Raw genomic sequence first — 56,683 nt, forward strand, 5'->3', positions numbered from 1 at the left:
CACCCAAACCGTAACCGTCTGAGTTTTCATCCATTGTCGCCAGCCGGGCGTTTAACAGAACATAATTGAACTTGTCGCTCATCAGCGTCCACTTCCCTCTTGATGCGGCGAAACGTATGAGATTATAAATCTTATGTCTATACATATGAGGAAGCGATGCAGAGAATTTTCGCGAACCGCGCCCGCACCCCGGAAGGTTGGCTTCAGGACGTTATTGTGACTGTCGAAGACGGTCGGATCGCTTTAATCGAGGCAGGACAATCCCCGCTAGCGCAGGACACGCGGGTGGATACCCTCCTGCCGTCGCCAGGAAATTTGCATTCCCATTCCTTCCAGCGCGCAATGGCAGGCATGACCGAAGTGCGGGCCGCTGGCAAAGACAGCTTCTGGACCTGGCGTACTTTGATGTACCGCTTCATGGAACACATCACACCTGAACAGTATGAGGCCATCGCGGCGTTGGTCTTTATGGAAATGCTCGAGGCAGGCTACGCCTGTGTCGGAGAATTCCACTACGTCCACCACCAGCCTGGCGGCGTGCGGTTTGACACAGTGACCGAGCTTAGCGACCGGGTCTTTTCTGCAACCCAAGCAACCGGTATCGGCCTGACCCATCTGCCCGTCCTCTACACCTATGGCGGCGCCAAAGAACAGCCGCTCAGTGGAGGGCAAACACGCTTTGGTAACACAGTCGATGAATTTGCCGAACTGGTGACACTGGCGCGCGCGCATGCCGCCCGCACTCTGTCGAGCCGATGCACGCGTCGGCATTGCACCTCACTCACTAAGAGCGACATCCCCTCGGGATTTGACCGAAGCGCTGTACCTCAAGGAACAGAACCCGGTACATATCCACATCGCCGAACAGCCAAAGGAAGTGGCCGACATTCGAAATTGGCTTGGTGCGCGACCGGTAGAATGGCTGCTGGACAATTCCGACATCAACGAAGCATGGTGCTTGATCCACGCAACCCACATGACAGAAGACGAAACCACCCGGATGGCCCAATCAGGTGCCGTCGCAGGGCTATGCCCGATCACCGAGGCGAACCTCGGTGATGGGCCCTTCAATGGCCCCTCTTATCTGTCGGCAGGTGGAAGTTTTGGAATCGGTTCTGATTCGAACGTGCGTATTTCGCTGACTGAGGAACTGCGCACGCTGGAGTATTCTCAACGCCTGCGGGATTTGCAGCGCAATGTCATGATTGCAGACGAAGGCTCTGTCGGAGCGGCTATGTACCTGTCTGCAGCCAAAGGTGGAGCACAGGCGCTTGGACGGCACAGCGGGCAAATCTCTATCGGCCACCTGGCTGACCTGACTGCCATAAACAGTGACGACATTTCACTTTGCACACTCAAAGACGACCAAATTTTGGATGGCCTCGTGTTCGCCGCCCACGACAATGTGGTTTCAGATGTCTGGTCAGCAGGGCGGCACGCGGTAAAAGCAGGCCGCCATTTTGCGCGCGAACAGATTGTTTCATCTTACGTGTCTGCCATTCGATCGCTACTGGCATCAATTTGATGCTAATTCGAGTCAGCCTCTCTTTACTCTTTTAGTTGAATCGGGGCAGATACTCGCATTGACCGCCGCAAAGGGGCTTAGCCAGACGTGCAGACGCCGAAACGAAACACATTTCAAGCCGTCAGGGACGAGGTCAAACGCCGCATCGAAGCCCGTATTTGGCCGCAAGGGTCGCTACTACCAACAGAAACTGAACTGGCCGAAGAATTTGGCTGCGCCCGGGCCACTGTCAATCGCGCACTGCGGGAATTGGCTGATCAGGGATTTGTCGAACGACGCCGCAAGAGTGGAACCCGTGTAAAAACAGCCCCTGTCAAACACGCAAAAATTGAAATCGCGGTCGTGCGGCAGACGGTAGAAGAACAGAACGCTGTGTATCGCTATGCACTCGTTGAACGTTCGGTGTCTGACGCGCCAGCATGGCTGTCATCGCAACTCGGGCTTGCGGCAGGTACTCGTGTGCTTCACTTGCTGTGCATGCATTATGCGGACAATCGCCCATTCCAGTTCGAAGAGCGCTGGATCAACATCTCAACGGTTCCGGATATCGAATATGCCGACCTCACCACAGTTGGGCCGAATGAATGGTTGCTCAATGCGGTGCCCTTTACCGACGCTGAAATCACGTTCTCGGCAGTGGCCACAGATTCCAAGCTGTCCGATTTCCTGGCCACAGCGATTGGCACCCCGGTGATTCAATTGGAACGCACAACATGGTTGCAGGGTGAACCCGTCACCTATGTCCGCATGACGCATCACCCGGGTTATCGGTTCCGCACCCAATACTAGGGTCCCAATCGCGGCCGCTCCCGCCCGTCGACGATACCCGGGGCGGACCTCACCAAGAGTAGACCGACAGACTGCACAGGTCGGCAACGCATCTACCCTATCGGACCTGGCAACCTCTCTTCACTCAAAAGCACGTTCGCCTCGACATCCCCAGCCCCCGGCAAAGTCATGATCCGCCTGCGTAACACTCGTTCGAAATCTGGAAGGTCCCGCGCAACGACCCGCAGGCGATAGTCATAGAGTCCCAACACATGCTCGACCGTCTGGACTTCGGGGATGGCGCTGACCGCGCGCTCAAAATCCTCAAGGCTCACCTGCCCCTTGCGAGCCAGTTTTACGCCCAAAAACACAGTCACGCCAAAGCCAAGCGCTTCGGCGTTGAGCCTGAGCCGCCTGCCTTTGATGGCACCCGACTGCTCCAGCCGTCTGATCCGTCGCCAAGTGGCGGGCTGCGACAGGCCCAATCGCCGCCCAAGAGCACCCGCACTTTGGCTGGCATCCTGCACCAAGGCCCGCAACAGGGCACGGTCGATCTCGTCCAGCTCGATCATAGCGGCAGCCCTTCGCTGCTTTTGACCCGCGCGATATGCATCAGCGCCTCGATATCCGCGATATGCGGCAGGGTCAGAATTCGGTCGCGGTAAAGCTGCTGATAATGGGCCATGTCCCGCGCGATCACCGACAAGCGCACATCCACTCGACCCAAAAAAGTCTGGATCTCGATCACTTCGGCCACTTCACGCGCGGCAACCGTGAACTCATCAAATGCTCGCGCCTGCGTCTTGTCCAACGTCACGCGCAGCGACACCTCAACCGCATAGCCAAGTGCGCCCCAGTCGATCACCGCCTCTTGCCCCTGAATCACCCCCGCAGCCTGCATCTTTTCGATCCGTCGCCAACACACGCCCGAGGTCACCCGGCAGAGCTCGGCTAGATCGCCCATGCTCAGGCTTGGGTCGGCCTGATAGTGGCGCAGGATACGGCGGTCGATGTCATCGAGCATGATTTTTTCACTTTTTCTTCATTTAGAGAATTATCCTTCTCGATTTTCATAAATACTCAACCCCAAACCCCTCGCCAATCCCCAAACGCCCAGATAGAACAGCCCCAGTTCAATTCTGCAAAGGACCGCTGACATGCGCGTTTACTATGATCGCGATTGCGACATTAACCTGATCAAAGACAAAAAAGTGGCCATCCTTGGCTATGGCTCGCAAGGTCACGCCCACGCGCTGAACCTGCGCGACTCGGGTGCCAAGAACCTGGTCGTCGCCCTGCGCGAAGGCTCGCCCTCGGCCAAGAAAGCCGAAGGTGAAGGCCTGCAAGTCATGGGTATCGCCGAAGCCGCAGCCTGGTGTGACGTGATCATGTTCACCATGCCCGACGAACTGCAGGCGGAAACCTACAAAAAATACGTCCACGACAACATCAAGCCGGGTGCCGCCATCGCGTTTGCCCACGGCCTGAACGTGCACTTTGGCCTGATCGAGCCCAAAGAAGGCGTCGACGTCATCATGATGGCCCCCAAAGGCCCCGGCCACACTGTACGCGGCGAATACACCAAAGGCGGCGGCGTGCCCTGCCTGGTGGCGGTTGATCGCGACGCTTCCGGCAAGGCGCTGGAAATCGGCCTGTCCTACTGCTCGGCCATCGGTGGCGGCCGCTCGGGCATCATCGAGACCAACTTCCGCGAAGAATGCGAAACCGACCTGTTCGGCGAGCAAGCGGTTCTGTGCGGCGGTCTGGTCGAACTGATCCGCTGCGGCTTCGAAACTCTGGTCGAAGCCGGTTACGCACCGGAAATGGCCTATTTCGAATGTCTGCACGAAGTAAAGCTGATCGTTGACCTGATCTATGAAGGCGGCATTGCCAACATGGATTACTCGATCTCGAACACAGCTGAATACGGCCAGTACGTCACCGGTCCGCGTATCCTGAAATACGACGAGACCAAAGCGCGTATGAAGGAGGTTCTGGACGACATCCAGCAGGGTAAATTCGTTCGCGACTTCATGCTGGAAAATGCTGTTGGTCAGCCCACCATCAAAGCAGCCCGTCGCCACAACGACGAGCACATGATCGAAGAAACCGGTGCCAAGCTGCGCGGCATGATGCCGTGGATTTCGGCTGGCAAGATGGTCGACAAAGAAAAGAACTGATCTCTCAGATCTTTGCCAAATTCGGGGGCGGAGCAGAAATGCTTCGCCCTTTTTCATTTTACCGAACTGATCGCGCCCTCTGTGCAGTGCGTTCAGGGCATGTCATGCTGGCACACAGAACTTTGCCCCAATGACAAAAGGTCGATCGCCCCATGACTTTCCTTCGCGCGCTGAGTGTCACAGGTCTGATCCTTCTTGCTGCGGGATGTGAGCCGCCGCAAAATGTCTCTCAAGAGCAATTGGAGTATCACAAGGGAAACCGGGCCGCGTACATGTATCAAGGGCGCTGACATATACTTGCTCATAGGTTTGCTCGGCAGGGGTATGTAAAATAGTTGGGCAAGCCCTTTAAATTGTCCTTTGCGACAGCTAACTATTGGCCAGCAAGAAAAGGATCTCCCATGCCAGCGCAGATTTTGCCCAAAGAGGCTTATTATTCGCCCGAGTGGTTCCAGCGGGAACAAGAAACCCTGTTCACCAAAACCTGGCAGCTCGTGGCCTATGAAAGCGATTTCAAGGACACCGGCGATTATGTCACCGCTCGCATTGGCGTTCAGCCGATTGCCGTGGTGCAGGACGCCGAGGGAAATCTGAACGCCTTCAAGAATATATGCCGCCACCGGGGGACAGAGTTGCTTGAAGGGCGTGGGAATGCCGGCAAGACGCTGGTCTGCCCCTATCACCGCTGGACCTTTGGGCTGGATGGGCGGTTGCGCGGCGTGCCGGACCGAGCCGAGTGTTTCCCCGATCTGGACCGAAAATCGTTGAACCTGCACGATGCCTCGATCGGGCGCTGGAAGGGGATGATCTTTGTAAACCCCGACCCGAATGCAAGCTTTGCGGATTGGATCGCGCCGCTGGATGCGGCCCCCTTCCCGCATGACATCACGGACCCCAAGCTGCAAGCCAGCGAAGAGTTCGTCTATAAGCTCAAATGCAATTGGAAGGTGTTCTTTGAGAATGCCATCGACGGGTATCACCTGGCCTATTTGCACGAAAACACTCTGGGGGGCCCCAAAGTTGGTGTAAATGTCTGGGACCAGCACGGCGAGCACATGGTCTGGTATTCGACCGAACGCGATGGGATCAAGAACCGCATCCCGGTGTTTGTCGAACAGCAGACCCGAGGGGCTGGCATGACCAAGATCAACGGCGCTGGCGATCCGGGATATGGCGGCGTCTACATGACCTTCCCGACGACGATGATTGTCCCCTCACCGTGGTCTTTCACTTTTTCGACGCTGGAGCCCATCGACGGAGACACCACGATCCTGCGCTCGCGCACTTGGTCACCCAAAAGCTGGTGGAGCTACAAGGAGCCGCTCAAAGGGACGCCTGGCTATGATCCGGAAACGGGGTTGATTGAATCCAAAAACTGGACAAAACACCCGCTGGAGACCGGCGATTTCCAGACCGAAGATGTTTGGGTCTGCGAAAAGATGCAGCGCTCGCTGCGCTCGCCGGACTATTCCGTCTCTGCCTTGGCCGAGGGGTTGGGGGTGAGGTCATGCTAGCCGAATTCCAAAAAATGGTCCGCGACGCCTGCACCTAATGGACAACTACAGCCCTGGATGTGCTCCCGCGTCCGGGCGATCCTGACTGCGTCAGCCCCACCAACGGACTTGGGCCGGGCGCCTCGCCTTCGGCTCGGCGCAGTCCCACCTGTGACCGCTGCCGCGCACCCAGAGCTGGCATACATTCGACCGTTGGGTGCCTTTCTGCTAAGGGCACAACTGGGTGCAAGCCGCCGAACGCAGTGAGGCCCGGCCCAACGGGAGGCGGCGTCCCGTAAGGGGCGCCTCCGACGGGCGGGAGCGCGCCCTGCTCTTTCTGATACCCTCGTAGTTCTAGCGCTTGACCCTACCGACGGTTCGGGGTCAGGTCGCGGGATGACCAATTCTCCAGAAATTTCTCGCCGCGACTGGCTCATGGTTTTGGCCTTGGGCCTCATCTGGGGCTCGACCTTTCTGGTGATCGAAATCGCTCTGCGCGGCATCACCCCGTTTTGGCTTGCCTCAGCCCGCATCGTTTTTGCATCAGTCCTTGTCGGAGTGTTCTGGTTTTGGCGAGGTTTACGCTTGTTCAGAGGACCAGTAGTGGCACGAGTATGGGTGTTACTGGCCATCATAGGCGCCCTGTCTACGGCGGTTCCCTTCTTGCTCATTAGCTGGGGGCAACAATTTGTCACCAGTGGTTTCACAGGGGTCTCGATGGCCTCCGTTGCGCTCATGGTCCTGCCCCTGGCCCATTTCATGGTGCCCGGTGAGCAGTTGAGTTGGCGTAAACTGCTAGGATTCGGGATCGGCTTTGCCGGAGTGGTTGTTCTGATCGGGGGGCAAGCCTTTGAAAGCAGTGGTAGCGAAAATGAAATATGGGGACGGCTTGCCTGCTTGGCTGCGGCAGGATGCTATGCGGTCAGCAGCGTCATGTTGCGCAGGCTTCCACCTGCAGACCCTGTCGGCTTGACGGCCGTCACGCTTCTAATCGGCCTCGTACCGGTTCTGGCTATTGCCTTCGCGGTTGAAGGCTCACCTCCAGCAGTAGACGCGCCTACGTTTGCAGCTTTGGCCGTTCTGGGGCTGATCCCTACGGCAGGCGCTTTTTTGCTTCGTATCATGGTTGTCCTGAGCGCCGGTCCAACCTTCATGAGCTTAACCAACTATCAAGTCCCCATCTGGTCCGTCCTGATGGGGTGGCTGGTCCTCAGTGAGCCCTTGCCGTCTTCGCTGTTGTGGGCCTTGCTGCTGATACTGGCAGGAGTTGGTTTCAGCCAATATGGCGCTCTCAAACGGTTGTTTACACAAAGCCCGTAAGCCCGCAGATGCACACCCGCCACTCTGGCTGATCTCTGCAGAGGTCAGACATCGGTTATTGGAAAACAGCTATTGAATTCAAACCGCAGTGTCCGCCGTGGACACTGCCTCGGCTACCGCACCTACGACCGTGTCAACTGCACGTTCCAGAACTTGTGGGTCTTCGCTTTCGGCCATCACCCGGATTAGAGGCTCGGTCCCCGACTTGCGGATCAGCAACCGACCGTTCCCGGACAAAGCTTCTTCGGCCGCAAGTATAGCCCGTTTGACCGTTTCGCTCTGCAATGGCGCCTGCCCGTCTTCGTACCGCACATTTTGCAGCAATTGCGGGATCGGTTCAAACTGCCGGGCCAAGGTCGACGCAGGTTCGCCGGTGCGGATCATCTCGGCAAGAAAATGCAAACCAGCCATCAGCCCGTCGCCTGTTGTGGCGTAATCGGACATGACGATGTGACCAGACTGTTCTCCACCCAGGTTGAATCCTTTTTCACGCATGCGTTCGACCACATACCGATCGCCAACCGAGGTGCGCTCCAATGTAAGACCCAGCCCCGAGAGATACCGTTCCAGGCCAAGGTTGGACATCACAGTCGCTACCAGCGTGTTGTGATTGAGTCGTTCTTCCTTTGCCCAGGCATTTGCCAGGAGCCCCATCAACTGGTCACCATCAGCAACGGAACCGGCTTCATCGACAACGGCGACGCGGTCGGCATCCCCGTCCAGACAAATGCCTACATGTGCACCATGTGCCACCACCGTTTCTGACGCCAGCATCGGCTGCGTTGACCCGCAGCCACGGTTGATATTGGTCCCGTCCGGCGATACGCCCACAGGGATCACATCAGCGCCCAATTCCCATAGAATCTCAGGTGCAGCGCGGTGAGCCGCGCCATTCGCGCAATCAATAACAACCTTGAGCCCGTCCAAGCGCAGATCTCGCGGCAGGGATGATTTGACCCGTTCTCCATAACGGAAACGCGCATCGTCTACCCGCCTGGCTCTGCCAATGTTGATTGCCTGGGCAGGCTGCACGCCCTGATCAATCAACTCTTCGATTTCCAGCTCTGCATCGTCCGACAGCTTGTACCCATCAGGACCGAAGAATTTGATGCCGTTGTCCTCTGCCGGGTTGTGACTGGCTGAGATCATGACACCCAAATCCGCGCGCATGGATCGCGTAACCAACCCGACAGCTGGGGTTGGGACAGGTCCCAGAAGCAGCACATTCATCCCAGTAGAGGTCAAACCAGCAGTCAGCGCGTTTTCGAACATATACCCAGATAATCGAGTGTCTTTTCCGATAACGACACGGTGCACTCCGCCAGAGCTACGTCGAAAATAACGCCCGACCGCCGCCCCAATCCGCAAGGCCATTTCTGCTGTCATGGGATGCGTATTGGCCGTTCCCCTGACGCCGTCAGTTCCAAAAAGCTTCCTCATTGCGCTCTTATCCTCGGTTGGCCGCGAATTGCGGATCGGGCTGTTATCGAATGGCGTGCCACAGGCGGAGCGCCTGCGCTGTTTCAGCCACATCATGTACCCGTAGAATTTGCACACCTTGGGACACCGCTGCAAGCGCGACCGCAATTGACCCGGGCGCGCGCGCTTCTGCCCGCGGTTCTTTGCCAATCGTGCCAATGAAACGCTTACGCGACGCCCCCAACAGGATCGGACAGCCGATCCCGTGAAACACGGACAGGTTTTTTAGCAGCGCCAAATTATGTGCCTGAGTTTTACCAAAGCCAATGCCAGGATCCACAATGATCTGCGATCGCGTAACCCCCAGTGTTTCAAGCCAGTTAACCTGACCTTCAAGAAAGTCATAGACGTCCAACACGACATCGTCGTACTGCGGGTCATCCTGCATTGTTGCCGGATCCCCCTGAGCATGCATGATGCAAACCGGTACGGATTGCGCAGCGCAGAGTGGCGCAAGCCCAGAGTCAAAGGTGAACCCCGAAACGTCATTGACGATGGACGCACCAGCAGTCAGAGCCGCCTGTGCCACCTGTGTCTTGCGCGTATCAATTGAAATCGTGATGTTAGACTCTGATCGAATAGCCTCGATCACAGGAGTAGTGCGCGCGATTTCTTCGTCCGAAGATATGAGATCGGCTCCGGGTCGGGTCGACTCGCCACCGACATCCAATATCGTGGCGCCGGTACCAACCATGGATCGCGCGCCCTGCAATGCCGCGTCAGTCCCGGCATGTAAGCCGCCGTCGGAAAAGCTGTCTGGGGTTACGTTGAGAATGCCCATGACATTCACAACATTCATATCCAGACCTGCGAGTGTGGACCGCGCCGCAGTCAACGTCGTCGCAACTGAAGTCGGAAGGTCCCTAGCTTCGACAACAACCGGCCCCCGTCCCCGTTCCAGAACCTCGACATGGGAGAACCAAAGATCCGTACCCGCCAGGCTCAACACGTTGTCTGGACGTACATCACCTGATTGCAGCAAAGGTCGGTAACGCGGTGTCACAGTTCCTTTTGCTCCACCGATACTGCGCGCAGCGGAACATCGGCCGAGCCGGGCAGATCCGCACCGATTGCCAACATTTCACCGGCTTCGAAAGTTGCAGCAAACCATGCTGCCAAAGCAACGGAATCCGATGGCGCAGCCGAAGGTCCATCCACTGCGTCCAAGACGACCTTGGACGGTGCCCAGACACAGATTTGCCCGTTTTTCATGCCCCAATCCAACTCGGTTCGGGTGGACACCACCACACAACGCGCATCCCGCGCAGCCAGGCTCCAGGCATTCTGTTCGATCGCTAAAAGGTCAATCCGACGCTGAGTCATCGCGTGCCCGGTCTGCGGCGCCTGCTGCTCTGGGGCCCCAACGCATATGATCAGCGGGCGTTCTCGATTCTCAAGCTGGTCGATCCAGCCCGAAAGATTGTTCGATGCAATCGCGCTGTTCGACAGGTACACAAGTCGCGGATGGGGACGCTCTTCTTCCAGAACATCGTGATGGACGCCATCCTTTCCGCGGACAATCTCGACACCCAATGCGCCCGGTCCACGATCCAGTTTTTCGATCCGGACAAAGGCCCGCACGGCCTGTGGTTCAAGCAAAATTCGCTCTGCCACCCGCTCTGCCAGAGTTTCAAGCAAGTTCAGGCGTTCTTCTGACAGCTCATGCGCAATTGCTTCTGTCACCCGGTCGTACGATAGGATCCTGTCAACGTCATCATCGATTGGCCCGGTCAAAGGTTGGACTTCGACCACGACATTGAAACAGATCCGCTGCGTCGTACCTCGCTCGGCCTGAAAGGCGCCGATCTCAACTTCGACGATATGGTCGCGCAAAGATATGCGGTCCAATGGACCGTGAGGAGCAGTGGCTTCGGCACGTTCAGAAGGGTGCGCAAATGCAAGACGGATTTCATGGCTCATCGGGGTGCCTTCCACGGGCAGGGACAAAGAGGTATCAGCATAGGCCGCGTGGCCGCCCATAACAAAACCGCAAACGCCATACCAGTGGCCGAATGCGGCGCAAAGCACGATATCCGCATCTGAAAAGCCATCCCATGCCGACCAATGCGTCGCTCAACCCTGGTCAATTCCTCGAATCGAGCGCTTGGCGTCAGTTGCTGGATGCTGTGCGATAGTTGTGGCGATAAAAAATGTGCACACCGATTTTGGCGGTTTTCTTGTACACCCGAGACCAGCTTGGGCGCACTGCAGTCGTATGATAGTGCGTCGCCCCATTTGTCAGGCTCTCGGCGACGCCATCAATCGTAGCCCGTGCAACCTTGGACACGCGCTCGAATGCTTGCTTTTCCGAGATGACCTCTTTCCGGCCATCACAGGTATAGGTGAACTGACACTGGTATTTTCGGCCGGTGCCCTGGCGGATCACCCCGCACAGCGTGTTGGGGAACCGGCTACTTTTGACCCGGTTCATGATGACCTCGGCGACAGCAAACTGGCCCTTGACGGTTTCGCCACGTGCCTCAAAATACAATGCTTCGGACAAGCAACGAAAATTCTCGTCACCTTCTGGGGCCGGTTGCTGATCAACCCACGCACGGCTGTAGGTAACCTTTGCTGGCTTCGGTTTGGGCCGAAACGCCTTGAGGTATTGGCGGAACCGCGAACCAGATTGCGCGTTCAGGGAGGCCTGTTCGCGTTCGACTTGTGTATTCAGACCGGTGTCAGCGTAGACCGTATTCGATCCAATAGCCGCCACGAGCATAGCAGCCGCAACAAAAAAACGTTTCATTTCAAAACCCCAAAAGGCACTCTCGCGCCAGACCCTCCCCCGGTGAGCGCAGGGAGGCATTTAGCGCAGAGTCCGCCAAAGGTCCAGTTTCTCTCAAAATGCAACCAAAAACCTGAAATATTTCGCCGACGAAGAAGTCGCGAAATTTCAGTTTTCTACAAGATATAGTAGTCTATTTTTACTCTTCGCCTAGCTTATGAGCGATCGCCAATTGAGCAGCCGCCAGCCGCGCAACAGGCACACGGAAGGGAGAACACGACACGTAATCGAACCCAGCGGCCCTGCAAAACGCTATTGATTCGGGGTTACCGCCATGTTCACCGCAAATAGATAGCGTCAGATCGGATTGAGCTTTCCTGGCCCGCTCTGCCCCAAGCTTAAGCAACTCGCCCACACCATCCGTATCCAGCACATGGAACGGATCCTCGTTGAATACGCCTTGGCGCACATAAGCTGACATGAATCTGCCAGCGTCGTCGCGTGACAGGCCGTAGGTCATCTGCGTCAGGTCGTTGGTCCCAAAGCTCAGGAATGCTGTGTTGGGGGCGATTTCGTCAGCACGCAGACAGGCGCGTGGCGTTTCAACCATAACACCCAGACGATAGTCGAACTCTTGGCCTTGCTCTGCTGCAACCGCAGCAGCGACCGCGTCGATCCGCACCTTGACCAATTCAACCTCTCGCTTGGCGCTGACCAGCGGGATCATGATTTCGGGAACAACTGGCGCCCCTTCGCGGCTGGCCGCAACCGTCGCCTCAAAGATAGCTCGGGCCTGCATGTCATAGATTTCGGGAACCGTGACGCCTAGCCGCACGCCCCTCAGGCCCAGCATCGGGTTGTATTCACTCATCGCCTCGACGCGACGGGTAACATCGCTGACAGGAATATCCAATGCCTCGGCCAGTTCACGTTGTCCGGTGCGACTGGTGGGCAGAAACTCGTGCAAAGGCGGGTCGAACAGCCGGATGCAAACCGGTTGGCCATGCATGATACGGAACAACTGCGTGAAATCATCCCTCTGCATCGGCAACAATCGCTCAAGCGCCGCTGCACGCCCTGATGGCTCGTCCGCAAAGATCATCTCGCGCATCACCGTCAAACGGCCGGGGTCAAAGAACATGTGCTCGGTTCGGCACAGACCAATACCCTGTGCGTCAAAGTTCCGCGCAGTCTGAGCATCCGCAGGTGTGTCCGCATTGGCCCGGATACCGATGTCGCGTGATTCATCTGCCCACCGCATCAAGGTTTGGAAACAATCGTCCAATGCGGCTTCGAGCATCGCGGGTTGACCTGCCAGAACTTGCCCGGAACTGCCGTCAATTGTCAGAGTGTCGCCCGTCTTAAATACCCGCCCGTCCGGAGCTGTCAGCAGCTTTTTCTTGGTCTGGAATGCCATATCTGACGCCCCGACGATACACGGCAACCCCATCCCGCGCCCAATCACGGCCGCGTGGCTGGTCATGCCACCTTTTTCGGTAAGCACTGCCACGGCGGCATGCATTCCTCGAACATCCTCGGGCGAGGTTTCTCGCCGTACCAGAATGCAAGGTTCCGATCGCGCCGCGCTTGCCTGCGCTTCGGTGGCAGTAAAGACGATCTTACCTGTGGCGGCACCGGGGCTGGCTGCGATGCCGGTGGTCAAAACATCGCGCTCTGCTTCGGGATCGACCTGACGGTGCAACAGCTCGTTCAAAGAATGCGGGTCTACCCGCATGACGGCCTCCTCCCGCGGAATGATGCCATCCTCGGCTAGCCGCACGGCAATCCGAACAGAAGCCCGAGCGCTGCGCGGTACACGTACGCCGTCCAGAATATGCGCATGGCCACTTTCGATCACGAACTCGACCTGCATTTCCTCGCGCAGCTTGGCTCGCATCAATGCGGCGTGGGTTTTGAGCTCCTCAAATGCCTCGGGCGCTAAATCTTCCAGCGAGGGACCACGCGGGTCCTTTTCCAGATAAAGCGCACCCGATCCGGCCCCGAGCGCATCTCGACCTTGGCTCTGACTTAGATAGCGGCCCGTGATCTGCGGCTGTCCGGTGACCGTATTGACCAATTGCAATACACCTGATCCACACTCGCCCTGCCCCACACCCGGGATCATTTGCTGCACCACCAACCCAAGACCGGCATCGGTCAGCGCTCCCTTGGCCTGACGCAGCAAACGCGCAGTTGTGCCCTCCCAGGCACGGGCCATTGATTTCAGCACCGCGTCCAGTTGCTCGGCCGGGTCTTGCGGAAAGTGCTCATCGGTTTCGGCCTCATAGGCATGCAGAACCTCGCTCAGCCCCTGCGGCCCGTCATCAACCACATCCTCGAATACATCGGGGTCTAACCTCGCAACGTGCACAGCATAGTTCTGGACAAATCGCAGATAAAGCGCCGCCGCGGCCTCGGCTCCCATGCTGTCGCTCAGATCGACATAACGGGCATCGTTCATTCCGATGTTCAGGATCGCACCCGGTCCACCCCAATCGGGATCTTCCGAACTGGGCCTGACACACAGCAAGTCGGTTGGTTCGAACTGCTCTAGAATGGCCGGGATGTCGGGCATTTCCCCTTCGGCAATACCATGCACCGCGCTGAACGAAAGCGCCACTGTACGCGGCACCGGCAAGTCCAGCCGGACCAGGCGTTGCAAGCATTTCGCCCGCCCACCATGGGTTTTTGCCGCCACCGGAGCGTCGACTGAGATCAGCGTGGTATGTGGATTATTCTGCACTGCGGCACCTTTTGGTTTCATCGCAGCATAAGAGGCTTTTGGCGTGGCGCAAGGGCCTCACCCGCCAAAACCGGCGGCGAGGTCCTTGCGTACGCGTCAGCCTTCAACCTTGGTCAGGTCGGCCACGCTGGAACAGATAGTGCGGATCTGGCTGAGCAGGTTCAGACGGTTGCGGCGCACCACCTCGTTGTCGGTGTTGACCTGTGCCTCTTCGAAAAACGCATCAATCGGCCCACGCAAGGCCGCCATGGCGGACATTGCGGTCGGGAAATCTTCGGCCTCCAGCGCCGGGGCGATCAGCTTCTCTGCCTTTGCCAAGGCATCGAACAGCGCCTTCTCACTGTCCGTCTCGGCAAATTTCAGGTCAGCACCGTAAGAGTATTCGACGCCATCCTTCTCCTCGGCCTGAGTCAGGATGTTATTGGCACGCTTAAAGCCCTGCACCAGATTTTCGCCATCCTCGGTCGCAATGACGGCATTTAGCGCACGGGCGCGTTTGACCAACAGGTTGAGGTCATCATTACCCTCCATCGCGATGCAGGCATCAATCACGTCGTGACGAATACCCTCGTCGCGCAAAAAGACCTTGAGGCGGTCGTGGATGAACGAAAGCAAGTCGTCGGACAAGTCTGGCAGAGCCTCGCCAACGGCATGCAGCAGGGCATTTTCACCATCTGTGTACTTCTCACGCACGGCGCGTAAAGCCGCGCCAAAAACGCCATGATCTGCGATTTCGTCCAGCAAATCAGCCAGCGCTTCAACCTCTTTGCTTTCAGCGTGTCCATTTTGATGGATCTTGTGCTTGAGCAGCTGGCTGCCAATCGACTTGTTCAGCGGCATCCGCAGATCGTTGGCAAGCACCAAACGGATGACACCCAAGGCCGCACGACGCAGGGCAAAGGGGTCTTTTGAGCCCGTGGGTTTTTCGTCAATCGCCCAGAACCCGGTCAGTGTGTCCAGTTTGTCTGCCAGTGCCACGGTCGCGGACAATGGCGCGGTTGGCACATCGTCGGACGGGCCCAGCGGCGAGTAATGCTCTTCGGCCACGGCAGCCACGGCCGTGTCCTCGCCAGCAGCTTCGATATAGTATCGGCCCATCAACCCCTGCAGTTCGGGGAATTCATAGACCATTTCCGAGCTCAGATCGGTTTTTGCCAGTTTTGCGGCCTTTTCGGCCTGATCCACATCGGCGCCGGTTACAGCTGCCAAGGCGCGCGCCAGAGCAGCGATGCGGCGGATGCGGTCGCCCTGGCTGCCCAGCTTGTTGTGGAAGGTCACGTTCTCCAGTGACCGGGCCCAGGTGTTCATGTCCAGCTTGGCGGTGCGCAGGTCATTTTCCCAGAAGAATTTGGCATCAGCCAGACGCGCCGACAGCACCTTTTGGTTACCCGCCAGAATGGTCGCGCCGTTGTCGGCGGTTTCGCGGTTGGCGACGGTAATGAATCGCTCGATGCGGCCCGTTTTGGGGTTCTTCACCGAAAAGAACTTCTGATGCTCTTTCATCGAGGTTTGCAGAACCTCGGGCGGCAGCTCCAGAAAATCATCGTCTATCTTGCCCATCAGCACCACGGGCCATTCAACCAGACCGGCGACCTCGGCCAAAAGGCCCTTATCGTCGACCACTTCGAGCCCGGCGGCAAAAGCCTGATTTGTGGCGTCGTTCCAAATATGCTCGGCGCGCTCAGCCGGGTTCAGCACCACAAAGGCGCGTTTCAGCTTGGCCTCGTAATCCTCGAACGAATTCACCGCAAAGCGACCCGGTGCCATGAAACGGTGCCCCTCGGTGGTATCGCCGGATGTGATGCCTTCTACGGTCAGTGGCACAACTTCGGTGCCAGCCTCGTCACTCAGAATGCACAGGATCGAATGCAGCGGGCGCACCCATTTCATCGCGCCACTGCCCCACCGCATGGATTTAGGCCATGGGAAGTTGCGGATTGTGCTGTCCAGCACCTCGGCAATGATCTCGGCGGCAGGACGACCGGCTTTCTCGATGGTAGCAAAATAGACCGCGCCTTTGGGCGTGTCGCGCTCCTCAAGCTGGTCGCGGGTGATACCGGCACCACGCAGGAACCCCTCGATCGCTTTATCAGGCGCGTCGACCTTGGGGCCCTTGCGCTCTTCGCGTACCGTGGGGCTTTCTGCCAGCAGGCCCTGAACCGTCAGCGTCAGACGGCGGGGCGTGGTCAGGACAGCGGCCCCGGCGTAGGTCAACCCACCTTCAACCAAACCATCGGTGATGCGCTTTTTCAGATCCTCACCGGCGCGGGTTTGCATGCGCGCGGGGATTTCCTCGGAAAACAGTTCGATCAGCAGGTCGGGCATGGTCGGTCCTTAGAAGTTTACAATCGTCTGGATGACGATGGCATTGGCGATATCCACGAAGAAAGCGGATACAAGGGGGAGCACGATAAAGGCAATAGGCGACGGGCCATATCGCTTGGTCACGGCGGTCATATTTGCGATTGCGGTGGGGGTGGCGCCTAAAGCAAAGCCCCCGAAGCCCGCGGCCAGCACTGCAGCGCGGTAACCGCTGCCCATCACGGGGAAGAGGACAAAGATCACAAAGGCCACGGTGAATGTCGTCTGCGCGAACATGACTACCGCGATCACCGCGCCAAGTTCGGCGATCGTCCACAGCTGCAGCGTCATCAGTGAGATCGCCAGAAACGCACCAAGCGCGAATTCGGAAATCATCGCAAGCGCAGGGGTGCGCGAGATCGGTTTGGCATTGGGCCTGAACGCGCTGCGCAGATTGGCGATAACGATGGCCATGATCAGGCAAGGTACAAACAGCGGCAGCTTCAGCCCTGCCGCTTCGATCACTTCGGACAGGGCATAACCCAGAATGATCGCGATGTTCAGAAACAGCAGAACCCGCATGACCGAAACGTGGTCGATTTTGCTTTGGCTCTGGCTTTCGCCATCAGGGATACCGATCGTATGCCCTTCATCCGGGCGACTGGGGGTCAGTTTGTGCGTCTCGACCAGATATTTGGCGACGGGTCCGCCGACCAATGCGGCCAAAACAAGACCCAGAGTGGCCACAGCCACCCCCAACTCGGTCGCGCCGGACAGACCTGTGGCGTTTGCCACTTCGGGGGCCCAGGCGATGGCGGTGCCGTGCCCACCGATCAGGGATGCCGATCCAAACAGGACGCCGGATTGCCAGGGATAACCGAACAAGCCCGCCCCAACCGCGCCGATGACGTTCTGGATCAGAATAGTCGCCACCGTCAGGATCAACAGCAAGAGCAGCGGCTTGCCTCCGGCGATCAGATCAGACAGGCGTGCATTCAGACCGATGCCTGCAAAGAACAGTACCAGCAAGAAGTCTCGTGTCGCCATTTCGAATGCGAACTCAAGATCGAAGCCAAGATACAGTCCCAGTACGACGAGCGACGCCAACAGGCCCCCGGTTACCGGCTCCGGGATGTTGAACTGCCTGAGTACCGCTACCCGTCCGTTAATCTCGGCCCCAAGCAGATAGACCGCAAAGCCAAGCGTTGCAGTTATGAAATCCGGTATCACATATGCTTCTGCCACAGCGGCCTCTTGATTTTAGATCAGTTGGTAGGCCGTTCCGGGCAGGTCTCGCCAACCACGGTGCCATCGTATGCTTTCTCGCCGCAGTCATTGAATTCATGCCAGACATAGCCCTTGCCTTCGTCTGTCACTGCCACAACCCGGTCGACGCCAAAATGGATATTCTTGGCCGCCAGATAGGTGCGCGCACGACCTTCGCTGATGGCTGTTCCAATGGTCGGCGCATCAAAACAGTCGAACCAATCCGGCGCAACCCTCGGCTCGGTCTTGTCGGATTCGACATAGGTCGCGGACAAGTCAGCCAGCGACAGATCGGTCGTGAAGCAGGCACGGTAGCGAATGGGAGAGCTGTCGGCGTCGATCGCTTCGAACCCGGTGTAGGCAATCGGTTGCGGCGCGTTTGTGTCTTGGGCCATCAGCTGCACATCCTGCCCCGGCTGCGCTTCGACGGTGTAATAAAACCCATAAATCTGGAGATAATAGATCGCCGCACCCGCGATTGCAGTGGACAGCAACAAAGCGATTACCAGCAGTTTACCCGCCATTTGTTAAATCTCCTTCATAAAGGGATACGACCCTTTCATACGTCTGTGGAATGCGACAGGGTATCCGCAAGCCGCATAAACAGGATACGCTCCCGCATGGATACCGGATTTGCCATCACATTCTTTGGCGCCCTTTTCGCAATCATGAACCCGATCAGCAACCTGCCGATCTTTTTGAGCGTTACCGCAGAAGCCTCGGTCGCGGATCAACGCAAGATCGCGATCAAGACCGCGCTTTATTGCTTGATCCTGGGTGGGTGTTTTGCCGTGGCTGGCAGTCAGGTGCTGCATCTGTTCGGCATCAGCGTCGATGACTTCCGCGTGGCTGGTGGCCTCGTGGTTTTGCTTTTGGCGCTCAACATGCTCAGCGGCAAGGAAAGCAGCGCGCACCATGGGACCGACGCGGAAAAGGCCGACTACCCGGCCCCCGAAACGGTGGCCTTCTACCCGTTGACCTTTCCCATTCTGGTTGGACCCGGCACCATCACTACACTGATCGTCTATTCGCATCAGGTGACGGATACAGCGCATGCCATCGCCTATGCTCGGCGTTTTTTCGGGCATGGTGGCGTTGTTGGCGCTGACCTTTTGGAACGCGCCAACCTTGGCCAAACACCTGTCTGGCACCGCCCGAGTGATCATGAGCCGCCTGATGGGCATGATCCTGGCCGCTATCGCCATCGGCATGATTGCCGAAGGATTGAAAGCAGTGTTGCCCGGTTTGGCTGGATAAATGCACAACGCGGCCCATCAGGCCGCGTAACCCCCGCCTCGGTCTGCACAAATGCATCGGCACATTGCTTGGCCAAGGCCCGAACCCGACCGATGTAGGCTTGGCGCTCAGTAACCGAAATCACGCCGCGCGCATCCAGCAGGTTGAAGATGTGGCTGGCCTTGATGCACTGATCATACGCCGGGTGCGCCATGATGATGCGCTTGCCGGTTTTTGGATCATCATGTTCCTGACTCAAGATGGCGGCGCATTCGGCCTCGGCCTCCTCAAAGTGACGCAACAACACTTCGGTGTTGGCCACGTCAAAGTTCCAACGGGCGTATTCCTCTTCGGTCTGTTTGAAGATGTCCCCGTACTTCAGCGGGCTGGGGGACTGCGGATCGTTGAACGGCATGTCCATCACATGGTCGATACCTAAAACGTACATCGCCAGGCGCTCCAGACCATAGGTCAGTTCGCCGGATACAGGCGTGCAGTCGTGGCCGCCCACCTGTTGGAAATAGGTGAATTGGCTGACTTCCATGCCATCACACCAGACTTCCCAACCCAGACCCCAAGCGCCCAACGTGGGGCTTTCCCAGTCGTCCTCGACAAAGCGGATGTCGTGCAGGTCCATGTCGATCCCGATCGCCTGAAGCGAACCCAGATAAAGTTCCTGCAGGTCCGGCGGGCTGGGTTTGATCAACACTTGATACTGATAGTAGTGCTGCAACCGGTTGGGGTTTTCACCATAGCGCCCATCGGTGGGACGGCGCGACGGCTGCACGTAAGCTGCCGCCCAGGCCTTGGAGCCAAGAGCACGCAGTGTCGTTGCAGGGTGGAACGTGCCAGCACCAACTTCCATGTCGTAGGGCTGCAAAATGGCGCACCCCTTTGAGGCCCAATATGTCTGGAGCCGCAGGATGATTTCTTGGAACGAACGCGGGGCGTTGGTCTGATCGGTCATGGCATTCCCTTCCTGCGCGCGTGCATGCGCTTGGGGTTTTACGTCGGCCCTTTCCTATGCCGCTCACCCCAAAGGGTCAACGGCGCATACGCAGGCCCTGTCGTGTTATCGACACACCTTGATCAACAACCCTTGTCGGGCATGGCATTTGATGAGGTTTCCTGATTATGGTGCCAATCAAATGCCTATTTCCAAGACAAGAGACCTCACGATGATAAGAGTCTTCGCCGCGACCATTTTCGCGATAATTTTTTCCCTGACGACAGCGAGTGCGCAGCAGAACAATAACGATGTTGTCTGGGTTCAGATCGAGGCCCACCCAAGCCTGCGAGTGGCGCAGCAACGTGCCCAGATCTATGCAGGAGCCTTGCCGGATGTGAACGGCTTCTCTCTGGGTGGAAATTGGTATGGAATCGTCTTGGGGCCTTATGCCCGCCAAGATGCCGAGCGTGTTCTGCGCGTCTATCGCAGCGAGCGTCAAATCCCGCGTGACAGTTTCATCGCGCTATCCAGTGCTCTTGGACAGCAATACTGGCCTGTCGGCGCAAATGTACTGAACAGAGGTGTCGTCGCGGCGCCAGCCTTGGAAGACGACCAGGAACAAACCACTCAGACGCAACCTGCCGTGCAGCCGCCCCCTGCGGACGAAACCCCCAGCGAGGCCCGCCGCAGCGAACGCCTGCTGTCGGCACAAGAACGCAAGGACTTGCAGATCGCCTTGCAAGCGGCTGGGTTCTACAACGCCGCAATCGATGGTGCCTATGGGCCAGGGACTCGGCGCTCGATGTCGGACTGGCAGCTAAGCAACGGTTTCGAGCAAACAGGTATCCTGACAACCGCTCAGCGGAAAACTCTGATGGACCAGTACAATGAACCGCTGATCAGCGCCGGGATGCGATCATATTATGACAACACCGCCGGGATCGAGATGGATCTGCCGCAGGATGTTGTGACGTTCTCTCGATATGAACCGCCCTTTGCTCATTTTGACAGTGCAACGGATCTTGGCGCCCGAGTTCTTCTGATCAGTCAGCCCGGTGATCAGGCAACACTCTTTGGGCTCTATGACATCATGCAGACGCTGGAAATCGTTCCCCTTGAAGGCCCACGAGAAAGGGGCAAGGACCGTTTCACGTTGGAGGGACGCGGCAACGGGATCGTGTCATACACCCAGGCTGCTTTGCAGAACGGAGAAATCAAGGGTTTCACACTTGTTTGGCCTGAGGGTGACGAAGCGCGACGCGCGCGGGTTCTGGCGGCAATGAAAGCCAGTTTCGAACGCACTTCAGGTGTTCTGGATCCTGCTGCTGGTGCAGACGCGGTACAGAACATTGACCTGGTGTCAGGTTTAGAGATCAGGCGCCCGCGTGTGTCCAGATCCGGTTTTTTTGTCGATGGCAAAGGGACGGTCGTTACGGTTGCGGAAGCCATTGAAACCTGCACACGGATTACACTGGACAATGAATATACAGCAGAACTCGTGAGTTCTGACGCTGGACTGGGCGTTGCGGTGCTAAGACCTGAACAAGCTCTGGCCCCGATGGAAGTAGCGCAATTGAGCGTTTCATCGCCGCGGCTTCAATCTCAAGTCACGGTCGCAGGCTACTCCTTCGAAGGCGTTTTGGGTGCCCCAACGCTAACTTTCGGAACGCTGTCAGACGTCAAGGGATTGCGCGGTGAAACCGAGCTTTCACGTCTGGCATTGTCAGCACAGTCCGGCGATGCCGACGGACCCGTGATTGATGAAACCGGAGCCGTCGTGGGTATGCTGCTACCCGCTTCCCAATCTGGGCAGCAGTTGCCACGCGGTGTGAGCTTTGCAGCCGACGCTCAGGCCCTGCGCGATGTTCTACAAGCCGCAGGGATGCGAGCATCAGATGCAGGCGCGGCTCAGGATGTGTCGCCAAACGAGTTGTCCAGACGCGCCAGTGGGATGACAGTTCTCGTCAGTTGCTGGAACTAGAGCACGAATAGGCGGCAGCACTCCCGCCAATCGTCTATGATCCTGGCGGATCATCTCCTCTTGTTGGGCGTGGCACCGGGGGCGGCTTTGCCGCCCCCGGTGCCACGCTTCCCCGCCGTCCGCAGGACGCAAGGCCGAAAGGCCGCGCAGGTGGCTAGAGAATGTCCGGTGTCAGATAAATGAGCGTAGGCCCTTCGGCACTGAATGCCGATTGAACTGCCGCCTGCATCTCGGTCAAATCCGTTGGGGCGACAGCAGCAGCCCCGAACGCCTCTGCCAATTTACAAAAGTCCGGGTTCTGCGCGATCACCGCGTTTGGCGCGATTTGCGCCCGTGTCATACTGTCTTCGATTTCCTTGAGCTTTCCGTTGTCCCAAAGGATGATCGGCAAAGAAAGGCCCAGTTCAACGGCGACCCCCAGTTCGGGCAGCGTATAGTGCAATCCGTAGTCACCGATAATCACGGCCGTAGGTTTGCTTTGGCGTGCAACCGCACCCCCAATGCCTGCAGGCAAGGCATACCCCAGAGTCCCAAACCCGTAAGGGTGATGCCAATGATAGGGTCGGTGCATATCCCACACTTCTTTGGCGACATAGGCGAATTGCGTCATGTCCGAGAAGATCATTGTGTCCGTCGGCATCGCCTCCCTCAAGGCGTCAACCACTGGCACGATACCCGGGCGTTCGGCGTCGGTTTCCGATCGCCAGCGCGCGCGCGTGTTAGCCACGTCTTGCTCGCTCCAGCCGGTTTTGGGCGTTGCCGCTTCGGTCGCCTCCCATAGAGCACGAGCAAAGCTATCACTATCTGTCTGAAGCTTCACTGCTGCCCGTTGGGAATCGGCCAGGACCGCCGGATCTATGTCTACCCTGATCAAGGTTGCGGTATGGCCCAACTCACTGCGCCACAGATCTACCTCGGCAAGTTCCGTCCCAACGGCAATCACCAAATCTGCTGATGCAATGATGTCCGCGCTCTCAGGACGTGCAAGACCTGCGCCAAAGTCCAATGAATATCCTGCGCCCACCATGCCGCGTCCGGCATAGGTTGTCAGGCTGGCAGCCCCGATCTGTGACAAAATCTGGCGCCAGAGGTTTGACTGCGCGCCTCCGCCCAGAATGAACAGAGGTTTTTGTGAAATGTTCAAAAAAGACAAGACCGCACCGATATCCGGTACCTTCGCTTGCAGCTGCAATGCGGGCTGGTTCGGGAATGGCGCCGGTTCTACCGCCGCCTCAAGTTGCGCGATTGGCACCTGAATATGCTTGGGTCGCGGTCGTTGCGTTTCAAACTCTTCAAAAGCACGCTCGATCAAACCATAGGCGGCCTGCGCATTATGAGCGGTGTGCGACCAATCACAAACTGTGGCAGCCGCCCCTTCCTGATCCTTCATTTGGTGTAACTGCCCTTTGCGCGAAGCCGTTTCGTCCAGGCAAGACGACAGAACCAACATGGAAACGGAATCGGAATACGCCTGCCCCATAGGAGTCATGATGTTGCAAAGGCCCGGTCCCGTGATGACATAGGCCACCCCCGGCTTGCCGCTCGCGCGCGCATATCCGTCAGCCATAAACCCAGCCCCCTGCTCGTGCCGAGCCAGAACATGGGTGATCCCCGCCTCCTCAATGCCACGATACATTTCCTGATTATGCACCCCGGGAATCCCAAAGATCACGTCGACGCCGCGGTCTCTGAGCATGTGGGAAATCTGCGCCCCCAAAGGTCGTTTCATCAAGCTCTCCAGAATTGAATGGTAAGAATGGCGTAGACCGCCAGTAGCTCCAGTCGACCGATCAGCATCGCGACGACCAGTATCCATTTTGATGTATCATTAAGACCGCCAAAGTTACCGGCAGGACCGATCTGATCTCCTAGCCCCGGACCAATGTTTGCCAGCGCTGCGGCTGCACCTGAGACCGACGTTGTCAGGTCAAGACCGGTCAATCCGAGCCCCCATGCCACAACTCCCATGGTCACGATGAAGAACACAAAGAAGCTCATGACAGAACTCAAGATATCCGGTCCCACGGGACGCCCCGCATACCGCGGTGTGAACACACCATGTGGCGAACGAATGCGCTGAAGTTGCGCCTTGATCGATGCAAACAGCAATTGATAGCGAAATATCTTTATCGAACAAGCGGTAGAGCCAGCGCAGCCGCCAATCAAGCCGACAAAGAAGAGCAACGTCACCGGAAAACCGCCCCATGTCATGTAGTCTTCGCTGGCATAACCGGTGCCAGTCATGAGCGACACTGTATTGAACAGGGTTTTGCGGACTGCAGGTTCGCCCGTGGCACCCGTCTGAGCCAGGTTCCACACCGTCAAAATCAAAACAAGTACAACCGCCGTACCCAGGAATGTTCTGATTTGCGTGTCTTCGAACAGGGGTCGAGTGTGGCCGGACGTCATCTGAACAAATCGAACAAATGGCAAAGCGGCCAACAACATGAACACCACTGCCACGTATTCCGCCCCGCCCGAGAAGGCTCCGAACGACGCGTCGTAGTTTGCGAAACCGCCGGTGGCAACGGTTGTCATCGCATGGATTGAGGCGTCAAAAGCACTCATTCCGACGGCCGCATAGCTTAGCGCGCACGTCATCGTAAGAGTGACATAAATGACTGAAATACGGGACGAAATTTCGGTAGCCCGTGGCAAAATCTTACCGAAGGTGTCGAACCCTTCAGACCGGAAGATCTGCATCCCACCAACCCGCAATTCGGGCAGAAAGACCATCGCGACAACAATGATACCAATCCCGCCCAGCCACTGCAGCAGGCCCCGCCACAACAGCAAGCCCCGAGGCAATTGATCCAGCCCGGAAATCACAGTCGAGCCGGTTGTTGTCAATCCGGACATGGATTCAAAGAACGCGTCGACAAAGCGCAATTCCGTTTCACCGAACATGAAAGGGATCGCCCCAAAGATCGGCAACGCAAGCCACACACCCGTGGTCAACAAGAAGGTCTGTTGAATGGTGAGCCCCTGACGTACACCGTTCGAGCAACTGAGGGCAATCATGCCGCCGATCAGAACTGTAATCAGGCTACTTTGCAGAAAAACATGCCATTCTCCCCGGCCTTCGACAAGGTCGGCGAACATCGGTAAAACCATCGTCAAACCAAGTATGGTGACGAGCAATCCGATCACATATCCTACGGGGCGCAAATCCAACATGAGGCGCAGGGTTGGCTTGCGCGCCCGTTACTGTCAAGCCGAAGGCAGCAGCTCAGGTGTCGGATTTTGCCTTTGCACTCGGCATACTGGGTGGAGTTGACGGTAAACGACGGGCTCGTTTCACTTCTACCTTCGCTGCCTGACTGTCGTTGGGCGTTGTTTGACCGGAAAGTTTCGTTGGCTTGTTACTGACAGCCTGTGATGTCGCGGACTGCGATGCGACAGCCTTCGACGTATTCTCTGTTTTGGAAACGTGAGTTCGCGGTGTTGTCTTTAGCGTCGCAGGTTTGCGCTTTGTTACCGCCGACTTGACAGGCGTCTTCGGAGCACGGGAGGGCGCCGCTTTCCGCCCAGGGCTAGTCCGACCAGGCGACTTGGCCTTTGGTTTTGTCCTCGACGCAGCCGGTTCAGGCGAAACTGGTGACAGCGTTGCCAACCGAGACATAGCCTGAAGCAGTTCAATCTGTTTTGTCAGAGTATAGCCTGCCATTCGAATAGCCGCCGTTTGGGCTTGGATCGGATAGAAGAAAGGGGTCATGTTCTAAGGTCCAATGTCATTGAGGAAAGATCAAAGAAAGCAGCCGCATCCGGTGCGGACCTGTCCGCCGAAGGGTTCAAAGGTGCCCTGTCCGAGTCTCGCATGACAATCCAGTTCATCCGGTCACTACAGCATGTGCCGCACGCAGGTGGCGCTTTCAGTCTCAATATAATAGCTCACCTCGCATTTGCAGCATACAATATGCCGCACATGCGAGATGACGGCACTTTTCTGCCTGTGCCCCAACGCTGCCAATAGATGTGCCTATTTCTATAGCGTTTCCTGAAAACACTCAGTGCCGTACCGGTTCAGTTCAGTGGCCGGAGGTCTTATGAGTTCGTGGTTCCCTAGCGACAAACGCCACCGCGCCGCGCGAAAGCGCGGCGCCCGGCCCAACGGGAGGAGATGTTTCGTAAGAAACATCAACGAAGGGCGGGAGAGCTCCCCGTTGACAAGAAACTTTAAACACCGGCTTTAGTTCAACCCACGTGGAAAAGTGTATTGAACAACTTTGGGTCCAAGCTGGCGGCCGCAAACGTTGGACCCTCGGTCAGAACCGAAACGGCGTCATGGCTATGCAAGCTTTCCTGGTGGCTCGCGATGATCCTAAAGTCACCGACATGATGATCCGCCAGCAGCTCGGCACAGAACGAGCGCGCCGCATCTTCGACAAAGATCGGATTGGCCGCGTTCAACTCGGCAAAGGCCTGCTCGTCTTCGCGCTTGACCATTACCTGCGTCTCAGTCGGCACCGCCCGACGGCAGAGCGCGATCAGATCCTCGAACCACAAACAATCGGCATCACAATCTACGACGACCGAAATCCGCGCCACCGAGCGTTGTGAATGCGGCGTCGCCAACTGCCCGCGGCTCATCCGGGCATGCTCGCTCAGCTCCAGCGAACAGGGGCACGTCGAGGAATAGACATAGTCCAGGTGCATGATTTTCTGACGCACGCCGTTCTGTTCAACCAGCTCCAGCGCGATGTCGTAGTATTGATACCCTGACAGGCCCGAACGCAGGCTTTCAATTTTGACCGGGAAGGAGAACCGCATCTGAATGCGGGCATCAAAACTTTCCAGGTCGCTTTTATAGTCATCCAGCGCCGCCTCGATCACCTCGAACGAAAAGGTTCGTTCGGCGTGCTTATAGAATGAGCGCATGATGCGGGACATGTTAATGCCCTTCTTCTCTGCCTCCAGGCTCACGGTCCCGGTGACCGAGGTTTCTAGCGTCAGATCTTCGCCTTCCTTACGGTGAAACCGGATCGGAAGTCGGAAGTTCGAAATTCCCACATGCTGGATCTGTTGCTTGGCACCACGGATCAAGCTCGACGGGCCGTTCTGCAGGTCAGGCAGCGAGGCCTTGTATGCGTCATCGACTTTGAAATCCTCAGGATACTCGCGCGACAGCGAAGGATAGTTCACCGGAACCCGCCCCGGAACCAAACGCGCTATGCTGGGATCGAGCTGCGATATCTCGTCCTCGGTCACAGTTTTCGCCCATGCTCGCAACACGTCCAACGCCGCAGCGGCGTCGTCGCGATCCGGGGTCTCGTTCAAGTCACGAGTATGAAAGTTCATCTGCGCGGTTCCTTTGCATGGTCCCACCCATCTAAGGGCGGTCACGGGCCATTTGAACATCTAGCCCATTTCGGCGTCATTTAGCAGTCCAAACAAAAAAGTAACGTGGAAATTTCGTCGTTTTTCATCAGAAAGCGTCAGTACAGGGACAAATAGGTGTTGTTTCGAGAATTTTAATGATCGTTCACTAATTTTTTTCATTTAACGCCCCGTCACCCCTGCCAAGGCCTTTTGAAAATCCAACAGCCTTCGCGACTTTGCTTTGTAGTGTGCATGGATCATTACGTACGGGCGCGGCATTTGGATCGTTCGCGGATCACATTTTCTGACACGCCCAGATCCGAGAGCCTCTGCCACGACGGTTTCTGGTAACAGGGCGACCCCGATCCCAGAGACACAAAGCGCCAGGGCATCTGGTACTGACGCCGCTGTCAGGGGAGCAACGTTCGATGGAGAGGTGTCATAATGCTCACTCCATTGACGCCACCCGGGCACCGACAGAATTCGGCTGCCCCAGTTCACATCAATGCGTCGAAAACTCTCCAACCTGCCCTCGCCTGCAACAACCGGCACCAACTGGTCCGCGAACAATTCATAGCTGGCATAGTCCGGCAGTTCGCCTCCGTAACTCATTCGCACATCAATGCCGTGACGTTCCAAATCCAGATCTTCCGCCTCGGACCGCAACTCAATGGGAACATCCGGTCGCAGCCGCGAAAATACGGCCAACCTTTGCGGTAGCCAAAGCTGCGCCAACGCAGGCGTTGCACTTATCACATAAGGACGCTGCTGATCACCTTGGGTTAGGGCATCAGTAAAGCGTGCGATCTCAGCCAGCGCCGAGGCCGCGTTCTGATAATAGTCGCGTCCCGCATCCGTGATCCGCAGCTGGTTGGCCTTGCGCACAAAAAGCTGCAGGTTCAGCCAGTCTTCCAGATTGCGTACCTGCAGGCTGACGGCTGCAGCGGTCACGCCCAGTTCGGCCCCCGCAGCAGAAAAACTGCCCGTACGAGCGGCACATTCAAAGGCGCGTAAAGCGTTTAGCGGTGGAAGGTTCATTTTGCCCTCAAGTTTTCCTTATGCTCACCAAGATTTTTCGTAGTGGTCAAGGCTTGCGTAAAAAAGGCAGGTTTCTGTTAACCCCCAGCCAAAGAGGTTTCCCATGCGCGACATTCTCGACCTTGACCGCTTTCCCCTCGACCGCCCCCACACACCCGAATGGCAAGCTCTCGTTAACCGCTGCAAGGCCGACCTCGATGCCGAAGGCATGTTCAACCTGGACGCGCTGATGCTGCCAGAGGTTGCGGCCCAAGCGGTTGAGGCGATGTCCGCCCCCTTTGCCACGGACGCGTTCCTGCACGAGCGGATGCACAACATCTATTTCAAACCGATCGGAGGGTTGCCTGATAACCACCCTGCCCTGCGGCAATTCCAAACCTCGAACCGGACGCTGTGCGCCGATCAGATCGCAGGCTCGCCTTTGCTGCGCCTTTACGAATGGCTCGAATTTGCGACTTTTCTAGCCGCCACGATGGAAATGCCCGAACTGCACGTGATGGAGGACCCGCTGGCCCGGGTAAATGTCATGTCGTATCAGGAAGGTCAGGCATTGAACTGGCATTTTGACCGGTCCGAGTTTACCACAACACTGCTGTTGCAAGCGCCTGAACAGGGCGGCGGGTTCGAATACCGCACCGATCTGCGCAGCGAGGATGATCCAAACTATGACGGCGTGGCCAGGTTATTGAATGGCGAGGACCCGGAATCAAAAGTCATCACGCTTAGCCCCGGAACGCTCAATGTCTTTAAGGGTAAGAACACCGCCCATCGGGTGACCCCCGTCTCTGGCAACAAGGAGCGCGTGATTTCGGTCTTTTCCTTCTACGAACGACCCGGCGTGCAATTCTCTGACGCAGAGCGCATCGGTTTTTATGGGCGCGCATCATGAACGCACCGTTCAAGGATGATCGCAAACTGGCCTATCTGAATTCAGAGGGCGCCGACAAGCCGCTCAAGAGCCCGGTATCGCTTGACGTGCTGGAGCGCGCCCGAGCATATCGCCTGTCGCGGTTTCGCGCACTGATGGATCAACATGATGTGGCCGGGCTGCTCCTCTACGATCCGGTCAACATCCGCTATGCGTTCGACAGTTCCAACATGGGCGTCTGGACCAGCCACAACCCGATCCGCTACGTGATGATCCTGAATGGCGGGCCCGGGATCATGTTCGAATTCAAAGGTTGCGAACATCTGAACGACGGCTTGCCCGGCATTGACCAACTGCGCAACTCAATCGGCTGGATGTTCATGAATGCCGGTGATCGCGCCGACGAGCGCCTGAATGCCTGGGCGGATGAGATCGCCGCCGAGCTACGCACCCACGGCGGCGGCAACATGCGGCTGGCCGTGGACCGGATGGAGCCCGAAGGCGTCGCCGCGCTCACCACGCGCGGCGTGCAGATCGTCGAGGGTGGCCAGATCACCGAAATCGCCCGCTCGATCAAATCCGCAGACGAGATCGAGCTGATGCGCTGGACGATCCGTGTGTGCGAGGCCGGCATGGCCCGCATCTATCAGCACTCAGACCCCGGCGTGACCGAGCGCGAGTTGTGGGCGCATCTGCATTTCGAAAATGCCCGCTCGGGCGGTGAATGGCTGGAAACAAAACTGCTCACCTGCGGACCGAACACAAACCCCTGGTACAAGGAATGCTCGGACAGGGAATGCCAGCTGGGCGAGTTGATCAGTTTCGACACCGACATGATCGGCCCGTATGGCTATTGCGCCGACCTGAGCCGGTCGTGGACCTGCGGCGATGCCGAGATGAATGACACGCAAAAGCGGCTGTATTCGGCCGCACGTTCCCAGATCGAGCACAATATGGCGCTGATGCAACCGGGGCTGAGTTTTGCCGAGTTCAACGCCAAAAGCTGGCAGATCCCGGACGCCTATCAACCCTACCGCTATTCGCTGGCCGCACATGGCGTGGGCATGGCCGACGAATGGCCCGTCGTCTTGCTGCATCCCGATTTCGAGGCCAGCCATGGCGGGCAATTCGAGGTGGGTCAGATCATCTGCGTCGAAAGCCTGATTGCCGAAGCGGGTTCAGAAAGCGTCAAGCTGGAGACACAGGTGCTGATCACTGACGATGGGCCGGAGCGGTTGGACAGTTTCCCGTGGGAAATGTGAGGCCGACAACAACGGATGACAGCAGAAGTTGCAGCATTGTTTGGAGGAACCGGAGTGCATTAGCGTCACTGGCTGGAAAGACCGATTTTCGCGGAAAGCGGGCTTTGCAAATTCGCTGAGAAAGCTGCCAGGCTTACGACGCAAGGAGCCCATGAAAGCCACCTTGCGACGCTCTCGTTTCGACATCAAAGCACTAGATCTTTCGACGGTATCAACCTGGGTATCGAGTTCAATACTCAGGTTAGAAAATTGGAAAGCACCTTTGCATCAGCTATGAAACACGTATGTTTGGTGTACTAGCGTCGTACCATAGCTCAGCCACAGTATGCTCTGGAGCGTACCTCGGCTAACAACCTCTCGGCACACACCACAAGCTTCTGTTCCCCGCAGCCCAAGCTTGAGCAACCACAGGAATTACACATGTACTTCAAATACCCAATCGGTCTTACTTCGGCGATTGTGATTATTCTGACATTCGTTCTTTTTTTGGTGGCCCTGTTCGTCAAGGGCTGGACGCAAGATCTACTCCTTGAGGCCGGTGTATTTCTGGTATCTGTCAAACTGATCATCATGGGGTACAAGAATACAGTCACGTCCAGAGAGATCGAAAAGAAGTTGGACAAAATTTTGAGCGAAGAACGCGTGCTCCGTCAGGAAATCGAAACGTTTCGCTAAGTTGATGGTGGAGCCGATGCTGATCTGATCTGATCTGAGCAGGCAAGTGCAAGCGATAAAGATGCGCATGACATACAGCTTTTCTATGGGATCGAATCGGGCTACGGGCCGCGATCTGATCCTTTTTGACAATATTCAACTCTGGGTTCATGATCTTCTAATTGCGAGCATACAAAGGAAAACAATCCATGGATTCCAGCTTACCTGTAGATTTATTTCATTGGTCCCTTGCGATCTTTCCCATGATCCTGCTGCTGGTTCTCCTGGTGTTCTATCGTTGGAAAGCCGCCGAAGCGGGCGCGCTTGGGGTGCTATGCACCCTGCTGACGGCCGCGTTGGCCTTTAAGACCCCGGTCAACGATATCGCTGTTGCCAGCGCCAAGGGGGCATGGGATTCCATCTATATCCTGTATGTCATTTGGCCTGCTATGATATTGTACTTACTTGGGAAAATGTCAGGCGCGTTTGACGCGCTTGGCAAAGAGATCGTCCATTTCAGCAAGAACGAGATGTTTCTGGTTCTGGGCTTTGGCTGGGTGTTTGCGTCCTTTTTCCAAGGCATTTCGGGCTTTGGTACACCTGTTGCTGTGGCCGCCCCTATCCTGGTCGCAATCGGTGTAAGACCCGTCTATGCGGTGGCAATGACTCTGATCGGACACGCCTGGGCGAACATGTTCGGAACCCTGGGCGTAAGTTGGATTGCAACCAGTCAGGTGGTGGACATTCAAGACCCGCTGACGACGGCTCTGCAAACCGCGTTTCTTCTTGGAGTTGTGAACGTCGCTGGTGGCTTGATGCTGGCCTGGCTCTATGGTCGGGGCGCTGCGATCCGGCACGGGTTGCCCATGATCGTGATCATTGCTGTCATTCACGGCGGTGGGCAGATGCTATTGAGTGGCGTTAATCCGGTCCTGAGCAACTTTGTTCCCGGCACTATCGCTCTGCTTGCACTTTACCCCCTTTCGAAATGGAAACGGTATCAGGATCCCATCCCTGCCGATATTGATGTGCGTCCGGCGATGGATGACAGCAGCGATATCTTCAGCGCGTCGACCCGCGACGAGGATCGTCCGGTCATGAGCCTGACCATGGCACTGTTTCCCTACGTCCTGCTGGCCGCGATCGCCATTCCGATGCTGACCATCACGCCGCTGACGAACATGATCTCCGCGTTCAGCTTTGGCCTGCCGTTCCCGCAGATCGAAACCGGGTACGGAGTTGTTCGGGCTGCTGAAGAGGCTTATTCGCCGGTGCGCCCATTCAACCACCCGGGGTTCTTCCTGCTGATCACCGCGTTGGTGACGTGGCTGGTGTTCCGGTCGAAAGGGTATTTCGCGACCTGGGCCAAGCGCGCCGAGGTACCAAGCTTTGGTCCCGCACTTGTTTCGGCGGCGGTTCCGACGTCGATGGCGGTTGTGAGCTATCTGATCATGAGCCGGGTGCTGGATCACAGCGGCCAGACTTCAGTCCTGGCCTTTGGTATCCAGACGTTTACCCCGCCGCTGGTTTTTGCCTTTTTTGCCAACGGCATCGGTATCTTCGGCGCGTTCATGACGTCAAGCAACACGGCTTCGAATGTGCTGTTCTCGCCGCTGCAAAGCACCATTGCTGGTCTTGAGAACCTGCCGCAATCTTCGGTTATTGCCGCGCAAAGCGCCGGTGGTGCCATCGGGAATGCAATCGCACCGGCCAATGCGGTTCTGGGGACGAGCACCACGGGTATTGTTGGCAAGGAAGGTGACATCCTGCGTCTGACATTGCCCTGGACCTTGGCCATCGCGGCCCTGACCGGCGCGCTGACGGTTGTTCTTGTTAGCATCGCTTGAGGAGTAAGCCTATGACCTGGTTACCCAACCTGCCTCTGTTTTTGTATCTGGTGTCCATTCCGCTGGTCAGCGCGGGCACCACTTCGGGTCCATCGGCCCTGACGTGGATTGGTCTGCTGTGCATTCTAGGTGCCAGTTTGATCACTCCGGTGCTGCGCTTCCGTCAGAGTTCCTGAAACCGGTCGTGATACATGGGCGGCACTGCCTGCCCATCCTGAAGGAGAATGAAATGAGCCATCCCAACGGACCCAGAACCGGCCGCCCTCCGACCTATGGCACGCGCGGCATGGTTGCCACGTCGCATGTCCTGGCCTCGGCTGCGGGTGAACGAATGCTGCGCCAGGGCGGCAGCGCGGTGGATGCTGTGATTGCCGCAAACGCCGTATTGTGCGTTGTCTACCCCCACATGGCAGGGCTGGGCGGCGACAGCTTCATGCTGATCCACGACCCGGCAAAGGGCGGCGTTCAGGCGTTGAACGCCAGCGGCCCCTCGGCCAAGCTGGCAACGCGCGACTACTACCGGGAACGCGGCCACACTGATGTCATCCCCTCGCGTGGTCCCCTGGCCGCCCTGACGGTTCCGGGGGCTGTGGACGGTTGGCGCGAAGCCCACGAACGCCACGGCAAACTGCCCTGGGCCGAGCTGTTCGAAGACGCTATCCACTATGCCCGCAACGGGTTCCCGGTCAGCCGGTCCCTGTCGGACTGGGCACATACGGATGTGCCGGTGCTGACCCAATACCCGCTGTCGGCTGAGACTTTTCTGACTGATGGTGAGGCGCCAAAAGACGGTGACCGCATGGTGCTGCCGCATCTGGCCGACAGCTTTGAGCGTCTGGCCCGTGATGGGGCGCGCAAGGGGTTCTACGAGGGGGAAACCGCTCAGGTGATGTGCGACGCGCTGGCGGCGGCGGATTCACCTTTGCGGGCCGAAGACCTGGCCAATTATCGCGCCGAATGGGTGTCGCCCATTTCGGTCGATTACCGCGGACACACGGTCTATGAATTCCCTCCGAACACTCAGGGATTTGCCGCGCTTCAGCTTTTGAACATCATCGAAGGCTATGACGTCAAATCCTGGGGCGACAACACCGCTGACTATTATCATTTCATGGCCGAGGCGACCAAACTGGCGCTGGCGGACCGGAATGAGTGGCTGAGCGATCCCAAGTATGTCGATATCCCGCTAGAAACGTTGCTGAGCAAGGACTACGCCGCCGAGCGCCGCAAGATGATCGACCCCAAGAAAGCCGCCGTCATGGGTGAGGTTCCTCCGGGGCTGAAACATGATGCGGCCGCACCTGTCGAGGGGGCCGCCGGTGATACCTGCTATTTCTGTGCGGTGGACAGCGACGGACTGGCAGTTTCGATCATTGAATCGATCTATCACGACTTTGGTAGCGGCTTTGTCGCAGGCGACACCGGTATCATCATGCAGAACCGTGGGTCGTTCTTTGCGCTGGATGATACCAGCGTCAACCGGCTGGAGCCGGGGAAAAAGACCTTCCACACACTGATCCCGGCCATGCTGTTTAAGGATGGCGCGCCATATCTGGTGTACGGATCCATGGGCGGAGAGGGCCAGCCTCAAACACATGCGGCCATCGTCAGCAGAATTGTAGATTTTGGTTATGATGTTCAACAGGCAATCGAATCGCCGCGTTGGTTGATGGGGCGCACATGGGGTACTTCAGTCAGCGATCTATCTATCGAAGCCCGCGTCGGGGCACAGGTTGCTCGCGAACTCCTTCACAGAGGTCAGCCCGTTAAAGTCCAATATGATTTCAACGACAATCTTGGCCATGCGCAAGCAATAAGAATAAACCGCGAAACCGGCTTCTTAGAAGGTGGTGCTGATCCCCGAGGAGATGGTGCTGCCATAGGTAGCTAAACTACAATGGAAACACCGTTGAAACGGCTTCCGCAATCTAGACATAAGTAGTTCATTTTGCATCATATTCCCGAGGGAAAGAACTAGGCTTTCGCAAAAGCGCTGTAATTGATCCCCAATTGCAGGGCTTGCCTTAACCATTCTCGAAATTGCCAGGCTACACGCCCCGAAATGTGACAACCAAGCCTACTACTTTGACCTCCTTATGGTTCGGCACAACCAAACTCATTGGGTGCACCTCAGCTTCTACAGATCGGTCATTGGCTGCATCACACAGAGCTTCCAGAACTGCAAAACTCTAGCATGAAATGTACTGCCGAGCGCAAATTTGTCAGGCTTCGGGTGTTCTCTGTCATTGCCGTTGAAGCGAAAACCAGTTTCACACCTGAGTTAGCACGATGAGTGCCTGCTTTGGGCTGATTGCTGCCATCGCTGACTTTTCCACGTCTGATCTGTGCAAGCCGTGCTATACTAAAGCCGAGGTCGATCAAGCAGGAGATGTGCCAATGTTGTCACATTCACGTCGTCTCGCCATTGCAGCAATGATCCTGATCCCGATGGCGGGTGTTCTTTCAACGCAAGCGTTTGCGCAAAGTTCGGAGATTCCTGAGCTGGCTGCGCAAACACATGGGCACAGGCGAGGGGCAGATCGCCCCCGTGGTTCTGAGCCGTGCGCGGGTGCTCTATTACGAAAAGCGTCGGCGGGGAGAGATAAGCAACCCTTGCTATCTGGCCAAGGACGCCACCCGTCCCAGCACGGTAAGCGGTCGGCCCGGACGGCGGTTCTATGTGATCTGCGAGGGCAATCGGACGTTCCAGGCGGTGTCGTCTGGCTATGGCAATGGGCGCAAGTTGCAAAAAGCTAATTTTTCCAACGGGCGGCAATGCGCCAGGAATTTCAGCAACGCCGAAGGTTCCAAGCTGACGATGGGCGGGGCCTATGTGACGGCGGAAACCCGAACCTCGTTCAAAGGGTATTACACTCAGTCCGGACAGCGGAAACCGTTCTATCGCACATTCCTGCTGTTTGATGGCGAGGGAGAGACTTCAAATGCCCGCGAACGCGCCATCGGAGGGCATCCAGCGGTGTTTCTCAAGTGGCAGTGCCGGTTCAAGAACCCACAAAGCCCTCATGCAGACAAAGAAGGCTATGTTCCCTATGGCAGGCTAGTGAACTACACCGGTGGGCGCAGCAACGGGTGTACGACCTGGTCGCCAGCGGAATCGCGTGACATCCTGGCCCTGACCGAAGGCAACCCAACGACGCTGTATATTTATCCCGAAGGGAAGGACATCAACGCCGTCGCCAAAGCTGTGAAAAAGGGCAGATCGGTGTCCGGTGCGGGGCTCTATTGGAACGCAGCCTGCCTGAAATCCATCGGCGCACCTAGGTTCTGGCCCAAACGCACCTTGCAGCCGGTGATCAATCAGTGGCGTCAGTCCCTGCCCAAACACCCACCGTTGGAATTACCGATCTGCAAATAGGCACCGTGGCGCGTAAATTCGGGAGGCTCCCGCCCATCGTACGTGCATCAAAGATGCACTCCTCCCGTTGAGCCGGGCCTCGCTTCGCTCGGCAGTCAGTGCCGAGTTCACTGGATAAGTCGTTCCATAACGCTGTGCGAGTTGAAACATTTCGTCCGAACGAAACCGCGCCGAGCCGAAGGCGAGGCGCCCGGCCCAAGGCCGTTAGCGGGGCTGACGTAGTCAGGTCTGCACGGGCGCGGGAGCCTCTCGAGTTCTGACTTGTCAGCCCAACCGGGCATCATGCCCGCAGGCTATCCAATGCTTGACGCACATCTGCCAGCAAGTCATCCGCATCTTCCAAACCGACCGAGAACCGGATCAGGCCCGGAGTGATGCCCAGCTCATCGCGCTGATCTTCGCTCAGGCGTTGGTGCGTGGTCGTGGCCGGGTGGGTCACGATGGACTTGGCGTCACCGAGATTATTGGAAATCACCGGGATTTTTAGCGCATTCAGAAACGCAAACGCACCTTCCTTGCCGCCGTTGATGTCCAGCGACAAGACCGTGCCACCCTTGCCACCCAGCTGGCGCTGCACCAGATCGTTCTGCGCATGGGTCGCCAAACCCGGATACAAGGTACGCTCCAGCGCCGCGTGTCCTTCGAGCGCCTCTGCGATCTTCTGCGCTGTAGCCGCCTGGGCGTTCACGCGCAGCGCCATGGTTTCAATACCCTTGAGCATGACCCAGGCGTTGAACGGGCTGAGCGCCCCGCCGGTGTGCTTGAGATAGGGTTCGACCGTGCCGCGGATGAACTCCTTGGTGCCAATAATCACCCCGCCCAGCGCACGGCCCTGGCCGTCGATGTGCTTTGTCGCCGAATATACCACCACGTCGGCGCCTTGCTCGATCGCTCGTGAAAACACCGGCGTCGAGAAGACGTTGTCGACGATTACGGTCGCACCAACCGCATGGGCAAGCTTTGCCACCGCTTCGATGTCAATCACCTCGAGCGTGGGATTTGACATAGATTCGAAGAACACCGCCTTGGTGTCAGGACGGATCGCCGCCTCCCACTCTGTCAGGTTGGTGCCGTCGACAAAAGTCACCTCGACACCATAGCGGGCCAGGATGTTCTCCAGGATGTAGAGGCACGAGCCAAACAATGCCTTGGCCGAAACCACGTGATCGCCAGCCTTCAGCATCGAGGTCAGCGCGCCGTTGACGGCGGCCATGCCAGAGGCAGTGGCAAAGGCATCCTCGCCGCCCTCAAGCGCCGCAATGCGTTGTTCAAACATCGACACGGTGGGGTTGCCATAACGGGCATAGATGAACTCATCCTCACCGCATTCGATGAACCGCGCCTCGGCGGCTTCCGCGTTTTCATAGACGAACCCCTGGGTCAGAAAGATAGCCTCGCTGACTTCGTTGTATTGGCTGCGGCGCACACCGCCATGGACGGCCTGGGTGCGCTTGTTCCAGCTCTCGCTCATGTCATCGTTCCTTTCCATGCTTTCCGGCGGAAAGCTCAAAATAAAAAACCCCTAACGCGGTCAAGCGAAAGGGGGCTTTCATCCTGACCTTTTAGCGGTGTTGTTTAGCGTGGCCCGCAATCCGGTAACAAATCGCCACGTAGCTCGTGCCCTGCGTTTACGCCTGACATCCCTCTGCGTCAAGCCTGCTACAGCTGCATTCAAAGAGCCTCGGCAACACCGACCGTCACGGAGCTGTAACTGCGGCTTCATCGAATGGTCATAGCGTCATGCGAAGGAGACCGTGCACATCTGGATCGAGGCAACTGGATGACGATACTTCGGATCGACGCAAACAGAGCGCAACCAACATTGCATGACAGCCCACAACCGGTGGATTGCGCTTTAAGGCAGACGCGAAATATTCCCGGGCCAGTGGTCATCATGACCCATGGGTTTACCTATCGGCCACACGCTCGGAACGATTGCCCTCATCAACTGGTTTTTTCGTCAAATCCCAGAAACATGCATAAACGGGTTGTCAGCTGGCCAAACGCCCTCGGCGTTGATCAATCAAATCGTTTGGCTATCGCGTTTGGTTGGAATGCGACGGGAACTTTATGGACCGCTCGCAGCCGAGCCCTAGAGGCTGGTCGGGCTATGGCCAAAGTGATCCTCGGTCTCAAGCGTGAAAACCCGAACCGCCATATCCATTTCATCGGGCATTCTCTTGGTATCGAGCTTGCGCTAGAGGCTCTTTTTCATTTGGAGCCAGGCGACTTGAACCGTGTGATTTCAATGACCGGCGCCGCTTATCAAGCAAGGGTTCGGCATGCCTTGTCGAGCAAAGCCGGGCAAGCAACAGAATTCATTAACGTTGCCACTCGCGAAAACGACTTGTTCGATTTCCTCTTTGAAAGGCTGATTCCGCCGCAGGCCCGAAATGACAGAGCGATCGGACTTGGGATTGAGGCACCGAACGCTGTGACCCTGCAACTGGATTGCAATGATTGCCTGCGCGCGTTGGCGGGATTGGGCATCTCGATCGCCCCTTCCAAACGCCGCATTTGCCATTGGTCCAGCTACATTCGACCCGGTGTTTTTAACCTTTATGAAAGGCTGCTTTATGACGATGAGCAATTGTCACAGGCAGCTTTGCGTGAAGCTCTGCCAGACCACACAGCTGCCCGTTGGTCGCGATTGTTCGCAATGCCCCGCTATTATCCCCCTTTGCCGATTGCCCAGAATACCTCATGATCCATCTCTGAACGCTGCCCCAATGAGGCAACGCAAGGACCTGAGGGAAAAACATGCCGGAACCGATTGACCTTTTTTATTGGCCAACACCTAACGGGTGGAAGGTGTCTATCGCGCTCGAAGAGATGGGGTTGCCCTACAATCTGCACTTGATCAACATCGGCAAAGGCGATCAGTTCAAACCCGAATTCCTTGAAATCGCCCCCAACAACCGGATGCCCGCCATCATCGACCCAGATGGCCCTGAAGGAGAGCCGGTCTCGCTTTTTGAAAGCGGGGCGATCCTGATGTACTTGGCGCGCAAAACCGGGCGGTTCTATGGTGAAACCGAGCGGGACCGCCTTGCTGTCGAACAATGGCTCATGTGGCAGATGGGCGGCGTTGGTCCGATGGCGGGGCAAGCGCATCACTTTCTGAAGTACGCGCCCAATATGGACCCACCACAGGACCTGCCCTATCCCAAGGACCGCTATCGCGCCGAGGTTGCTCGGCTTTATGGCGTGTTGGATCGACGTCTGGCCGACAACGAATACGTTGGCGGTGATTTCTATTCTATTGCGGATATGGCGATCTGGCCTTGGGCATGTTTGTGGGAAGGTCAGCAACAGACACTGGACGACAAACCGCATTTCGCGCGCTGGCTGGAGCAGATCGGAGACCGCCCCGGCGTGCAGGCGGGTCAATCCCTGAAAATCGAGTTACGCGGTGATCATCGCAGCAAACAGGCGCAGGACACCCTGTTCAATCGAAAATAATACTGTGAGGGTCATCCCTTGCAGATTCAGATATCGTCCTGCTGGACTTTGTCCGGTTCCAAGTCTGACTCGACGCCATCAAGCTCAATGGCAACCAACCCCAGTTTGCGAGCAGCAGCCAGACTTAGGATGCCCGAATCCAAACCCTCGGGCTTTTGATAGCGGCGCACTGCGGCGCGCGTGCGGGCGTCCATCTCGCCATTGATTGGGCCGCGATAGAGATAGCGCGCAGCCAAGGCGCGTTGAACCGACGAGACAAATTCAGGCGTCATTTCGTCCGCGCAGGGTGTCTGAAACCAGGTTTCCTGCCGGGGGCGAACGATCTGTTGCTGGGTTTCGGTTTTGAACATCGCGGGTTGCTGGACTGTACCGTCTGCAAGCACTTCGGCTTAGCTGCAGCATGACCTGATTGGTAACGGTTTCGATGACGGCAGGCATTACATCCTTACCCCAACAAGTGTCCGGGGCCGCACCCGGTGGGGCTTGAGCATTGAAGCGTGTAACCTCGGGTTCACTCAGCGCCGCCAGATCCGGCACAGCAGAAGAACAAGCCCAAAGGCCTGTAAGCGCAAGTGCGCCTAGGATAGTTCGAAACTGGCTCATGCTCGTGCCTCTGTGGGCTTTTGCGGAAATCTTATCGCAAAAGTGTTCTCCACGCAAAGGGAGACATCATGGCATGTCAGAAAGATGCCTGTTGGGCCAGCAACTGATCCAGCATGGGCGAGATGTCCTCAATCTCCTCGGCGATCACATGGGTGACAGAATGAGCCCGCTGCATCCGGCCCGTCACCCGCAAGAGCCGCCCAGCAATGACAGCTCGGCGGAATCGTTCGTAGATCTTGCGCCAGACCACGATATTGACCACACCAGTTTCATCTTCGAGCGTGAGAAAGATCACCCCCTTGGCGGTTCCGGGTCTTTGTCGCAGGATCACCAGCCCCGCCACCGTGATCCGCGCGCCCTCGGGCGGCTCCTCCAACCGGGTTGCCACCAGGCAGGCAGGTGGGCGTGGCCAGTTGCCTGCTGTGTTGCTTTGATGAATCGGCGTCACGAACATCACGGCCCTGCCTTGTTTTTTGGATCACAATTCGGAACAAAGATAGAACATACGCTACGAAAGTCCAGACGCGCCATGCTGGGTCGCAAATGACACTGGCATCACCCATGTCCCTTGTCTAAGGAGTTCGCGGAACATCGCAAAGGAAGACGTGAGCAATGGCAAAGATCACTTACATCGAGCACGGTGGCAAAGAGCATACCGTCAACGTCGCCAACGGCCTGACCGTGATGGAAGGCGCACGGGACAACAACATTCCCGGCATCGAGGCAGATTGCGGCGGCGCCTGTGCCTGCTCGACCTGCCACGTCTATGTCCACCCCGACTGGGTCGAGAAGCTGCCCGCCAAGGATGACATGGAAGAGGACATGCTGGACTTTGCTTTCGAGCCCGACGCCGCCCGCTCGCGCCTGACCTGCCAGGTCAAAGTGACCGATGCGCTGGACGGCCTGATCGTTCAAATGCCCGAGAAACAGATCTGATGCTGCGAGGGGCGCCGCGCCACCCGTCGCGCCCCTGGCCCGCGCCCATCCGCGGCGCGGTTTTGGCTTTGTGTCTGTGGCCACTGTCGCAAGCGGCTACGTCACAAACCACACAACCAGCAGTCACTGCCGAATATGACGAGCCGACCCGGCGTTATCCTCATGGTGTGTTGGGAGACGACGTGGAGTACGGCGCATTGGTGATCCGGTCAGCCGGTCAGACCGTGACTGTGCGCCTCCCCCAGGACCGCGTGTTTGAGGACCTTGCTCCCCGGCTTGCCGATCTGGACGGCGACGAGGTGCCCGAAATCGTCACCATCGAAAGCCAGGCCCAAACCGGCGCGCAACTGGCTGTTTATGATCTGACCGGCCAAAAGATCGCCTCCACTCCCCATATCGGCACCCGCAACCGTTGGCTGGCCCCGGCAGGGATCAGTGATCTGGATGGCGATGGCCATGTCGAAATCGCCTATGTCGACCGCCCCCATCTGGCCAAAACACTGCGCATCTGGCGGTACAGGGACGGCACACTGACCGAGGTTGCCACCCTCCCCGGCTTGACCAACCACCGAATTGGCCAAGATTTCATCTCAGGCGGCTTGCGCGAGTGCGGTGGGACACCAGAACTTATCCTTGCGTCAGGCGACTGGCGCCGCATCATCTCGGTCCGCCATAGCGCTCAAGGTTGGCAACAAAGCGACCTAGGAGCTTTCACCGGACGCCAAAGCCTGGAAACCGCTCGCAATTGTTGACCCAAGGCGCAACCGCGCCGTGCGACAGCGCGGCGCGCGGCCCAACCAGAGGCGACGCCGTCCAGGCGTCAACGAAGGGCGGGAGCGCCACCGCAGCTATTCCTCTGTTCTTCAACCAAAATTCGCTGAGCGGGCGATGCTGCCGTTGCAAGGGGTCGCTGCTACCATCAACAGCCTCTCACGAGCATCGGTTGATCCACTCATCAGCCACGTCGCCCATGGTCTTTGGATCGCCATTCTTAATCCAAAACATAAATGACCGATCAAATTTGAAATTGTCACCGCATTGCGATCTCATGAAACGTCGAACGTTCTGAGTTGACTTATAATTCTGAGTGACGGGAGTTTCCCGATCAATATCGCCAGAATGCCAATCAAACTCGGTCATCATGGATCTCCGCAACGTGTTCGTCTGAACATAACAGCCAGTGGTTTTCTGACACTCTTTGCAGAGACCATGAACCCGATCAGGTCAAGTGAGTAGAATGAATGGGTTGGTTTGGGTTCAAAACACACTTCCTGAGTTATGTTTAACCGCTCCAATGTGCCTAATACGCTGGACTACTGCCTGAAAGAAAGCCCCATTCTAAGGGGCTTTCTTCGGTCTTGGTTCATCAGCGACGTAGCTTACAGCGCACGCCAGCCAATGTCGCGGCGGTAGAACCCGCCGGGCCAGTCGATGGCCTCGACCATCTCATAAGCCCGGTCCCGTGCCTCTTGCAGCGAGCCCCCCGCGCCGTCACGTTCAGAACGCGCCCGCCCGTCGCCAGTACCGCACCGCCTTCGGCTTTGGTACCCGCGTGGAACACCATGTTCGAGCTGTCTTCGGGCAGCGCGTCCAGTCCCTTGATCTCGGTCCCCTTCTCGTAGGACCCCGGATAGCCGTTGGCCGCCATGACAACCGTGATCGCGTGATCATCCCCCCAGTTCACCTGCGCTTGCCCCAGACGCCCCTGCGCAGCGGCATGCATCAGATCCATCACCTGCGCGCCCAAGCGCATCATCAGCACCTGACATTCCGGGTCGCCAAAGCGCACGTTGTATTCCACCAGTCGAGGTTGGCCGTCCTTGATCATCAACCCGACATAGAGCACGCCCTGAAATGGCATGCCGCGCTTGGCCATTTCGGCCATGGTCGGGCGCACGATCTGGTCCATCGCCAGCGCCTCGATCTCGGTGCTCAGCACCGGTGCCGGGGAATAGGCCCCCATGCCACCGGTGTTCAGTCCGGTGTCGCCTTCGCCCACGCGCTTGTGGTCCTGAGCGGTGCCGACGGACAGGATGTCCTCGCCGTCACAGAGCACGAACAGCGAGGCCTCTTCCCCATCCATGAATTCTTCGATCACGACCTCGGCCCCAGCCCCACCAAAAGCACCGCCGAACATGTCGTCGATGGCGTCCAGCGCGGTTTGCTCGTCCATCGCCACGATCACACCCTTGCCTGCGGCCAGACCGTCGGCTTTGACCACAATCGGCGCGCCCTGCTCGCGGATGTAGGCTTTGGCAGCCTCAGCATCGGTGAAGTGACCGTAGCCTGCGGTCGGCGCATTGGCTGCAGCGCAGATTTCCTTGGTGAAACTTTTGGATGCTTCGAGCTGCGCGGCTGCCGCCGAGGGGCCAAACACCAGAATACCCGCCTCGCGCAAGCGATCCGCCACACCAGCCGCCAAAGGCGCCTCGGGCCCGACGATGACGAAATCAATCGCGTTCTCTTCGGCAAAGCTGACTACCGCGCCACCACTTTCGATGTCGATGGATGCGCAATCAGCGATCTGCGCGATGCCTGCGTTGCCCGGCGCCACGATCAGCTTGTCGCATTTGGGGTTCTGCAGCACGGCCCACGCCAAGCTGTGTTCCCGCCCGCCGCTGCCGAGGATAAGGATATTCATGAAACGCGCTCCGATCTGCTTGGCCTTGCTTGCCGCGCGTTCTAAGCTGGCCCGACCGTTCACACAAGGTGCCGAAATGTCCGACCTCCTCGACGACCCTGTTCCGGGTCAAAACACGCCTGAATATTCAGTGTCCGAGCTGTCGGGCGAGGTCAAGCGCACGCTTGAGGGCACGTTTGGACAGATCCGTGTGCGTGGCGAAGTGGGCCGCGTATTCAAGGCGCGTTCGGGTCACTTGTATTACGACGTCAAGGATGACCGCAACGTGCTCGCCTGTACCACCTGGAAAGGTCAGGTCAGTAGCCTGTCTGTGGTTCCCGAAGAAGGGCTCGAGGTCGTGGTGACCGGGCGACTCACAGCCTTTGGCGCGCAGTCGAAATATAACATGAACGTGGACGAGGTTGCGGTTGCCGGTCAGGGCGCGCTGATGGCGCTGCTGGAGAAACGTAAGAAACAACTCGAAGCCGAGGGGCTGTTTGCACCAGAGCGCAAGAAACCCCTGCCTTATCTGCCGCAGATCATCGGTGTTGTGACCTCGCCTTCGGGTGCTGTGATCCGTGACATCCTGCATCGGTTGCGGGATCGCTTTCCACGCAAGGTGCTGATCTGGCCTGTGGCCGTGCAAGGCGCCAACTGTGCGCCCGAAGTGGCCCGCGCCATCGACGGGTTCAACCAATTGACACCCGGCGGCGCCCTGCCCCGGCCCGATCTTCTGATTGTGGCGCGCGGTGGCGGCTCGGTCGAAGACCTCTGGGGCTTCAACGAAGAGGTCGTCGCGCGCGCAGCCGCCGCCAGTGACATTCCCCTGATTTCTGCCGTTGGACATGAAACCGACACCACTTTGATCGACTTTGTCTCGGACCACCGTGCACCGACGCCCACGGCGGCAGCGGAATTGGCGGTGCCTGTGCGACTGGAACTCACCACATGGATCGAAGAGCAAGGCGCGCGGCTGTCGCGCGCAACCACGGACGGCGTGCAACGCCGGTCGCAACGTCTGCGTGATCTGGCCCGGGCGCTGCCGCGCGCAGAAACACTGCTCGACACCCCACGCCAACGGTTGGACATGGCAGCCGACAAATTGCCCAACGCCCTGAAACAAGGCGTGCAGCGGCGGCGGTTGTCCCTGTCCGAGATCGCCGCCCCTCTGCGCGCCTCGACCCTGCAACGCCGTATTCAAACCGATCGCCAGAACCTGACGCGGCTGAGCGAGCGCACAGCCCCCGCCTTGTCCCGCGCGATTACTGCGCGGCGCGAGCGGTTCCAAAGCCAAGCCAGAGGTCTCAACCCGGATCGACTGGCGCAGGATGTGTTGCGCAAACGATCTGACTTTTCCACCCTGACACAACGCTTGTCCGCTGTCGGCAAGACACAGATGGAACGGCTTGCTGCGCAGTTGGAGCACAACGAAAGAATGCTCATGTCGCTGGGCTATGAGGCGACGCTGGAGCGTGGTTTTGCTGTTGTGCGGTCTGGCAAAGAGTTGGTCACATCGAAGGCGCAGGCCGAACAGGCGGCAACGCTGGAAATCCAATTCCACGATGGGCGCGTGACGACAGGGTCCGGCGATGCTCAACCCTCCACCAAGCCCACGCCTAAAAAGGCCAAGCCAACGCCGCCCAACCAAGGGTCCTTGTTCTGAGATGCTGACGATCTGGGGCCGCAAGACTTCGTCGAATGTGCAGGCCCTTTTGTGGTGCGTCGGAGAACTGGGTCTGCGCTACACTCGCCACGACGCAGGCCACGTCCACGGGGGTCTGGATACAGATGCCTTTGGTGCGCTCAATCCCAACCGCACGGTTCCCGTGCTACGGGACGGGGACGGCGCGCCAATCTGGGAAACCGGCGCGATCGTGCGATACCTGGCGGCGACCTATGGCGACGACAGCTTTTGGCCGGTAGATCTGGTCACACGTGCGCAGGTCGACAAATGGGCCGAATGGGCCAAGATCAATATTGCGATGGAGTTCACTGTTCCAGTGTTTTGGCGCGTGGTGAGAACCGCACCGCAAGATCAGGACGTCAACGCAGTTCGGACAGCAGTTCGATTGCTTGAGCAAAAGCTGAGGATTGCAGACAGGCAACTGGCACAGACACCTTTTTTGACAGGTCCAGATCTTACACTGGCCGACATTCAGCTGGGCCATGTCCTCTATCGCTACTACGATATAGATATTGAGCGCGCTGACTTTACGAATCTGCACCGGTATTACAGCGACCTGTGCCAACGTCCGGCTTACCAAGAACACGTCATAGTGTCATACGACCCGCTGCGCGTCAGTTAGAATACAAAGAGCGGGGACACTCCCGCCCGTCGTCGATGCCCCTTGCGGGACACCTCCTCCCGTTGGGCCGAGCCGCGCTGCGCACGGCGGGTGACATCTGAGATTGAGCAACTGCCACACGCTGGACCACACCGAGCCGAAGGCAGGGCCCCCGGTCCAAAGCCGTTATCGAGGCTGACGCAGTCAAGATCGATCGGGTGCAGGAGCGCCTCGGGGCACGCATCCAAAACACAGAAACACACACTGGCATTGACCTAGACCTGCCAGCTGTTCGGTTCAAAGGTTAAACCCCCACCTCCGGGCCGTAGCAGATCATCTCCTCGCCGATGTCTTTGGCCTCATAGAGTTCAGTGCTGCTAGGATCATCCTCGAACCGAGCAACCAGACCGCTCGGAGTTTTCAAAAAGCTCCAACACTGTGGATCCAACCTGTCCTCGTAAATGAAACAGATTTGCCCGTCGCGCTCATACCAATGGCCCTCTTTGCACTTGCCATCCAGGAATGACCAGATCACACGCCGATTGGCCATGTAGCGTTCGACACCGTAAATTTCGCCATTGGATCCGTAGAAAAGGGTTTTTCCTTGCGAATACGTATCGAATTCATCAGCGGACAGTGGGCTTTGAGCCCACGCGGGCATCCCTAAAAGGGTGACTAGAATCATCAATCGGACAAACATGAAGCCAGTTTTGCAGATTGTATCAATCGTCGCCACATCTGGCGGAATAGACACCTGCGTGCTGAATCATGGCACCAGGCAACGGCTCCGCGTTCCTTTCAAAACCGCCAAGTGAAACAAAGTCGGTCAACACCAACCAAGCGCGCGATAACTTCGCGTCAGTCAATTGGAATTGTCGATCACCGGGACTTGTACCCTGCAACGTTTCCGGGCTTTCTTGCCAAAAGAAAGAAATCGAGACGCCTATGCTCTTTGCCCTGTTCTTGTTTGCCGCGGCAAATGCCATTGCATATCTTTTTCTGACCACCCGCTCAGTTGGCACGATACGCACGTTGACCAAAACACTGTCGGTCGCAGCTCTTGCGGTGATTGCTGGTGCGGCCGACAATTGGCTCCTCTCTTTGGCATTGGCTTTGTGCGCAACCGGTGACGCGCTTTTGTCGCGTGATACAGACCAAACGTTCATGGCAGGTATCGGGGCCTTCGCCGCCGGTCATCTTGCCTATGTTGCGTTGTTTCTGACACATCCTAGCAGCGATTGGGCGTTGATTGGTTCGAACCCTGGCCCTCTGTTCGTATTGATAGGATTGGGCGTCGCAGTGTCCGTCCTACTACCGCCTCGAGCCGGGGCTCTGCGCATCCCGGTTCTGGCCTATATCCCGATCATTCTCGGCATGGGAATTTCCGCTCTGGCTTTGCCTCAGGCCGGATATCTGATCTGGGTCTTCCCTGCGGCAGCGGCCTTTGTCGCATCGGACCTTATCCTTGCAACCGAGAAGTTTCTTCTGCGCTCTGACCATCCCGCGCTCCACCTGACGCCCTATGCGATTTGGGTACTCTACTGGGGCGCGCAGGCCGGGTTCGTCTTTGCCTTCGTGTGACCCTTTGCAACTGGCCTGAATACGCATTAGGTGAGTACAGCACTGCGCGGAGATCACGATGGCGTTTTTTTCAAAGCTCAAAGACCGTTTGTTCAAATCCTCTTCCAAGCTCGAACAGGGTTTGGATGCAATTATCGAGGACGGCGGTGAAGAAGAAACCCTGAACACCGAGCCGCAGCAAGACAGCTCGCAGCCCGTTCCTACCATTGAAGAGCCCGCCGCAGACCCTGAGCCCGCGACTTCGCAACCACCGGTCGCCGAAGAACTGCCAGAACCTGTAGTCGAGCCGATTCCAACGCCTGCAGCGCCGCTAGATCCACAACCTCAGCCTGCCTCCACTCCGCAATCAAAAGGGCTGCTGGGCCGACTGTTCACACGTGACGAGACGCGCACTGTCACCCGCCGCGTTCTTGACGATGACATGATTGAACAGCTTGAGGAATTGCTGATCGCCTCGGACATGGGCGTCGACACTGCTCTGCGAGTGACTTCGAACATGGCCGAGGGGCGCTTTGGCAAAAAGCTCTCGACAGACGAAATCAAACAAATGCTGGCGGATGAAGTCACGCGGGTGATGGAGCCCGTAGCCAAACCCTTGCCGCTTTATTCCAAACGCCCACAAGTGGTTCTGGTCGTAGGCGTCAACGGCTCGGGCAAAACTACAACGATCGGCAAACTGGCAAGCCAGTTTAAATCCGCTGGCAAAAAGGTGGTAATCGCCGCTGGTGACACGTTCCGCGCCGCGGCCGTGGAGCAATTGCAGGTTTGGGGCGAGCGTGCGGGTGTGCCCGTTCTAACCGCGCCCGAGGGATCCGATCCTGCCAGCCTTGCTTTTGACGCCATGACCCGCGCGCAAGAGGACGGCGCCGACCTGCTGATGATCGATACTGCAGGGCGTCTGCAAAACCGCGCAGACCTGATGGAAGAACTTGCCAAGATCGTGCGCGTGATCCGCAAGAAAGACGAAACCGCACCCCATAACACCCTGTTGGTACTGGACGCCACCACCGGCCAGAACGCGCTCAACCAGGTCGAGGTGTTCCGCAACATCTCGGATGTTTCGGGGCTGGTGATGACCAAGCTCGACGGCACTGCAAAGGGTGGCGTGCTGGTGGCGCTGGCAGACAAATTTGGTCTGCCGATCCACGCCATCGGAGTGGGCGAACAGATCGATGATCTTGCCCCCTTTGATCCACAAGATTTCGCCAAGGCCTTGACCGGACTCGGCAGCGATTGAACCCACATCCTTTTGGCTGAAATTCTCTCGGGGGTTCGGGTGCAGACGCCCCCCTGCCTCTCAACCGGGAAAGACCCATCAAATTGAGCGACTGGCTGATTTCTCTGGAAGGCACCGAAGCCGGTCATCAGATGGCTCTGGCACTGGCGTTGCTTGCCGCCTTTCTGCACGCAGTATTCGGCGCATTACAGAAGGGCCGACACGACCCGTGGCTGACGCGCGGGGCCATCGACTTTTCTTATTGTCTGATGGCCATGCCATTTGCGCTTTTTGTCGTGCCCTGGCCAGAACCGCATATGTGGGTGATCTTTGGCACGGCCTGGGCCATCCATGTTGCTTACAAGGTCCTGCAGGCCATGGCCTATACCCGCGGGGCCTATACCGTTGTCTACCCCGTTGTGCGCGGTACCGGACCGTTGTTCACTGTAGTTGGGGCGTATTTGCTGTTTGGCGAAGCCTTCACGGTCTCACAGTGGCTGGGGGTCGCAGTTCTGTTGTCCGGAATTTTTGGCCTTGCACTCTACAATTTGCGCAATCTGGAAACCAACCGGGACACTCTGAACGTCGCATTGGGTCTTGCCTTCTGTACCGGGCTATTTGTGGCGCTTTATACAACCTATGACGCCTATGGCATTCGCGCGACAGCAGATCCGTTTACCTTCCTCGCGTGGTTTTTCATGATTGACGGAGCGACCCTGCCATTTGTGGCCTTCCTTCGGTGGCGCGGGATGCCTGACCGCCCGGCACCAGGCCCACTCATGTTACGTGGTGTGATCGGCGGTTTCATTGCCTTCTTTTCCTTTGGTTCCGTGATGCTGGCCACTCGTCTGGACAAGGTAGGAGAGGCTGCAGTACTGCGCGAAACATCCACGGTCTTCGCGGCTCTGATCGGTTGGTTGGTTCTGAAAGAAACCGTCGGACCACGCCGTATTGCACTTATGGCGTTGATTGCGCTCGGTGCCGTGATAGTTGAGATGGGCGGATAGAGAACGGATTACCTGGCATGGCCGAAAAAATCGAAATCAACCCAATACTGAAACAGGTGCTGGAGCTTGGGCCTACTGTGGCCTTCTTTCTGATCTACCTTCGTATACGGGACAATAGCTACACGCTTGGTGGTGTCGACTATTCCGGCTTTATCGTTGCCACGATTGTGTTTGTTCCCATCCTTCTCGCAGCCATGGGAGTGCTGTGGTATCTGACTGGCAAGCTCAGCAGGATGCAGATTTTCACCGCTTTCATGGTCATCTTTTTCGGTGGTCTTACTGCCTGGTTCAATGATGAGCGGTTCTTCAAGATGAAGACAACGCTGGTCTATGGCTGTTTCTGCGTGATCCTCGGCATCGGCCTTTTACAAGGGCGCAGCTACCTGGCATTTATCCTGAATGAGATGCTGCCCATGCGTGATGAAGGATGGATGATCCTGACACGCCGTTTATGTGCAGCCTTTGCCATTCTGGCTATCGCGAATGAATTTGTGTGGCGCACCATGTCGACTGACCTTTGGGTCAAGATCGAAACCTTTGGGTTTCCCATTGCGCTTATGGCATTTCTAATGATGCAATTCAGTTTGTTGCAGCAGTATCTGATCGAACCAGACAAAGACGAAGAAGCCTGACCAGGAACGTTGCCGACAGGCACCGGGCATGCGTGAGAGCATAGATTTGTTGCTGTTCGGAAATCTGCCAGATGCAGGGAGCGCAGTCACCGGTCCTTGCAGCTATACCAAATGTGAATGCAATATCATTGCATTACCGCGCCACTCCTCCTAGACCTTGAGCATAGGAGGCCTGCATGACGTCATTACCGGAAACCGGTTTTCTGGTCGAAGTATCAGATCGCCTAAAGGCCATGCTGTCATCGCAGGCCACCGAAGTCAGCCTCGGCCGTGGCGACATCCTGTTCGAGCAGGGTACGACCGGGGATGCGCTCTATGCGATAGTTGATGGAACCCTCGAGTTTTCGATCCTGTCTTTGAATGGTCGCAAGTTGTCTCTGGACCTGATGGGGCCTGGTGCGATTTTCGGCGAGATTGCCTTGTTCGATCCCGGTCCACGGACCGCAACCGTGACTGCGGCTGAACCATCTCGAGTTTTGAGTATTCGCAGCGCTGACGTTCTTGAACAAGTTCAACAGCACCCTGAATTGGCGGGTGACCTGATCAGGCTTGCGGGAAAACGTATGCGGTGGATGGGCCAGCAACTCAATGAGCAAGTCTTTCTTGCCGTCCCGACCAGACTGGCGCGCAAGTTGCTCCATCTGGCAACGGTTGGTGGGAATTGTGACTCGACGATCAATCTTTCCCAGGCAGAGCTTGCAGAGTACGTCGGCGCGACACGAGAAGCGATTTCCAAGACCATATCAGGGTGGAAACGGCTGGGTGTTCTGGATGCAACTCGTGGCGCATTGATCATACGCGATTTTGAGACTCTTAGAGACCTCGCAGACCCGGATCAGATATAAAATTCACATGGCTCTGCACGCTTGTGACATGGATCACAGACACAAACATCGAACTATGAAATTCTGGCCTTGGTAACAGTCGGGGGGCCAACGAACCTTACCAAAGTTCAGTCCCAAGTTGTCTCCGCACCACACCACAGCCATGCACCCAGGTGCATGGCTTTTTCTTTCGGCGTGGCGGCTCTTTGCCATATCCAGACATCACGGTTCTGCGCAAACTTTTTGTCCGGTCCGCTCATCCGCTTCCGCCCAACGAAATGGCCGCGGTACATACCCCGCGGCCATCCGAACAGTTCCTGGCCCACCACTTGCGGGTCAGGTATTTTGCAGAACTGGCTTACTCCTCCAGCGTCAGGGCCACGAACCGAGGCTCCCCGGCCCGGCGCACCAGCAGAAGCAGAGACTTACGACCCGCTTCGGTCGCTTCATCTATGCGATCGTCCAAATCGGACAGAGCTTCGACTTTTTGCTGGCCCGCTTCGGTGATCAGATCCCCGGAGCGAAGTCCCTTTTCAAAGGCCTCAGACGTTTCATCAATGTCCATGATAACCAACCCGGTTGCGTCATCATCCAAACCCAATTCGCTGCGCAGATCCGACGTCAACGCACCCAACGTCAATCCCAGTATGTCCTTTTGTGAGGTGTCAGGTTCATCCTGATCCTCTGGACTTCCATTCTCGGCCCGTTCGGCATCTTCCCGGCGGCCCAGTGTCACCAGCACCGTCTGGGTGCTTCCTTCGCGGTGAACCACAACGCGCACAGCCTTGCCGACAGTGGTTTCCCCGACCTGACGCACCAAGGCTCGGGTGTCCTTCACGTCGACACCGTCAAAGGTCAAAATCACGTCTCCGGCAAGCAATCCCGCGTCTTTTGCAGGGCCGTCCGGCACATCCGTAATCAAAGCACCTGCTGCCTTGCTAAGTCCCATGGCCTCGGCCACATCTTCGGTTACGTCCTGAATACGCACACCCAGCCATCCACGGCGGGTTTCGCCGAATTCCTTGAGTTGGTCCACAACCTTTGTCACCACATTGGATGCCATCGAAAAACCAATCCCGATCGATCCGCCGTTGGGTGACAGGATAGCGGTGTTCACGCCAATCACCTGACCATCCATGTTGAACAGCGGTCCGCCAGAATTACCCCGGTTGATTGCCGCGTCGGTCTGGATGTAGTCGTCATAGGAGCCACTTAGCGCCCGGTTACGCGCCGAAACGATACCGGCGCTGACCGAAAAGCCCTGTCCCAACGGATTGCCCATGGCGATCACCCAATCACCCACACGGGCTGTGTCGCTGTCGCCAAATTTGACAAATTTAAGTGGGCCATCGGCCTCGACCTTCAACAGCGCGATATCCGTCTTTTCGTCAGTACCAATCACCTTGGCTACGAGTTCCTTGGCTGGTTGGCCATCACCCGGAAAGAACTCAATCAGAATTTCATCTGCTTCGGCAATCACGTGGTTGTTGGTGACGATGAACCCATCTTCGGAGATCACGAACCCCGACCCCAAGGCAGAACTGCGGCGCGGGCGATTGCCGTCGCCATTGTTGTTGCGATCCTGGAATTCGCGAAAGAAATCCTCGAAGGGAGAGCCTTCGGGTACGATCCCTTGCGGCCCGGTCCGCCCTTCGACAAGTGTCGAAGTGGTGATATTCACCACTGCAGTACTAATTCGGCCTGCCAGCGGTGCGAGGCTCTCGGGACGGGCTTGGGCCACAAGGACCTGCGCCAGCACGAACAGCGTCGACAGGGCCACTAGCCACATCAGGCGCGCCTGCGACATCCATGTGTCACGGTCCTTTGTGATAGAAATTGCACGTGCTTTTGACTGCACTGGAAGCCTCCTTGGAACAAAACCATTCGGGCGCCCGCTTGGCCGGACGCCTGCATTCGCATCTAATGTAGTCAGAAAGTGCGCCCCCGCAACGTCAGATCGCGCTCAATTCAACCGCTCGTGACCTTAGACGCCAAATTGATGCGCCAGCCAGACCAGAATAAGCCCGCTGACCAGCGCCAGCAAACCCACCTGCCGTCGCGCGGCCTCGGGGATTTGGCGCAGCGTTTCCAACATGCGTTCAATAAGCGAAGGGGCCAGCGCATACGCCAGCCCCTCGACAATCAGTACCAGCCCGAGAGCCAGAAGGATCGTTGCCATCATTCAGACGCCGCCGCGCCGTCGGACGACTTAAGATAGTTGAAGAACTCGGAATCCGGGCTCATCACCATCGAGCTGTTGCTGCCCTTCAGCGAGCGTGCGTAAGCCGTCAGTGAGCGGTAGAATTCAAAGAACTCTGCGTCCTGACCATATGCTTCAGCAAAGATCGCGTTCCGCTGCGCGTCTGCTTCACCGCGGGTGACTTCGGCTTCACGCTTAGCCTCGGACACCAGCTCAACAACGGTCCGGTCGGCTTGTGCGCGCACACGCTGCGCCGCCTCGTTACCACGGGCCCGCTCGTCCGTTGCTTCACGTTCCCGTTCAGCGCGCATCCTGTCGAATGTCGCTTCAAGGTTCTGGCTAGGCAGATCGGTGGCTTTCAAACGCACGTCGATTACTTCCAAGCCTAGGGCCATAGCCTCGGCAATTGCCGCATTACGAATGCGCAGCATCAACGCGGCACGGTCCGAGCTCAGGATGTCCTTGGAGCTGACCGAGCCCAACACTTCGCGGGTTTCAGCCCGCAAAATGCTGTCCAGACGATCCTCGGCAGTGGCCAAGCCACCAACACCAACGGCCTGACGGAACTGTTTGACGTCTCTGATCCGGTAGCGGGCAAAGGCATCAACCACCAAACGACGATCATCCAGCGGCGTCACTTCGAGCGGTTGTACGTCGATGGACAGAATGCGGCTGTCATAGCGCACGACCTCTTGGATCAGCGGGATCTTGAACGCCAGACCCGGTTCTTCCTTGACGTCGATTACACGACCAAATTGCAGAACCAGCGCTTTTTCACGCTCGTCCACGATGAAAAGCGCCGACAGGGCCACAACAACGGCGACCACGATCACGGGCAGAACAAAAGTTGTTTTCCGCATCAGTTCGACCCCTCGTTGGATTTGCGCTGCAGTTCATTGAGCGGCAGATAGGGCACAACGCCCTGGCCTTCGCCACCGGTGCTGGGGTCAAGGATGATTTTGTTCACGTCACCCAGAACCTCTTCCATGGTTTCCAGATACAGACGCTTGCGTGTCACTTCAGGAGCCTTGGAGTATTCCTCAAGAACGGCCGAGAAACGGCTGGCTTCACCTTCGGCCTCGTTGACCACACGAGCACGATACCCTTCGGCTTCTTCCAGCAGCTGCGCGGCTTCACCGCGTGCCTCGGCGAGAACCCGGTTGGCATAGGCATCCGCCACGTTTTGCAGACGGTCACGCTCCTGCGCGGCGGCCTGAACGTCGCGGAAAGCGTCGATCACGGTTGGAGGCGGGTCGGCCTTGTCAAAGTTAACGCGGATGATGTTCACACCAGAATCGTAGCTGTCCAGGGTCGACTGGATCAGGTCCTGCAGACGATCACCAATGACACCACGGTCCCTGTTCAGGATCGGTGCCAGATCAGACTGAGCGATAATTTCACGCATCGCTGATTCCGACACCGCGCGGATGGTCGGACGCGGGTCGCGCAGGTTGAACAGATACTTAGCCGGATCGTTGATGTTCCAAACGACCTGATAGTCGATGTCGACGACGTTTTCGTCCCCGGTCAGCATCAGGCCATCGTTGCCACCACGTGCACCGCCCATGTCTTCGGTCTGTTCGCGGGTAACCGGGATAACCTCGGCTGTAACCAGCGGCCAGGGCGCAAAGTTCAGACCCGGCTCGCCAATGGCCGAGAACTTGCCCAGAAACAGTTCAACGGATTGTTCTTCGGGCTTGACGGTGTAGATGCTGGCAAAGCCCCACAGAACCGCAGCCGCAACAAGACCCAAGCCTATGGTACCACGGGTGAACAGCGGACCGCCGCCCCCACCTTGTCCAGAACCGCCGCCGCCGCCGCGGTTGTCGCCACGACCACCCATCAGCACGCGCAGCTGTTCCTGACCCTTTTTCATCAGGTCATCGATTTCGGGGATCTGGGGTTTGTCACCCTCGGGCGGGCGCTGCCCGTTCCCGTTGTTGCCCCGGTTACCGCCACCACCAGAAGAGCCTCCGCCCCCCGGGGGCCACCGTTATTGCCCGCCATATGTTGTTATCCCTTCGTCAGACCGCAGTATGCGGCGTCAACCTAAACCTGTGTGTTCCGGCTTGCAAATCAAGCGCTGCGCACAGGCTGCTTCATTGTGACCAGTTCTTCGGACATGGTCGGATGCACCGCCACGGTCCGGTCGAAATCTTCTTTGGTCGCGCCCATTTTGACCGCGATGCCGGCCAGCTGGATCATCTCGCCTGCGCCGGGTGCCACGATGTGACAACCCAACACCTTGCGGGTGGCCTTGGACACGATCAACTTCATCAGAACCCGCGCCGAACGACCCGCAAAGCTCTGCTGCATCGGCTTGAACGAGGTCGCATAGACCTCGATCGGCTCCTGTTCGGCCGCTTCTTCTTCGCTCAATCCCACCGTGCCCATTTCGGGTTGTGTAAAGATCGCCGTCGGGATCAGGTCGTGATCGGGCGAAGTCGGGTTGCCTTTGAACACCGTTTCTACAAAGGCCATGCCTTCGCGGATCGCAACCGGTGTCAGGTTCACCCGATCGGTGACATCGCCGATGGCAAAGATCGACGGAACCGCTGTTTGGCTGTACTGGTCCACCTTGACCTCGCCCTTGCGGCCCAGTTCGACGCCCAGCGCCTCAAGGCCCAGACCGGTGGAGTTCGGGTTGCGGCCGGTGGCGTACATCACTTGATCGAACAGGTTTTCGTCGCCATTGGTCGCCTTGACCCGGATCTGCTCGCCCTCTTTGCTCATCTCGAGCACGTTGGTGCCCAGATGCAGGTTGATGCCGTTCTGGCACATCTCTTCACTGACCAGACCGCGTGCTTCGTCATCAAAGCCGCGCAGGATCTGCGCCCCGCGATAGTATTGCGTCACCTCAACGCCCAGACCGTTCATGATGCCCGCGAATTCGCATGCGATATAGCCGCCTCCGACGATCAGCATCTTCTTGGGCAACTCATCCAGATGGAAAATCTCGTTCGAAGTGATCGCCAACTCGGAAC

At 57.5% G+C, this 56,683-nt stretch carries 51 protein-coding genes, 4 pseudogenes and 1 riboswitch (2 of these 56 running past the window's edge); of the genes and pseudogenes, 27 read left to right on the top strand and 28 right to left on the bottom strand.

Translation table 11 applies throughout. The annotated features are described in order from the left end of the window. Positions 1-82: the 5' end (the start) of an imidazolonepropionase gene (hutI, locus tag ACZ1HE_RS15720; RefSeq protein WP_472622266.1), read on the bottom strand. Its footprint begins 1,124 nt before the window's first position; the window shows 82 of its 1,206 coding nt (coding positions 1-82); it begins with the start codon at positions 80-82; its stop codon lies off the left edge, out of view. Between the two features lie 74 nt (positions 83-156). On the opposite strand from hutI, the pseudogene ACZ1HE_RS15725 reads away from it, so the two are divergent. After that, a pseudogene (locus tag ACZ1HE_RS15725) lies at positions 157-1,525 on the top strand (formimidoylglutamate deiminase). Positions 1,526-1,612: 87 nt separating this feature from the next. Next, positions 1,613-2,314 carry a GntR family transcriptional regulator gene (locus ACZ1HE_RS15730; protein ID WP_472622268.1) on the top strand — a complete coding sequence of 234 codons (702 nt, stop codon included), beginning with the start codon at positions 1,613-1,615 and terminating at the stop codon, positions 2,312-2,314. 92 nt (positions 2,315-2,406) lie between these two features. Here ACZ1HE_RS15730 and ACZ1HE_RS15735 read toward each other — a convergent pair whose 3' ends face one another. After that, positions 2,407-2,865, bottom strand: a complete 459-nt coding sequence (locus ACZ1HE_RS15735) for an Lrp/AsnC family transcriptional regulator (protein ID WP_472622270.1) — start codon at positions 2,863-2,865, stop codon at positions 2,407-2,409. Then, positions 2,862-3,317, bottom strand: a complete 456-nt coding sequence (locus ACZ1HE_RS15740; RefSeq protein WP_472622272.1) for an Lrp/AsnC family transcriptional regulator — start codon at positions 3,315-3,317, stop codon at positions 2,862-2,864. Before ACZ1HE_RS15740 ends, ACZ1HE_RS15735 begins: the two co-directional genes overlap by 4 nt. A gap of 133 nt (positions 3,318-3,450) precedes the next feature. On the opposite strand from ACZ1HE_RS15740, the gene ilvC reads away from it, so the two are divergent. From ilvC to ACZ1HE_RS15760, 4 genes are all read left to right on the top strand, one after another. Further along, positions 3,451-4,473: a ketol-acid reductoisomerase gene (gene ilvC / locus ACZ1HE_RS15745; protein ID WP_472622274.1), complete on the top strand. Its 1,023-nt coding sequence runs from the start codon at positions 3,451-3,453 to the stop codon at positions 4,471-4,473. Positions 4,474-4,625: 152 nt separating this feature from the next. Continuing rightward, entirely contained in the window at positions 4,626-4,763 is a 138-nt protein-coding gene (locus ACZ1HE_RS15750) for a hypothetical protein (protein ID WP_472622276.1), read from the top strand. Positions 4,764-4,874: 111 nt separating this feature from the next. Continuing rightward, the gene (locus tag ACZ1HE_RS15755; protein ID WP_472622278.1) at positions 4,875-5,987 is read left to right on the top strand and encodes an aromatic ring-hydroxylating oxygenase subunit alpha; all 1,113 of its coding nucleotides are present in this window, start codon (positions 4,875-4,877) and stop codon (positions 5,985-5,987) included. Positions 5,988-6,362: 375 nt separating this feature from the next. Then, positions 6,363-7,286, top strand: a complete 924-nt coding sequence (locus ACZ1HE_RS15760) for a DMT family transporter (protein WP_472622280.1) — start codon at positions 6,363-6,365, stop codon at positions 7,284-7,286. A 78-nt stretch (positions 7,287-7,364) separates the two neighbouring features. On the opposite strand, the gene glmM is transcribed toward ACZ1HE_RS15760, so the two are convergent. From glmM to ACZ1HE_RS15800, 8 genes are all read right to left on the bottom strand, one after another. Further along, the gene (gene glmM, locus ACZ1HE_RS15765; protein WP_472622282.1) at positions 7,365-8,726 is read right to left on the bottom strand and encodes a phosphoglucosamine mutase; all 1,362 of its coding nucleotides are present in this window, start codon (positions 8,724-8,726) and stop codon (positions 7,365-7,367) included. A gap of 43 nt (positions 8,727-8,769) precedes the next feature. Then, positions 8,770-9,768: a dihydropteroate synthase gene (gene folP, locus ACZ1HE_RS15770; RefSeq protein ID WP_472622284.1), complete on the bottom strand. Its 999-nt coding sequence runs from the start codon at positions 9,766-9,768 to the stop codon at positions 8,770-8,772. Further along, positions 9,765-10,685, bottom strand: coding sequence for a dihydroneopterin aldolase (locus ACZ1HE_RS15775; protein WP_472624499.1), 921 nt, complete (start codon positions 10,683-10,685; stop codon positions 9,765-9,767). The genes folP and ACZ1HE_RS15775 overlap by 4 nt, the downstream gene beginning before the upstream one ends. Positions 10,686-10,875: 190 nt before the next feature. Further along, on the bottom strand, positions 10,876-11,514 hold the full coding sequence (locus ACZ1HE_RS15780; RefSeq protein WP_472622286.1) for a cell wall hydrolase: 639 nt from the start codon (positions 11,512-11,514) through the stop codon (positions 10,876-10,878). A gap of 178 nt (positions 11,515-11,692) precedes the next feature. Then, positions 11,693-14,257, bottom strand: coding sequence for a putative PEP-binding protein (locus ACZ1HE_RS15785; RefSeq protein WP_472622288.1), 2,565 nt, complete (start codon positions 14,255-14,257; stop codon positions 11,693-11,695). Positions 14,258-14,332: 75 nt separating this feature from the next. Beyond that, positions 14,333-16,561 carry a glycine--tRNA ligase subunit beta gene (gene glyS, locus ACZ1HE_RS15790; protein ID WP_472622290.1) on the bottom strand — a complete coding sequence of 743 codons (2,229 nt, stop codon included), beginning with the start codon at positions 16,559-16,561 and terminating at the stop codon, positions 14,333-14,335. 9 nt (positions 16,562-16,570) lie between these two features. Beyond that, positions 16,571-17,782, bottom strand: coding sequence for a sodium/glutamate symporter (gene gltS, locus ACZ1HE_RS15795; RefSeq protein WP_472622292.1), 1,212 nt, complete (start codon positions 17,780-17,782; stop codon positions 16,571-16,573). A 20-nt stretch (positions 17,783-17,802) separates the two neighbouring features. Next, positions 17,803-18,327, bottom strand: a complete 525-nt coding sequence (locus ACZ1HE_RS15800; protein ID WP_472622294.1) for a DUF6446 family protein — start codon at positions 18,325-18,327, stop codon at positions 17,803-17,805. A gap of 144 nt (positions 18,328-18,471) precedes the next feature. Here ACZ1HE_RS15800 and ACZ1HE_RS15805 point away from each other — a divergent pair. Both ACZ1HE_RS15805 and ACZ1HE_RS15810 read left to right on the top strand, forming a co-directional pair. After that, positions 18,472-18,804: pseudogene (locus tag ACZ1HE_RS15805) on the top strand (MarC family protein); the annotation flags it as partial. Between the two features lie 85 nt (positions 18,805-18,889). Beyond that, entirely contained in the window at positions 18,890-19,060 is a 171-nt protein-coding gene (locus ACZ1HE_RS15810) for a MarC family protein (RefSeq protein ID WP_472624501.1), read from the top strand. On the opposite strand, the gene ACZ1HE_RS15815 is transcribed toward ACZ1HE_RS15810, so the two are convergent. Then, positions 18,999-20,006 carry a glycine--tRNA ligase subunit alpha gene (locus tag ACZ1HE_RS15815; RefSeq protein ID WP_472622296.1) on the bottom strand — a complete coding sequence of 336 codons (1,008 nt, stop codon included), beginning with the start codon at positions 20,004-20,006 and terminating at the stop codon, positions 18,999-19,001. The two genes, ACZ1HE_RS15810 and ACZ1HE_RS15815, sit on opposite strands and share 62 nt — an antisense overlap. A 211-nt stretch (positions 20,007-20,217) precedes the next feature. On the opposite strand from ACZ1HE_RS15815, the gene ACZ1HE_RS15820 reads away from it, so the two are divergent. Continuing rightward, a complete protein-coding gene (locus ACZ1HE_RS15820; RefSeq protein ID WP_472622298.1) occupies positions 20,218-21,969 on the top strand; it encodes a serine protease in 1,752 nt (583 codons plus the stop codon). A gap of 154 nt (positions 21,970-22,123) precedes the next feature. On the opposite strand, the gene ACZ1HE_RS15825 is transcribed toward ACZ1HE_RS15820, so the two are convergent. The 4 genes from ACZ1HE_RS15825 to ACZ1HE_RS15840 form a co-directional block, all read right to left on the bottom strand. Beyond that, complete coding sequence (locus tag ACZ1HE_RS15825; protein ID WP_472622300.1) at positions 22,124-23,698, bottom strand: 5-guanidino-2-oxopentanoate decarboxylase; 1,575 nt, start codon at positions 23,696-23,698, stop codon at positions 22,124-22,126. Further along, complete coding sequence (locus ACZ1HE_RS15830) at positions 23,698-25,146, bottom strand: TrkH family potassium uptake protein (protein ID WP_472622302.1); 1,449 nt, start codon at positions 25,144-25,146, stop codon at positions 23,698-23,700. The genes ACZ1HE_RS15825 and ACZ1HE_RS15830 overlap by 1 nt, the downstream gene beginning before the upstream one ends. 1,017 nt (positions 25,147-26,163) lie before the next feature. After that, on the bottom strand, positions 26,164-27,267 hold the full coding sequence (gene folE2 / locus ACZ1HE_RS15835) for a GTP cyclohydrolase FolE2 (RefSeq protein ID WP_472622304.1): 1,104 nt from the start codon (positions 27,265-27,267) through the stop codon (positions 26,164-26,166). A gap of 201 nt (positions 27,268-27,468) precedes the next feature. Further along, positions 27,469-28,326: a LysR family transcriptional regulator gene (locus ACZ1HE_RS15840; RefSeq protein WP_472622306.1), complete on the bottom strand. Its 858-nt coding sequence runs from the start codon at positions 28,324-28,326 to the stop codon at positions 27,469-27,471. Positions 28,327-28,429: 103 nt separating this feature from the next. On the opposite strand from ACZ1HE_RS15840, the gene ACZ1HE_RS15845 reads away from it, so the two are divergent. The 7 genes from ACZ1HE_RS15845 to ACZ1HE_RS15875 all read left to right on the top strand — a co-directional run bounded on the left by ACZ1HE_RS15845 (position 28,430) and on the right by ACZ1HE_RS15875 (position 36,333). Then, positions 28,430-29,215 (top strand): HalD/BesD family halogenase, encoded by a 786-nt coding sequence (locus ACZ1HE_RS15845; RefSeq protein WP_472622308.1) that lies wholly within the window; start codon positions 28,430-28,432, stop codon positions 29,213-29,215. Then, entirely contained in the window at positions 29,212-30,456 is a 1,245-nt protein-coding gene (locus tag ACZ1HE_RS15850; RefSeq protein WP_472622310.1) for a M24 family metallopeptidase, read from the top strand. Before ACZ1HE_RS15845 ends, ACZ1HE_RS15850 begins: the two co-directional genes overlap by 4 nt. 420 nt (positions 30,457-30,876) lie before the next feature. Beyond that, complete coding sequence (locus ACZ1HE_RS15855) at positions 30,877-31,131, top strand: hypothetical protein (protein ID WP_472622312.1); 255 nt, start codon at positions 30,877-30,879, stop codon at positions 31,129-31,131. A 188-nt stretch (positions 31,132-31,319) separates the two neighbouring features. After that, the gene (locus ACZ1HE_RS15860) at positions 31,320-32,957 is read left to right on the top strand and encodes an L-lactate permease (RefSeq protein ID WP_472622314.1); all 1,638 of its coding nucleotides are present in this window, start codon (positions 31,320-31,322) and stop codon (positions 32,955-32,957) included. Positions 32,958-32,968: 11 nt separating this feature from the next. Then, positions 32,969-33,133, top strand: a complete 165-nt coding sequence (locus ACZ1HE_RS15865; RefSeq protein WP_472622316.1) for a hypothetical protein — start codon at positions 32,969-32,971, stop codon at positions 33,131-33,133. Positions 33,134-33,186: 53 nt separating this feature from the next. Continuing rightward, positions 33,187-34,848: a gamma-glutamyltransferase gene (gene ggt, locus ACZ1HE_RS15870; protein WP_472622318.1), complete on the top strand. Its 1,662-nt coding sequence runs from the start codon at positions 33,187-33,189 to the stop codon at positions 34,846-34,848. 564 nt (positions 34,849-35,412) lie between these two features. After that, positions 35,413-36,333, top strand: coding sequence for a hypothetical protein (locus tag ACZ1HE_RS15875; RefSeq protein ID WP_472622320.1), 921 nt, complete (start codon positions 35,413-35,415; stop codon positions 36,331-36,333). Positions 36,334-36,613: 280 nt separating this feature from the next. Here the strand turns inward: ACZ1HE_RS15875 and metZ are convergent, their stop codons facing one another. Continuing rightward, the gene (gene metZ, locus ACZ1HE_RS15880; RefSeq protein WP_472622322.1) at positions 36,614-37,804 is read right to left on the bottom strand and encodes an O-succinylhomoserine sulfhydrylase; all 1,191 of its coding nucleotides are present in this window, start codon (positions 37,802-37,804) and stop codon (positions 36,614-36,616) included. Between the two features lie 71 nt (positions 37,805-37,875). Beyond that, positions 37,876-37,953, bottom strand: a riboswitch (SAM riboswitch). A gap of 274 nt (positions 37,954-38,227) precedes the next feature. Between metZ and ACZ1HE_RS15885 the strand changes: the two genes are divergently transcribed. Both ACZ1HE_RS15885 and ACZ1HE_RS15890 read left to right on the top strand, forming a co-directional pair. Next, complete coding sequence (locus ACZ1HE_RS15885; protein ID WP_472622324.1) at positions 38,228-39,040, top strand: hypothetical protein; 813 nt, start codon at positions 38,228-38,230, stop codon at positions 39,038-39,040. A 53-nt stretch (positions 39,041-39,093) separates the two neighbouring features. After that, on the top strand, positions 39,094-39,795 hold the full coding sequence (locus ACZ1HE_RS15890; protein WP_472622326.1) for a glutathione S-transferase N-terminal domain-containing protein: 702 nt from the start codon (positions 39,094-39,096) through the stop codon (positions 39,793-39,795). A gap of 26 nt (positions 39,796-39,821) precedes the next feature. On the opposite strand, the gene ACZ1HE_RS15895 is transcribed toward ACZ1HE_RS15890, so the two are convergent. The 3 genes from ACZ1HE_RS15895 to ACZ1HE_RS15905 form a co-directional block, all read right to left on the bottom strand. Next, on the bottom strand, positions 39,822-40,067 hold the full coding sequence (locus ACZ1HE_RS15895; RefSeq protein ID WP_472622328.1) for a peptidoglycan-binding domain-containing protein: 246 nt from the start codon (positions 40,065-40,067) through the stop codon (positions 39,822-39,824). After that, entirely contained in the window at positions 40,057-40,398 is a 342-nt protein-coding gene (locus tag ACZ1HE_RS15900) for a hypothetical protein (RefSeq protein ID WP_472622330.1), read from the bottom strand. The genes ACZ1HE_RS15895 and ACZ1HE_RS15900 overlap by 11 nt, the downstream gene beginning before the upstream one ends. A gap of 76 nt (positions 40,399-40,474) precedes the next feature. Beyond that, a complete protein-coding gene (locus tag ACZ1HE_RS15905; protein ID WP_472622332.1) occupies positions 40,475-40,852 on the bottom strand; it encodes an OB-fold nucleic acid binding domain-containing protein in 378 nt (125 codons plus the stop codon). 158 nt (positions 40,853-41,010) lie between these two features. On the opposite strand from ACZ1HE_RS15905, the gene ACZ1HE_RS15910 reads away from it, so the two are divergent. Further along, positions 41,011-41,334 (top strand): 2Fe-2S iron-sulfur cluster-binding protein, encoded by a 324-nt coding sequence (locus ACZ1HE_RS15910; protein WP_085796810.1) that lies wholly within the window; start codon positions 41,011-41,013, stop codon positions 41,332-41,334. Next, a complete protein-coding gene (locus tag ACZ1HE_RS15915) occupies positions 41,334-42,086 on the top strand; it encodes an FG-GAP repeat domain-containing protein (RefSeq protein WP_472622334.1) in 753 nt (250 codons plus the stop codon). The genes ACZ1HE_RS15910 and ACZ1HE_RS15915 overlap by 1 nt, the downstream gene beginning before the upstream one ends. 178 nt (positions 42,087-42,264) lie before the next feature. Here the strand turns inward: ACZ1HE_RS15915 and ACZ1HE_RS15920 are convergent, their stop codons facing one another. Both ACZ1HE_RS15920 and purD read right to left on the bottom strand, forming a co-directional pair. Then, positions 42,265-42,477, bottom strand: coding sequence for a DUF6434 domain-containing protein (locus ACZ1HE_RS15920; protein WP_472622336.1), 213 nt, complete (start codon positions 42,475-42,477; stop codon positions 42,265-42,267). A 236-nt stretch (positions 42,478-42,713) separates the two neighbouring features. Continuing rightward, a pseudogene (purD, locus tag ACZ1HE_RS15925) lies at positions 42,714-43,975 on the bottom strand (phosphoribosylamine--glycine ligase). A 76-nt stretch (positions 43,976-44,051) separates the two neighbouring features. Here purD and xseA point away from each other — a divergent pair. Both xseA and ACZ1HE_RS15935 read left to right on the top strand, forming a co-directional pair. After that, positions 44,052-45,617, top strand: coding sequence for an exodeoxyribonuclease VII large subunit (gene xseA, locus ACZ1HE_RS15930; RefSeq protein ID WP_472624503.1), 1,566 nt, complete (start codon positions 44,052-44,054; stop codon positions 45,615-45,617). A gap of 1 nt (position 45,618) precedes the next feature. Then, positions 45,619-46,260 carry a glutathione S-transferase family protein gene (locus tag ACZ1HE_RS15935; RefSeq protein WP_472622338.1) on the top strand — a complete coding sequence of 214 codons (642 nt, stop codon included), beginning with the start codon at positions 45,619-45,621 and terminating at the stop codon, positions 46,258-46,260. A gap of 283 nt (positions 46,261-46,543) precedes the next feature. On the opposite strand, the gene ACZ1HE_RS15940 is transcribed toward ACZ1HE_RS15935, so the two are convergent. Further along, positions 46,544-46,924 carry a hypothetical protein gene (locus ACZ1HE_RS15940; protein ID WP_472622340.1) on the bottom strand — a complete coding sequence of 127 codons (381 nt, stop codon included), beginning with the start codon at positions 46,922-46,924 and terminating at the stop codon, positions 46,544-46,546. A 260-nt stretch (positions 46,925-47,184) separates the two neighbouring features. On the opposite strand from ACZ1HE_RS15940, the gene ACZ1HE_RS15945 reads away from it, so the two are divergent. The 5 genes from ACZ1HE_RS15945 to ACZ1HE_RS15965 all read left to right on the top strand — a co-directional run bounded on the left by ACZ1HE_RS15945 (position 47,185) and on the right by ACZ1HE_RS15965 (position 51,520). Beyond that, the gene (locus ACZ1HE_RS15945; RefSeq protein WP_472622342.1) at positions 47,185-47,820 is read left to right on the top strand and encodes a lysoplasmalogenase family protein; all 636 of its coding nucleotides are present in this window, start codon (positions 47,185-47,187) and stop codon (positions 47,818-47,820) included. 58 nt (positions 47,821-47,878) lie between these two features. Then, entirely contained in the window at positions 47,879-49,057 is a 1,179-nt protein-coding gene (ftsY, locus tag ACZ1HE_RS15950) for a signal recognition particle-docking protein FtsY (protein ID WP_472622344.1), read from the top strand. An 83-nt stretch (positions 49,058-49,140) separates the two neighbouring features. Beyond that, complete coding sequence (locus ACZ1HE_RS15955) at positions 49,141-50,043, top strand: DMT family transporter (protein ID WP_472622346.1); 903 nt, start codon at positions 49,141-49,143, stop codon at positions 50,041-50,043. A gap of 17 nt (positions 50,044-50,060) precedes the next feature. Next, the gene (locus ACZ1HE_RS15960; RefSeq protein ID WP_472622348.1) at positions 50,061-50,675 is read left to right on the top strand and encodes an inner membrane-spanning protein YciB; all 615 of its coding nucleotides are present in this window, start codon (positions 50,061-50,063) and stop codon (positions 50,673-50,675) included. Positions 50,676-50,851: 176 nt separating this feature from the next. After that, positions 50,852-51,520: a Crp/Fnr family transcriptional regulator gene (locus tag ACZ1HE_RS15965; RefSeq protein WP_472622350.1), complete on the top strand. Its 669-nt coding sequence runs from the start codon at positions 50,852-50,854 to the stop codon at positions 51,518-51,520. Between the two features lie 337 nt (positions 51,521-51,857). Here the strand turns inward: ACZ1HE_RS15965 and ACZ1HE_RS15970 are convergent, their stop codons facing one another. The 5 genes and pseudogenes from ACZ1HE_RS15970 to gor form a co-directional block, all read right to left on the bottom strand. Continuing rightward, positions 51,858-53,306 (bottom strand): Do family serine endopeptidase, encoded by a 1,449-nt coding sequence (locus ACZ1HE_RS15970; protein WP_472624505.1) that lies wholly within the window; start codon positions 53,304-53,306, stop codon positions 51,858-51,860. Between the two features lie 177 nt (positions 53,307-53,483). Beyond that, a complete protein-coding gene (locus ACZ1HE_RS15975; RefSeq protein WP_472622352.1) occupies positions 53,484-53,678 on the bottom strand; it encodes a DUF2065 domain-containing protein in 195 nt (64 codons plus the stop codon). Further along, the gene (gene hflC, locus ACZ1HE_RS15980; RefSeq protein WP_472622354.1) at positions 53,678-54,559 is read right to left on the bottom strand and encodes a protease modulator HflC; all 882 of its coding nucleotides are present in this window, start codon (positions 54,557-54,559) and stop codon (positions 53,678-53,680) included. Before hflC ends, ACZ1HE_RS15975 begins: the two co-directional genes overlap by 1 nt. Further along, positions 54,559-55,706, bottom strand: a pseudogene (gene hflK, locus ACZ1HE_RS15985) (FtsH protease activity modulator HflK). The gene hflC and the pseudogene hflK overlap by 1 nt, the downstream one beginning before the upstream one ends. Before the next feature lie 69 nt (positions 55,707-55,775). Beyond that, on the bottom strand, positions 55,776-56,683 hold the 3' portion of the coding sequence (gene gor, locus ACZ1HE_RS15990) for a glutathione-disulfide reductase (protein ID WP_472624507.1). The gene runs 451 nt beyond the window's last position; only the last 908 of its 1,359 coding nucleotides appear in the window; the start codon falls outside the window, past its right edge — the gene reads right to left on this strand; the stop codon is at positions 55,776-55,778.

This window comes from Falsiruegeria sp. JB4-1 (assembly GCF_055693495.1).

Excerpts from the sequence above, each read along its gene's own strand:
- metZ (WP_472622322.1), bottom strand. The coding sequence starts at position 37,804 with ATGAGCGAGAGCTGGAACAAGCGCACCCAGGCCGTCCATGGCGGTGTG.
- ACZ1HE_RS15750 (WP_472622276.1), top strand. The coding sequence starts at position 4,626 with ATGACTTTCCTTCGCGCGCTGAGTGTCACAGGTCTGATCCTTCTTGCT.
- ACZ1HE_RS15780 (WP_472622286.1), bottom strand. The coding sequence starts at position 11,514 with ATGAAACGTTTTTTTGTTGCGGCTGCTATGCTCGTGGCGGCTATTGGA.
- folE2 (WP_472622304.1), bottom strand. The coding sequence starts at position 27,267 with ATGAACTTTCATACTCGTGACTTGAACGAGACCCCGGATCGCGACGAC.
- ACZ1HE_RS15915 (WP_472622334.1), top strand. The coding sequence starts at position 41,334 with ATGCTGCGAGGGGCGCCGCGCCACCCGTCGCGCCCCTGGCCCGCGCCC.
- ACZ1HE_RS15895 (WP_472622328.1), bottom strand. The coding sequence starts at position 40,067 with ATGACGCCTGAATTTGTCTCGTCGGTTCAACGCGCCTTGGCTGCGCGC.
- ACZ1HE_RS15850 (WP_472622310.1), top strand. The coding sequence starts at position 29,212 with ATGAACGCACCGTTCAAGGATGATCGCAAACTGGCCTATCTGAATTCA.
- ACZ1HE_RS15785 (WP_472622288.1), bottom strand. The coding sequence starts at position 14,257 with ATGAAACCAAAAGGTGCCGCAGTGCAGAATAATCCACATACCACGCTG.
- ACZ1HE_RS15755 (WP_472622278.1), top strand. The coding sequence starts at position 4,875 with ATGCCAGCGCAGATTTTGCCCAAAGAGGCTTATTATTCGCCCGAGTGG.
- ggt (WP_472622318.1), top strand. The coding sequence starts at position 33,187 with ATGAGCCATCCCAACGGACCCAGAACCGGCCGCCCTCCGACCTATGGC.
- ACZ1HE_RS15900 (WP_472622330.1), bottom strand. The coding sequence starts at position 40,398 with ATGAGCCAGTTTCGAACTATCCTAGGCGCACTTGCGCTTACAGGCCTT.
- ACZ1HE_RS15810 (WP_472624501.1), top strand. The coding sequence starts at position 18,890 with ATGGTGGCGTTGTTGGCGCTGACCTTTTGGAACGCGCCAACCTTGGCC.
- ACZ1HE_RS15800 (WP_472622294.1), bottom strand. The coding sequence starts at position 18,327 with ATGGCGGGTAAACTGCTGGTAATCGCTTTGTTGCTGTCCACTGCAATC.
- ACZ1HE_RS15740 (WP_472622272.1), bottom strand. The coding sequence starts at position 3,317 with ATGCTCGATGACATCGACCGCCGTATCCTGCGCCACTATCAGGCCGAC.
- ACZ1HE_RS15760 (WP_472622280.1), top strand. The coding sequence starts at position 6,363 with ATGACCAATTCTCCAGAAATTTCTCGCCGCGACTGGCTCATGGTTTTG.
- hflC (WP_472622354.1), bottom strand. The coding sequence starts at position 54,559 with ATGCGGAAAACAACTTTTGTTCTGCCCGTGATCGTGGTCGCCGTTGTT.
- ACZ1HE_RS15860 (WP_472622314.1), top strand. The coding sequence starts at position 31,320 with ATGGATTCCAGCTTACCTGTAGATTTATTTCATTGGTCCCTTGCGATC.
- ACZ1HE_RS15905 (WP_472622332.1), bottom strand. The coding sequence starts at position 40,852 with ATGTTCGTGACGCCGATTCATCAAAGCAACACAGCAGGCAACTGGCCA.
- ACZ1HE_RS15815 (WP_472622296.1), bottom strand. The coding sequence starts at position 20,006 with ATGACCGATCAGACCAACGCCCCGCGTTCGTTCCAAGAAATCATCCTG.
- glyS (WP_472622290.1), bottom strand. The coding sequence starts at position 16,561 with ATGCCCGACCTGCTGATCGAACTGTTTTCCGAGGAAATCCCCGCGCGC.
- ACZ1HE_RS15945 (WP_472622342.1), top strand. The coding sequence starts at position 47,185 with ATGCTCTTTGCCCTGTTCTTGTTTGCCGCGGCAAATGCCATTGCATAT.
- ACZ1HE_RS15965 (WP_472622350.1), top strand. The coding sequence starts at position 50,852 with ATGACGTCATTACCGGAAACCGGTTTTCTGGTCGAAGTATCAGATCGC.
- ACZ1HE_RS15735 (WP_472622270.1), bottom strand. The coding sequence starts at position 2,865 with ATGATCGAGCTGGACGAGATCGACCGTGCCCTGTTGCGGGCCTTGGTG.
- ACZ1HE_RS15935 (WP_472622338.1), top strand. The coding sequence starts at position 45,619 with ATGCTGACGATCTGGGGCCGCAAGACTTCGTCGAATGTGCAGGCCCTT.
- ACZ1HE_RS15820 (WP_472622298.1), top strand. The coding sequence starts at position 20,218 with ATGATAAGAGTCTTCGCCGCGACCATTTTCGCGATAATTTTTTCCCTG.
- ACZ1HE_RS15960 (WP_472622348.1), top strand. The coding sequence starts at position 50,061 with ATGGCCGAAAAAATCGAAATCAACCCAATACTGAAACAGGTGCTGGAG.
- ACZ1HE_RS15830 (WP_472622302.1), bottom strand. The coding sequence starts at position 25,146 with ATGTTGGATTTGCGCCCCGTAGGATATGTGATCGGATTGCTCGTCACC.
- ACZ1HE_RS15840 (WP_472622306.1), bottom strand. The coding sequence starts at position 28,326 with ATGAACCTTCCACCGCTAAACGCTTTACGCGCCTTTGAATGTGCCGCT.
- ACZ1HE_RS15825 (WP_472622300.1), bottom strand. The coding sequence starts at position 23,698 with ATGAAACGACCTTTGGGGGCGCAGATTTCCCACATGCTCAGAGACCGC.
- ftsY (WP_472622344.1), top strand. The coding sequence starts at position 47,879 with ATGGCGTTTTTTTCAAAGCTCAAAGACCGTTTGTTCAAATCCTCTTCC.
- ACZ1HE_RS15890 (WP_472622326.1), top strand. The coding sequence starts at position 39,094 with ATGCCGGAACCGATTGACCTTTTTTATTGGCCAACACCTAACGGGTGG.
- ACZ1HE_RS15920 (WP_472622336.1), bottom strand. The coding sequence starts at position 42,477 with ATGATGACCGAGTTTGATTGGCATTCTGGCGATATTGATCGGGAAACT.
- ACZ1HE_RS15940 (WP_472622340.1), bottom strand. The coding sequence starts at position 46,924 with ATGATTCTAGTCACCCTTTTAGGGATGCCCGCGTGGGCTCAAAGCCCA.
- ACZ1HE_RS15845 (WP_472622308.1), top strand. The coding sequence starts at position 28,430 with ATGCGCGACATTCTCGACCTTGACCGCTTTCCCCTCGACCGCCCCCAC.
- ACZ1HE_RS15970 (WP_472624505.1), bottom strand. The coding sequence starts at position 53,306 with ATGTCGCAGGCGCGCCTGATGTGGCTAGTGGCCCTGTCGACGCTGTTC.
- xseA (WP_472624503.1), top strand. The coding sequence starts at position 44,052 with ATGTCCGACCTCCTCGACGACCCTGTTCCGGGTCAAAACACGCCTGAA.
- ACZ1HE_RS15885 (WP_472622324.1), top strand. The coding sequence starts at position 38,228 with ATGACCCATGGGTTTACCTATCGGCCACACGCTCGGAACGATTGCCCT.
- ilvC (WP_472622274.1), top strand. The coding sequence starts at position 3,451 with ATGCGCGTTTACTATGATCGCGATTGCGACATTAACCTGATCAAAGAC.
- ACZ1HE_RS15855 (WP_472622312.1), top strand. The coding sequence starts at position 30,877 with ATGTACTTCAAATACCCAATCGGTCTTACTTCGGCGATTGTGATTATT.
- ACZ1HE_RS15975 (WP_472622352.1), bottom strand. The coding sequence starts at position 53,678 with ATGGCAACGATCCTTCTGGCTCTCGGGCTGGTACTGATTGTCGAGGGG.
- ACZ1HE_RS15910 (WP_085796810.1), top strand. The coding sequence starts at position 41,011 with ATGGCAAAGATCACTTACATCGAGCACGGTGGCAAAGAGCATACCGTC.
- ACZ1HE_RS15775 (WP_472624499.1), bottom strand. The coding sequence starts at position 10,685 with ATGAGCCATGAAATCCGTCTTGCATTTGCGCACCCTTCTGAACGTGCC.
- ACZ1HE_RS15865 (WP_472622316.1), top strand. The coding sequence starts at position 32,969 with ATGACCTGGTTACCCAACCTGCCTCTGTTTTTGTATCTGGTGTCCATT.
- glmM (WP_472622282.1), bottom strand. The coding sequence starts at position 8,726 with ATGAGGAAGCTTTTTGGAACTGACGGCGTCAGGGGAACGGCCAATACG.